Origin of the sequence: Rhodovulum sp. PH10, assembly GCF_000293785.1 — a bacterium.
GTDB lineage: Bacteria > Pseudomonadota > Alphaproteobacteria > Rhizobiales > Xanthobacteraceae > Rhodoplanes.
Map to the genome: position 1 here is coordinate 1 of NZ_AKZI01000081.1, position 56,312 is coordinate 56,312.

54 protein-coding genes and 1 pseudogene (1 of these 55 running past the window's edge) are annotated in these 56,312 nt (G+C 70.0%); 18 read left to right on the forward strand and 37 right to left on the reverse strand.

What is annotated here, in order from left to right:
* Nucleotides 1–788 precede the first annotated feature (788 nt).
* The 3 genes and pseudogenes from A33M_RS13535 to A33M_RS25260 form a co-directional block, all read right to left on the reverse strand.
* The gene (locus A33M_RS13535; RefSeq protein WP_008388018.1) at nt 789–1,172 is read right to left on the reverse strand and encodes a hypothetical protein; all 384 of its coding nucleotides are present in this window, start codon (nt 1,170–1,172) and stop codon (nt 789–791) included.
* A 233-nt stretch (nt 1,173–1,405) separates the two neighbouring features.
* Nucleotides 1,406–1,975 carry a DUF1214 domain-containing protein gene (locus tag A33M_RS25255; RefSeq protein ID WP_337460008.1) on the reverse strand — a complete coding sequence of 190 codons (570 nt, stop codon included), beginning with the start codon at nt 1,973–1,975 and terminating at the stop codon, nt 1,406–1,408.
* A gap of 255 nt (nt 1,976–2,230) precedes the next feature.
* Nucleotides 2,231–2,605, reverse strand: a pseudogene (locus A33M_RS25260) (DUF1254 domain-containing protein); the annotation flags it as partial.
* Between the two features lie 95 nt (nt 2,606–2,700).
* Between A33M_RS25260 and A33M_RS24655 the strand changes: the two are divergent.
* A complete protein-coding gene (locus A33M_RS24655) occupies nt 2,701–2,964 on the forward strand; it encodes a hypothetical protein (RefSeq protein ID WP_008388022.1) in 264 nt (87 codons plus the stop codon).
* A 170-nt stretch (nt 2,965–3,134) separates the two neighbouring features.
* Here the strand turns inward: A33M_RS24655 and A33M_RS13545 are convergent, their stop codons facing one another.
* Nucleotides 3,135–4,106, reverse strand: a complete 972-nt coding sequence (locus A33M_RS13545; protein ID WP_008388024.1) for a SphA family protein — start codon at nt 4,104–4,106, stop codon at nt 3,135–3,137.
* 636 nt (nt 4,107–4,742) lie between these two features.
* On the opposite strand from A33M_RS13545, the gene A33M_RS13550 reads away from it, so the two are divergent.
* Nucleotides 4,743–5,036, forward strand: coding sequence for an arylsulfatase regulatory protein (locus tag A33M_RS13550; protein WP_008388027.1), 294 nt, complete (start codon nt 4,743–4,745; stop codon nt 5,034–5,036).
* 191 nt (nt 5,037–5,227) lie between these two features.
* Entirely contained in the window at nt 5,228–5,350 is a 123-nt protein-coding gene (locus tag A33M_RS23510; protein WP_008388029.1) for a DUF3302 domain-containing protein, read from the forward strand.
* A gap of 200 nt (nt 5,351–5,550) precedes the next feature.
* Here the strand turns inward: A33M_RS23510 and A33M_RS13560 are convergent, their stop codons facing one another.
* From A33M_RS13560 to A33M_RS24660, 19 genes are read right to left on the reverse strand one after another with little or no spacing between them, the layout of a single operon-like run.
* Nucleotides 5,551–6,585: a sensor histidine kinase gene (locus A33M_RS13560; RefSeq protein ID WP_008388031.1), complete on the reverse strand. Its 1,035-nt coding sequence runs from the start codon at nt 6,583–6,585 to the stop codon at nt 5,551–5,553.
* Nucleotides 6,582–7,166, reverse strand: a complete 585-nt coding sequence (locus A33M_RS13565; RefSeq protein WP_008388033.1) for a SpoIIE family protein phosphatase — start codon at nt 7,164–7,166, stop codon at nt 6,582–6,584. Before A33M_RS13565 ends, A33M_RS13560 begins: the two co-directional genes overlap by 4 nt.
* Nucleotides 7,163–7,573, reverse strand: coding sequence for an anti-sigma regulatory factor (locus A33M_RS13570; protein WP_008388035.1), 411 nt, complete (start codon nt 7,571–7,573; stop codon nt 7,163–7,165). Before A33M_RS13570 ends, A33M_RS13565 begins: the two co-directional genes overlap by 4 nt.
* A gap of 8 nt (nt 7,574–7,581) precedes the next feature.
* Nucleotides 7,582–7,986: an anti-sigma regulatory factor gene (locus A33M_RS13575; RefSeq protein WP_040620597.1), complete on the reverse strand. Its 405-nt coding sequence runs from the start codon at nt 7,984–7,986 to the stop codon at nt 7,582–7,584.
* A 6-nt stretch (nt 7,987–7,992) separates the two neighbouring features.
* Nucleotides 7,993–8,391: an STAS domain-containing protein gene (locus A33M_RS13580; RefSeq protein ID WP_008388039.1), complete on the reverse strand. Its 399-nt coding sequence runs from the start codon at nt 8,389–8,391 to the stop codon at nt 7,993–7,995.
* Nucleotides 8,391–9,257, reverse strand: a complete 867-nt coding sequence (locus tag A33M_RS13585; RefSeq protein ID WP_008388041.1) for an STAS domain-containing protein — start codon at nt 9,255–9,257, stop codon at nt 8,391–8,393. The genes A33M_RS13580 and A33M_RS13585 overlap by 1 nt, the downstream gene beginning before the upstream one ends.
* On the reverse strand, nt 9,254–9,655 hold the full coding sequence (locus A33M_RS13590; protein ID WP_008388043.1) for a response regulator: 402 nt from the start codon (nt 9,653–9,655) through the stop codon (nt 9,254–9,256). Before A33M_RS13590 ends, A33M_RS13585 begins: the two co-directional genes overlap by 4 nt.
* 60 nt (nt 9,656–9,715) lie before the next feature.
* Nucleotides 9,716–11,008 carry a methyl-accepting chemotaxis protein gene (locus tag A33M_RS13595; RefSeq protein WP_008388044.1) on the reverse strand — a complete coding sequence of 431 codons (1,293 nt, stop codon included), beginning with the start codon at nt 11,006–11,008 and terminating at the stop codon, nt 9,716–9,718.
* 36 nt (nt 11,009–11,044) lie between these two features.
* Complete coding sequence (locus A33M_RS13600) at nt 11,045–11,419, reverse strand: response regulator (RefSeq protein ID WP_008388046.1); 375 nt, start codon at nt 11,417–11,419, stop codon at nt 11,045–11,047.
* A gap of 1 nt (nt 11,420) precedes the next feature.
* Nucleotides 11,421–12,233, reverse strand: coding sequence for a ParA family protein (locus tag A33M_RS13605; RefSeq protein WP_008388047.1), 813 nt, complete (start codon nt 12,231–12,233; stop codon nt 11,421–11,423).
* Nucleotides 12,230–12,481, reverse strand: coding sequence for a hypothetical protein (locus A33M_RS13610; RefSeq protein WP_008388049.1), 252 nt, complete (start codon nt 12,479–12,481; stop codon nt 12,230–12,232). Before A33M_RS13610 ends, A33M_RS13605 begins: the two co-directional genes overlap by 4 nt.
* The gene (locus tag A33M_RS13615; RefSeq protein WP_008388052.1) at nt 12,481–15,129 is read right to left on the reverse strand and encodes a chemotaxis protein CheA; all 2,649 of its coding nucleotides are present in this window, start codon (nt 15,127–15,129) and stop codon (nt 12,481–12,483) included. Before A33M_RS13615 ends, A33M_RS13610 begins: the two co-directional genes overlap by 1 nt.
* Nucleotides 15,126–15,503 (reverse strand): response regulator, encoded by a 378-nt coding sequence (locus A33M_RS13620; RefSeq protein ID WP_040620600.1) that lies wholly within the window; start codon nt 15,501–15,503, stop codon nt 15,126–15,128. The genes A33M_RS13615 and A33M_RS13620 overlap by 4 nt, the downstream gene beginning before the upstream one ends.
* Nucleotides 15,504–15,510: 7 nt before the next feature.
* Nucleotides 15,511–16,383: a CheR family methyltransferase gene (locus A33M_RS13625; RefSeq protein ID WP_008388056.1), complete on the reverse strand. Its 873-nt coding sequence runs from the start codon at nt 16,381–16,383 to the stop codon at nt 15,511–15,513.
* A complete protein-coding gene (locus A33M_RS13630; RefSeq protein WP_202801892.1) occupies nt 16,380–17,006 on the reverse strand; it encodes a HEAT repeat domain-containing protein in 627 nt (208 codons plus the stop codon). Before A33M_RS13630 ends, A33M_RS13625 begins: the two co-directional genes overlap by 4 nt.
* On the reverse strand, nt 16,994–18,112 hold the full coding sequence (gene cheB / locus A33M_RS13635) for a chemotaxis-specific protein-glutamate methyltransferase CheB (RefSeq protein WP_008388060.1): 1,119 nt from the start codon (nt 18,110–18,112) through the stop codon (nt 16,994–16,996). Before cheB ends, A33M_RS13630 begins: the two co-directional genes overlap by 13 nt.
* Nucleotides 18,113–18,170: 58 nt before the next feature.
* Nucleotides 18,171–19,736, reverse strand: a complete 1,566-nt coding sequence (locus A33M_RS13640; RefSeq protein ID WP_008388062.1) for a chemotaxis protein CheW — start codon at nt 19,734–19,736, stop codon at nt 18,171–18,173.
* Nucleotides 19,737–19,765: 29 nt separating this feature from the next.
* Nucleotides 19,766–21,520, reverse strand: a complete 1,755-nt coding sequence (locus A33M_RS13645; RefSeq protein ID WP_008388065.1) for a methyl-accepting chemotaxis protein — start codon at nt 21,518–21,520, stop codon at nt 19,766–19,768.
* Between the two features lie 39 nt (nt 21,521–21,559).
* On the reverse strand, nt 21,560–21,718 hold the full coding sequence (locus A33M_RS24660) for a hypothetical protein (RefSeq protein WP_008388067.1): 159 nt from the start codon (nt 21,716–21,718) through the stop codon (nt 21,560–21,562).
* A 704-nt stretch (nt 21,719–22,422) separates the two neighbouring features.
* Here A33M_RS24660 and A33M_RS13650 point away from each other — a divergent pair.
* Both A33M_RS13650 and A33M_RS13655 read left to right on the forward strand, forming a co-directional pair.
* Entirely contained in the window at nt 22,423–23,250 is an 828-nt protein-coding gene (locus A33M_RS13650; RefSeq protein WP_008388068.1) for an ImuA family protein, read from the forward strand.
* The gene (locus A33M_RS13655; RefSeq protein WP_202801893.1) at nt 23,147–24,742 is read left to right on the forward strand and encodes a Y-family DNA polymerase; all 1,596 of its coding nucleotides are present in this window, start codon (nt 23,147–23,149) and stop codon (nt 24,740–24,742) included. Before A33M_RS13650 ends, A33M_RS13655 begins: the two co-directional genes overlap by 104 nt.
* Nucleotides 24,743–24,767: 25 nt before the next feature.
* On the opposite strand, the gene A33M_RS13660 is transcribed toward A33M_RS13655, so the two are convergent.
* The gene (locus A33M_RS13660; protein ID WP_008388073.1) at nt 24,768–25,184 is read right to left on the reverse strand and encodes a type II toxin-antitoxin system HicB family antitoxin; all 417 of its coding nucleotides are present in this window, start codon (nt 25,182–25,184) and stop codon (nt 24,768–24,770) included.
* 9 nt (nt 25,185–25,193) lie between these two features.
* Nucleotides 25,194–25,385 carry a type II toxin-antitoxin system HicA family toxin gene (locus tag A33M_RS13665; RefSeq protein ID WP_008388075.1) on the reverse strand — a complete coding sequence of 64 codons (192 nt, stop codon included), beginning with the start codon at nt 25,383–25,385 and terminating at the stop codon, nt 25,194–25,196.
* Between the two features lie 190 nt (nt 25,386–25,575).
* Here A33M_RS13665 and A33M_RS13670 point away from each other — a divergent pair, with 190 nt between their 5' ends.
* Complete coding sequence (locus A33M_RS13670; protein WP_008388077.1) at nt 25,576–29,232, forward strand: error-prone DNA polymerase; 3,657 nt, start codon at nt 25,576–25,578, stop codon at nt 29,230–29,232.
* Between the two features lie 79 nt (nt 29,233–29,311).
* On the opposite strand, the gene A33M_RS13675 is transcribed toward A33M_RS13670, so the two are convergent.
* From A33M_RS13675 to A33M_RS13715, 8 genes are all read right to left on the reverse strand, one after another.
* Nucleotides 29,312–31,084, reverse strand: coding sequence for a glycoside hydrolase family 15 protein (locus A33M_RS13675; RefSeq protein ID WP_008388079.1), 1,773 nt, complete (start codon nt 31,082–31,084; stop codon nt 29,312–29,314).
* Nucleotides 31,072–33,456 carry a GMC family oxidoreductase gene (locus tag A33M_RS13680; protein WP_008388080.1) on the reverse strand — a complete coding sequence of 795 codons (2,385 nt, stop codon included), beginning with the start codon at nt 33,454–33,456 and terminating at the stop codon, nt 31,072–31,074. Before A33M_RS13680 ends, A33M_RS13675 begins: the two co-directional genes overlap by 13 nt.
* Nucleotides 33,449–34,501, reverse strand: a complete 1,053-nt coding sequence (locus tag A33M_RS13690; RefSeq protein ID WP_008388082.1) for a hypothetical protein — start codon at nt 34,499–34,501, stop codon at nt 33,449–33,451. The genes A33M_RS13680 and A33M_RS13690 overlap by 8 nt, the downstream gene beginning before the upstream one ends.
* A 26-nt stretch (nt 34,502–34,527) precedes the next feature.
* Nucleotides 34,528–35,664 carry an enolase C-terminal domain-like protein gene (locus A33M_RS13695; RefSeq protein ID WP_008388085.1) on the reverse strand — a complete coding sequence of 379 codons (1,137 nt, stop codon included), beginning with the start codon at nt 35,662–35,664 and terminating at the stop codon, nt 34,528–34,530.
* 335 nt (nt 35,665–35,999) lie between these two features.
* Nucleotides 36,000–38,198, reverse strand: a complete 2,199-nt coding sequence (gene paoC / locus A33M_RS13700) for an aldehyde oxidoreductase molybdenum-binding subunit PaoC (RefSeq protein ID WP_008388087.1) — start codon at nt 38,196–38,198, stop codon at nt 36,000–36,002.
* Nucleotides 38,199–38,202: 4 nt separating this feature from the next.
* Nucleotides 38,203–39,153 (reverse strand): FAD binding domain-containing protein, encoded by a 951-nt coding sequence (locus tag A33M_RS13705; RefSeq protein ID WP_008388089.1) that lies wholly within the window; start codon nt 39,151–39,153, stop codon nt 38,203–38,205.
* Nucleotides 39,150–39,809 carry an aldehyde dehydrogenase iron-sulfur subunit PaoA gene (paoA, locus tag A33M_RS13710; RefSeq protein ID WP_008388090.1) on the reverse strand — a complete coding sequence of 220 codons (660 nt, stop codon included), beginning with the start codon at nt 39,807–39,809 and terminating at the stop codon, nt 39,150–39,152. Before paoA ends, A33M_RS13705 begins: the two co-directional genes overlap by 4 nt.
* Before the next feature lie 413 nt (nt 39,810–40,222).
* Nucleotides 40,223–40,582, reverse strand: coding sequence for a winged helix-turn-helix domain-containing protein (locus A33M_RS13715; RefSeq protein WP_008388093.1), 360 nt, complete (start codon nt 40,580–40,582; stop codon nt 40,223–40,225).
* Nucleotides 40,583–40,879: 297 nt separating this feature from the next.
* Between A33M_RS13715 and A33M_RS13720 the strand changes: the two genes are divergently transcribed.
* From A33M_RS13720 to A33M_RS13755, 8 genes are all read left to right on the forward strand, one after another.
* The gene (locus A33M_RS13720; protein WP_008388095.1) at nt 40,880–42,502 is read left to right on the forward strand and encodes a sigma-54-dependent Fis family transcriptional regulator; all 1,623 of its coding nucleotides are present in this window, start codon (nt 40,880–40,882) and stop codon (nt 42,500–42,502) included.
* Between the two features lie 510 nt (nt 42,503–43,012).
* On the forward strand, nt 43,013–43,843 hold the full coding sequence (gene nifH, locus A33M_RS13725; protein ID WP_008388099.1) for a nitrogenase iron protein: 831 nt from the start codon (nt 43,013–43,015) through the stop codon (nt 43,841–43,843).
* A 125-nt stretch (nt 43,844–43,968) separates the two neighbouring features.
* Nucleotides 43,969–45,531 (forward strand): nitrogenase iron-iron protein, alpha chain, encoded by a 1,563-nt coding sequence (gene anfD, locus A33M_RS13730; RefSeq protein ID WP_008388100.1) that lies wholly within the window; start codon nt 43,969–43,971, stop codon nt 45,529–45,531.
* 10 nt (nt 45,532–45,541) lie between these two features.
* Entirely contained in the window at nt 45,542–45,982 is a 441-nt protein-coding gene (gene anfG / locus A33M_RS13735) for a Fe-only nitrogenase subunit delta (protein WP_008388102.1), read from the forward strand.
* A 12-nt stretch (nt 45,983–45,994) separates the two neighbouring features.
* Nucleotides 45,995–47,380 (forward strand): Fe-only nitrogenase subunit beta, encoded by a 1,386-nt coding sequence (anfK, locus tag A33M_RS13740; RefSeq protein ID WP_008388104.1) that lies wholly within the window; start codon nt 45,995–45,997, stop codon nt 47,378–47,380.
* Nucleotides 47,381–47,539: 159 nt separating this feature from the next.
* Nucleotides 47,540–48,250, forward strand: coding sequence for a Fe-only nitrogenase accessory protein AnfO (gene anfO, locus A33M_RS13745; protein WP_008388106.1), 711 nt, complete (start codon nt 47,540–47,542; stop codon nt 48,248–48,250).
* Nucleotides 48,247–48,843 carry a gamma-glutamylcyclotransferase family protein gene (locus A33M_RS13750; protein ID WP_008388109.1) on the forward strand — a complete coding sequence of 199 codons (597 nt, stop codon included), beginning with the start codon at nt 48,247–48,249 and terminating at the stop codon, nt 48,841–48,843. The genes anfO and A33M_RS13750 overlap by 4 nt, the downstream gene beginning before the upstream one ends.
* Nucleotides 48,844–48,919: 76 nt before the next feature.
* Nucleotides 48,920–49,447 (forward strand): pyridoxamine 5'-phosphate oxidase family protein, encoded by a 528-nt coding sequence (locus A33M_RS13755; RefSeq protein ID WP_008388112.1) that lies wholly within the window; start codon nt 48,920–48,922, stop codon nt 49,445–49,447.
* A 102-nt stretch (nt 49,448–49,549) separates the two neighbouring features.
* On the opposite strand, the gene A33M_RS13760 is transcribed toward A33M_RS13755, so the two are convergent.
* Nucleotides 49,550–50,386: an NAD(+)--dinitrogen-reductase ADP-D-ribosyltransferase gene (locus tag A33M_RS13760; RefSeq protein WP_008388114.1), complete on the reverse strand. Its 837-nt coding sequence runs from the start codon at nt 50,384–50,386 to the stop codon at nt 49,550–49,552.
* Nucleotides 50,387–50,617: 231 nt separating this feature from the next.
* Entirely contained in the window at nt 50,618–50,890 is a 273-nt protein-coding gene (locus A33M_RS13765; protein WP_008388116.1) for a BolA family protein, read from the reverse strand.
* Nucleotides 50,891–51,016: 126 nt separating this feature from the next.
* Between A33M_RS13765 and A33M_RS13770 the strand changes: the two genes are divergently transcribed.
* Nucleotides 51,017–51,637 (forward strand): J domain-containing protein, encoded by a 621-nt coding sequence (locus A33M_RS13770; protein WP_040620606.1) that lies wholly within the window; start codon nt 51,017–51,019, stop codon nt 51,635–51,637.
* A 310-nt stretch (nt 51,638–51,947) separates the two neighbouring features.
* Nucleotides 51,948–52,934 (forward strand): cobaltochelatase subunit CobS, encoded by a 987-nt coding sequence (cobS, locus tag A33M_RS13775; protein WP_008388119.1) that lies wholly within the window; start codon nt 51,948–51,950, stop codon nt 52,932–52,934.
* Nucleotides 52,935–52,973: 39 nt separating this feature from the next.
* Here the strand turns inward: cobS and A33M_RS13780 are convergent, their stop codons facing one another.
* Nucleotides 52,974–53,225, reverse strand: coding sequence for a hypothetical protein (locus A33M_RS13780; protein ID WP_008388121.1), 252 nt, complete (start codon nt 53,223–53,225; stop codon nt 52,974–52,976).
* Between the two features lie 70 nt (nt 53,226–53,295).
* Between A33M_RS13780 and cobT the strand changes: the two genes are divergently transcribed.
* Nucleotides 53,296–55,197, forward strand: coding sequence for a cobaltochelatase subunit CobT (cobT, locus tag A33M_RS13785; RefSeq protein ID WP_008388123.1), 1,902 nt, complete (start codon nt 53,296–53,298; stop codon nt 55,195–55,197).
* Nucleotides 55,198–55,255: 58 nt separating this feature from the next.
* Nucleotides 55,256–56,293, forward strand: a complete 1,038-nt coding sequence (locus A33M_RS13790; protein WP_008388124.1) for an esterase-like activity of phytase family protein — start codon at nt 55,256–55,258, stop codon at nt 56,291–56,293.
* A gap of 18 nt (nt 56,294–56,311) precedes the next feature.
* Here the strand turns inward: A33M_RS13790 and A33M_RS13795 are convergent, their stop codons facing one another.
* Nucleotide 56,312 carries a 1-nt sliver of a PACE efflux transporter gene (locus A33M_RS13795; RefSeq protein WP_008388125.1) on the reverse strand. The gene runs 425 nt beyond the window's last position, so only 1 of the gene's 426 nt is visible here; its start codon lies off the right edge, out of view; its stop codon straddles the right edge of the window (only 1 of its three bases is visible, at nt 56,312).

A 56,312-nucleotide genomic window follows, 5' to 3' on the forward strand; every position in this document is an offset into this window, starting at 1 on the left:
ACAAGCCGTTCTTCGAACAAATGCTGGCGAACTTCGCCCGCACCGTCGGCGCCGGGTCGGCCCGCATCGTCGTCTTGGTCCTCGAGGGGGCAGGATGGCACACCAGCCCCGGCCTCGCCGTCCGCGACGGCCTCCGCCTCGTTTACTTGCCACCCCCCGCCTTCGCGAGGGCAGGCTCTACAGTCCGAAATTACAGCCGGCTGAACACCTCTGGTCGCTGGTCGACGACCCCATCGCCAATCGTCACTTCAAGACGATCGACGACCTCGACGCCGTCATCGATCGACGCTGTCGCGTTCTCGGACACGATCCCAACCTCATCGCAGCACATACCCACTTCCACCGGTAGCCGAAACCCGTCACTCGGAACTGATCACCCGAATCCAGTATATCAAGCAGCATCTGCGGGGCATCCCAGCCCCGGACGAGATGCGGACGAGCCGTTATGACGCGATTGACCCTGGTCTCGTTCCAGGGGCGAACGGCCGAGGCGCGCTGCGCCCCTCCACCCCCTTCACCATCCTGCCCAAGAAGGGCCTCGTCTGCAGGTCGTCGTAGAGCGGATCATGGCGGCGCTGGCGATCAGCTTCTCCTGGCGATGGACCAGGGTGCGGTCCGGCCAGAGGAGCGCGCCATTGATGTCGACCGGCCGCGGCCATGGTTGGACTTCGGCTCGACGGTGCGGCCCCGCCGGATCCAGCCGTGCGCCGGGCGCCCCGTGTAGGAGGGATGCGTCGCGTCGACGAAATAGAGCGGCGCCGCAGGCCCTGTCGCGTCCATCAGCGGCTTCAGAATGTCCTCCACGAAACGCCGCTGCACCGCCGCGTCGGCCTTGGCCGGGACGCTTTTCGGCTTCTTGAATACGAAGCCAGCGGCTTCAGCAGCTTCGACAGGGCATTCGGCCCGTAATGGACGCCGAACCGGCCCGCCACGAAGGCGCACACCTCGCAAGCCGTCGGCGGTGCCGTCTCGTCGACGAACGCTTCGAGGGTGACGATCTGATCACGCCGCAACGGACCGCTGCCACCCTGATAGGCCAGCCGCTCCACCCCGGCCCGACCATGCCTCTCGTACAGAACGCGATGCTCCCGCACCGTGCCCTCGTCGATGAACGACGCTTCGCAGATCCGACCGACCGCCCGGCCGTCGTCCGACAACAGCAGCACGCTCATGCGCCGATGAACGGCGCGGTTCGTCTGCCGACGCATCATCCCCAGAAAGTGGCCCCGACATCCGGGATCCGAGATCTCGCCTGCCCTCCACCAAGAGAATCACAGGCGGCCCAAAACGAAAACCGAATTCTCACGGAGTCGGGGTATACCATGCGCAGCCCTATCAGGCGGTGCCCGAGCGCGTCGTCGCGGAATGACGGCCGCGGCGCGTGCTGCCTTCGGCGAGCGGCCTCTCACGTCTTCCTGATCCCCGGCGGCTGCCATGTCCCCTCGCCGGGGGGCAGGATCGAGGGTGGCGTCGTCTTCGGCCAGTACAGCCGCATCACGACGTAGATCGGCCCATCGGGCGCCGGCAGCCAGTTGCTCTCCCGGTCCGGTCCGGGCGACTTGCTCTGGATGTAGATCGTCAGCGACCCGTCGGCGCCGGTCTTCAGCGTCGGCAGCATCGGCGAGTTGATCAGATAGCGGCCGATCGGATTCTCGACGAGCAGCTGCGTCTTGCCGTCGTACATCGTGACGGACCAGAAGGCCTCGACGGGAGGCAGCCGGCCCTTCGGGAAGGTCAGCGTGTAGCTCGCTTTCGAGCAGTCGAGCGGCTGGCCGTCGGCGTCGACCTTGGCCATCGGATACATCGCCTCGACGCCGTCGTTACCGAGGATGCCGGCCTGCGCCGCGGCGGCACGCATCAGCCAGTCGCCGTGGAAGAAGGCGGCGTCGCCGAACGGCGAGCCGACCCGCCAGCCGTTGACGTCGCGGCCGAAGCTCGCGACTGCGGCCTCGACCTTGCGCTGGCCTTCCTTCATGCCGAGCAGGATCTCGGCCTCGTCCTCGAGCGACAGGGCGCCGAACTCGAAGGTCTTGCCGGGGCCGACGCCGATCTTCGCGAGTTCGCCGCGGATCCAGCGGTCCTCGGGCAGGGCCGGAGCGAGCGAGAGAGCGAAGTCGAGATACGCGAAGAACTCGCTGCGCACCAGGTCCTTCTCGAACTTCGGGAAGGCGAGCGCCGGGGCCGCCGGCGGCGCCGGCTGGTTCGAGAACGACGACAGCGGCTGCGCCTCGTAGCCGGCCTGGACCTTCTCGACATTGTCGATATCGGCCGGGTCGAACAGCTGGGTGCGGAACAGGCCGAGCGCGATGTCCGTGGTCGACCGGAAGACCCGCCTGATTCCGGCCGGGGTCGGGCCGGTCCAGTGGGGACCTGCCACCAGATAGCTCCCCGCGACATTGCCGGTCGTGCGGCTGCCCACATAGCCGAAATTGTAGGTGTTGAAATCGACGAGCTGGAGCGAGTAGTAGCGCTTCGCCTCGACGGCCGGAACCGAGATCACCATCGGCTCCGCGCGCAAATCCATCCACACGAACGAGTACGGCGTGTCGCTGTTGGGCGTCACCACGGCCGTGTCCTGCCACGTGAAGACACGGGCCTCGTTGGAGAGGACGTTGAAGGGGGGCGCGGTAGAGCTTCGACGACGTGTCGACCGCGTAGTCGTACATGATGCCGTAGGCCATCACCATCGGTAGACCGTAGATGAAGCCGGCCTCGGCAATGTCCTTGGCCTTGAAGAAGCCGGGCCGGCTCGAGATCCAGCCGGCCCGCGCCGACCTCGTTGCCGCCATCGGCGCCGAAATCACCCCGGCAGCCGCCGTTCTCAGCAGATCGCGTTTGGTGAGCATCACCTTCCTCCGGACACGCGCCATCGCTTTCGAATTCGCCGGATCGAGTACCAGCGCACGGACGTTCGAGGGAATTCACAACGTCGACAGACTGCCGACGACCGCACTCGCGGCGTGACGCCGGGCGATCCGATCGGGCGCCCGAGTTCGATCGCAGCCGATTTCGGCTAGTGGAGCGAATTCGACATTCGAGTCCCACCCGACCGCATATTCGTTCTCGAACGTCGAATGCGAAGCTTCACGAAGGCTCTGTGACTGCTGGTGGCCTTTCGATTCCGACATTCGCCGCTACTTCAGCGCCATCCGCCTGGTCGGCGTCACGGCGGGCGGCGGCGCGGCGGCTGGCGAGAGAACCAGCGTCAGCCAGACGTTCCAGCCCTCGGCCCGGTTCTCGGCCTCGAACTCCCTGTAGGCCTTCAGATTGACGTAGCCCTGGATCTCGCCCATCGGGACGATGTACCCGACCTGTGCGCCGACGCTCGCCACGCGCGATTCGAAGCAGCCGACCCGGTCGCCCGGCCCGCCGTCGCACGTCAGCTGGTCGTAGAGATACCCGACGGCCCCGATCTGCAGCTGCTTGGTCAGAAACTTCGACACCCCCCAGTCGATGTGGAGGTCGACCCCGCTCCGATAATCCGTGTCCGGGTTCTCGAAATTGTAGGTGAGGCCGCCGACGACCGAGAACTCGTTGCCGGTCGTCGGGTCGAAATAGGTGTAGCCGACGCCGCCGTCGATCGCACCATGGCCGAGGCCGAGATTGGCGAGCCGGCTCGGGTCGTAGGCGCCGACCGGGATGTTGCCCGTCAAGTAGGCCATGAAATTGTTCACGCCGGCGTTCCAGCGCATCGTGAGCTGCGGGTAGAGGTCGCCGAAGCCGGTCACCTCGTCGCCGACGCTGTAGAACCGCGAGCCCGCGATCGCGAACGGGCCGGTCAGGATCGAGGCGTTCAGCAGCGCGTCCACCGACGCGTTGCTGCGGCCCGTGATGGTCGTCAGGCCGATGGTCGCCTGCCCGCCGAGCACCGGGCTCGCGAACGTGTAGGACGGGATCACCAGCGCGAGGTCGGCATCGGCAGCGAACCTCGCCCGAACGTTCGTCGACACCGATGCCGACAGCCGGCCGCGGTTGATCTCGCGGGCGCGGGCGACCGTCTCGTGCTCCGACACGCTCGAGTGATAATACACCGAGGTGAGGGAGAAGCCGGGCTGCTGCGGCGCCGCGGCGAGGCTGCCGAAAAGGCCCGGCAGCCAGAAGCTCACGCCGCCTTCGTCGGCCGATGCCGGCTCCCCACCGACCACCAACGTGGCCGCGACGATACCGGCCGCGGCGATGCTTGCAACGGCCGGGCCGGTGCGCCCCGGGTCCCGTAAATTCGTTCTGATCATGTCGTCCCCCCGTTCGCATGCGGAGGCGATGGGCCGCCTCGCAAGGTCGCCCGTGCCGACTTCGGTCACGATGCTTGTTGGGCGCACGAGGAGCGCACGGCAGCAGCCACGCTGGTTTCGCGCCTGAGCCGAGCATACGGCACGGCATCGATCGTGACCACGCGGTGACGCGCCCGCGCAAGGGAATCAGTTCCGGTGTCGCCCCTGCGCCACGCCGTCCTGCAGCTCGCCCGATACGCACGGTCTAGCCGGGGCGGCCGAGGAGTCTCGGGCCGTTCTGATCACATGACCGCGGCCCCGGCCGTGTTCGACCGCAGCTCGTGATCACAAACCTGCGACCAGCGAATCGATGCGGCGGATTCGGGGAGATCGTTTCGTCAGGAATGCTACGATGATGCCTTCGCTGCCAGTGCCATCGTCAGGCTCGCCTCGGTCCGCATCGCTCGTCCGATCGACAAATGCGATGCACCGCCGACCTTCGCGACGCGTGGCGAGCGCCGCTTTCACGTCATGGCGAAACCGAACGGATCGCGCTGCAATCTCGACTGCGCCTACTGCTTCTATCTGAGCAAGGAGACGTTGCCCGGCGGCCCCGGTGCAGCCGACATGGAGCGCGACCTCCTCGAGAGGTTCATTGCGCAATACATCGAGGGCGTCACCGGACCGGAGGTCGTGTTCTCCTGGCAAGGCGGCGAGCCGACTCTTCGCGGACTCGATTTCTTTCACGACGTGGTGGCGTTGCAGCGAAAATACGCCAAGCCCGGCCAGCGCATCGAGAACGACCTGCAGACCAACACGACATGAAGAACGACTGGAAGCGGGTTTTCGCGTTCCAGTGACGTCACCGCCGACGATGTCGGCTCGATCGCACCGTGGCGGTCGCGCCGCAACGTTCGGATGGAGACACGACACCCGAGGGAGCCGGTCGTGATCCTGGACCTCGTCGCTCTCCCGCTGCCGATCACGATCGTCGCGCTCGTGATCGATCTGCGGCGGTGGCCGTCTGGGGCATCCCGTCCGAGATCGCGAAGCGCCGCGATCATCCGCATCGCGATCTGATCGGGGCCGCGAGCCGGGTAAGCCTGGTCACGCTCGGCGGGCTGTGGCCGTTCCTGTGAATCCGGGCGCGGGCCTACCGGCCCGATCGCGGCCGGGGAGTCCTCACCGGAGCGCCAGTCGAGAGGGGGACGATCGAGAGCCTCGAGGAACGGGTCGCCGCCCCCCGGCTATGTCGGATACGAGGATGGCAGCCGCCGATCCGTGCCGGAGACGTCTTCGGGGGGGGCGCGCCGGCGGAGCGGCATCCGGCGCGACCGGGTCACCGCGGCGATCCGGTCTCCCGGACCATCGGCAGCTCGATGACGACCCGCGTGCCGCGGTTCGGTGCGCTGTCGATCGCCACCTCGCCGCCCCATGCACGGACGATCCCGCGCACGATGGCGAGCCCGAGGCCCGTTCCCTCGCCCGGCGCGCGGGTCGTGAAGAACGGGTCGAACGCCCGCGCCACCACCTCCGCCGGCATGCCGGGGCCGGTGTCGCCGACGACGAGCGTCACCACCTCGCGTGGCCAGTCGTCCGCTCCGCTCGGAATCCGCGGCTGCCGCGGTCGCTCGAGGCGGACCACCACCTCGCCGGTGCCCTGCACCGCCTTGGCGGCGTTCTGGACGAGATTGACGACGATCTGGGTGAGCTCGCTCTCGTCGCCGATCACCACTGCACCACGGTCGGCGATGTCCAGCCGGAGGCTCGAGCCGGGCACCAGCCCCATGCGGGCGAAATCGACGCTCCGCTCCAGCGCGGGCGCGAGCGCGATCGGTCGGGGCCGGGGCGCCTCCTGCCGGAGATAGCTCAAGATCCCGCGCACGATGGCGGCAGCCTGGCCGGCGCAGTCGAACACGGTCGCGAAATAGGTGTGCAGGGGGCCCGACGCCGGCACGTCGAGGAGGCCGAGCTCGGCCATGCCGCGGATCGGCTGCAGAACGTTGTTGAGCTCGTGGGCGACGCCCGCGACCAGCTGGCCGAGCGCGGTGAGCCGCCGGTCGTGCTGCTCGCGGGCCGCACGCGCACGCTCGACGAGCGCGCTCTTCTCGCGATAGGCGACCGCATAGGCGATCATCAGCTCGGCGAGGCAGGCGGAGGAGCGGCGCACCGCGGTCTCGTCGAGCTGCCCGCCCTCCCCCGTGTCGGCGACCGCCAGCACGGCCTCCTCCTGGAACCCGGCGATCTCCTCGATCGGCAGATCGGCGGCGACCATCTCGCAGCCGATCCCGGCGATCGCCGCCAGCGCCGCCTCGTCCGCCGACCGCACGTGGCGCCGCATCAGCCCGACGTAACGCTGCTGGAGGTCCTTCACGGCGGCGCCCCTTCGAGCAGGACGCAGACCACGCCGGCGTCGTCGGTGCCGGTCGCGAAATCGTCGAGCAGGCGTCGCGCCAGCGCCTCCGGCTCGTGCTTGAGCCGCAGCATGGCGCGATCGAGATCGAGCCGCGCGTCGACCCCGTCGGTCCACAGCACCAGGAGATCGCGGTCGGCCCAGTCGAGCACGATCGGGCGCGGGAGACGGATGCCGGCGCCGACGATGCCGGGCATCGCGTCGACATGGACGCGCCGCTCACCGAACAGCGCGACCCGAACGTTCCCCACGCTCGCCACCGCGAGCTGCCGCCCGACCGGATCGATGCCGGCGACCGCGGCGGCAACCCCGCGGGTCGTGCGGATCGTGCCGTCGATCCGCATCAGGAGCCGCTCGGGAGCCCGCTCCACGGCCTGCGCGAGGACGGCGAGCGCGGCCTCGGCGGCGAGCGCCGCGTCGCGGCCGTGGCCGAGGCCGTCGACCAGCCCCACCAGCACGTCCGCGCCGAGGTCGCGGCACGCCCAGGCGTCGCCGCACCAGGTCTCTCCGCGCAATGCTCGGGTCGCTCCGCCGACGATCATCTGTCCCAGATCACCGTGGTCACGCAGGTGCCGCGGCCCGGCTCCGACCGGATCGCGAACTCGTCCATCAGTCGCTTCGTGCCGGGCAGGCCCGAGCCGAGGCCGCCCGCCGTGGAGAATCCGTCGCGCATGGCGAGCGCGACGTCGGCGATGCCGGGGCCGTCGTCCTCGGCCACCACCTCGAGCCCGATCCGGCCGCCGCGCTCGATCGAGCGGATGCGGACGACGCCGCCCCGGATGGCGTGGATGTGCAGGTTGTAGGCGAGCTCCGAGACCGCGGTCATCAGCCGGTACACCCGGACGGTCGGGAACCCCAGCGTCTCGGCCGCGGCGCGCGCCCGTCGACGCGCCTCGGCGATGTCGAGCTCGCCCCGGATGACGCAATCGATGGGCGCGAGGGAGGTCACCGCGGAGGTCACCGGCGCCGCGTCATGCTGGTGACGACCGTGGTGCGGCCGGGACGGCTCTCGATGCTCAGGCCGCCCATCAGGCTGCGGACCGCCGACAGGCCGAGCCCGAGCCCGCGCGTCGTCGAATGGCCCGGCTGCATCGCCAGCGCGATGTCGGGAATGCCCGGCCCGTCGTCCGAGACCGTGACCTGGAGCGTGGCGCTCGCCTCGGTGGTCTCCACCGCGATCCGGCACAGGCCGCCTCCCGCGTGCAGGAGCGCGTTGCGGACCAGCTCGGAGATCGCCGTGGCGATCCGGGTCTGGTCGACCGTGCCGAATCCCGCGGCGCGCGCGAGATCGCGTCCGGCCTGGCGCGCCCCGATGATGTCTTCCTGCAACCTTATGGTCTTCTCGACCTGTCGGTCACACATGGCGGCTCATGCGCTCGGAGGAACGAGGGCGGCGGGGCGGCCGGCATCCCGGTCGGCGATCGTCGCCTTGAGCATCTCGACCCCCGCCTCGAGATCGAGCGCCGTGCGCATCTCGAGGCACTCGCGCCCCATCTCGACCAGCGTCAGCGCGACGAACGGCTGCATCCCGCACAGCACCGCCTCGCCGCCCATCACCCGGATCATCCGCGCGGTCTCGTTGAGCAGGCGCGCCATGTAGGAGTCCACCACCTCGACGCCCGAAATGTCGATCACCGCGCCGTCGGCCCGGTCGTCGCGGACGAGCGCGAGGATCTCGCCTTGGAGCTGGATCGCCTGATCGTCGGTGAGATCGGCGAGAATCGAGGTCAGCAGGACGCGGCCGAGGCGAAGGATCGGGACACGCATCACGAGGCCTCGCGCACGAGGGCGCCGACGCTACTGCCGATCAGCCGCAGCGCCTCGGCGAGCCCGGCTCGCAGCGACCCGCGGGTGATCATGCCGGACAGGTCGACATCGAGCTTGACCAGGGTTTGCGCGGCGTCCGGGCTGATGCCGGTGACCACCACGCGCGCCCCGAGCAGCCGCGCCGCCGCGACCGTGCGGGTCAAATGGAGGCACACGCGGGTGTCGATCACCGGCACCCCGGTCACGTCGAGAATGGCGACCCGCGCCTCCTCCCGGGTGATCGCGGTGAGCATCGCCTCCATCACCTGCTGGGCGCGCTGGGTGTCGATGATGCCGACCAGCGGCATCAGCAGGATGCCGTTCCAGATCCTCAGCGTCGGGGTGGAGAGATCGAGGATCGACCGGCTCTGCCGCTCGATGATCTCCTCGCGCGTCCGGGTGTAGCTCGCGAAGGTCTCGACCGCGAGCGCATCGACCATCCGGTTCGCGCCGGTGATCGCCTCGCCGAGCTCGGCCGGTGCGGTCCGGTACGCAGCGATCACCACGGGCAGCAGCGCGTCCTTCAGGCTCATCACGAAGGCGGCGGTCTCGGACGGGGTGAAGCCGTCGCGCGCGCGGGCCGCGCTGATCTCGGCGGCCTTGCGCAGGACCACCGCGAGGCCGTCGTCCTGGAGATCGGATTCGCCGCTGCGGAGCGCCCCGATGAACGCGACCAGGAAGTCGGCCGCCTCCGCCCGCAGGGACTGCGCCAGATGCGGCAGCTCCATCCGCCCGGCGAGCGCCTCGATCTGCTCGAACCACGCCTCGCGGATCTCGGCCTCGCGGTCGGCGATCGTGGCGGCAATCGTTGCGGCCAATGTTGTCATCGCAATCCTCCTCGCATTCCGGCCTGCCGCGTTGCGGTCAGCTCGGCGACCGCCCGCAGCAGCTCGTCAAGCCCGACAGGCTTCATCAGGACGCGGTCCGCTCCGGCCTTCTGGGCCTCGTCGGCGGAGAATTCCTGCGGCGCGCGCGGAGCCCCGCCGGTGACGGCGACGATCGGAACCGTCATTCCCGCCTCCTTGACACGGCGGATCAGCTGCAGCCCGTCGCCGCCCGCCATCCACACGTCCGTGACCAGCACGTCGAACCGCCCGCCGGTCAGCACCGGCAGCGCCTCGTCGCCGCCGCTGCACTCGGTGACCGCGTGCCCCCCTCGCTCGAGGAAGAGCCGCAGCGTGTAGCGGGCGATCATCACGTCGTCGACCAGCAGCACCGCGGCCATCACCCGTCCTCCGATCCGGCGCACCGGCCGGCGAAGCCGCTCCGCCGCCGGTCCGCGCCTTCAGAACAGCTCGATGCGTGCACCGACGTCCTCCTGCCGCGAGCGAGACTCGAAGACCTCGCGATGCGTGTTGCGCTGGCTCGCCATCACGTAGCCGGCCATCAGCTCGTCGAGCCTGCCGGTGAGGTCGACCGGGTCGATCCACCCGTCCGGCCCGTCCAGCACGCGGCGCATGTCGCTCACGTGCTCGTCGACCACCTCGGTCAGCCGCGTCACGTGCTGGAGGCGCTGGCGCGTGCAGTCCTGGAACTGGATCGAGCCGATCAGCGTCATGATCGGGCCGGCGAGGCGGGTGCTCTCATCGACCACCTTGGCGAGCACCTCGCGCTGATGCGTCACCAGCCGCTCGAGGCTCTCGGTCAGCTCCGAGATCGCCGTCGCGATGGTGCCGAGCGCGGCCCGCTCGCTCTCGATCCGGTCCTCGACCAGCACCGAGAGGCTCGCCCCCACCGCCTTCCGCAGGTCGTCGAGCCGGCGATCGATCTCGGTCGCGGTGGCCTCCGATTGGTGCGACAGCTCCTTCACTTCCCGGGCGACCACCGCGAACCCCTTGCCGGCCTCGCCGGCGCGCGCCGCCTCGATGGTCGCGTTGAGAGCGAGGACGTTGGTCTGCCGGGCGATCGTCCTGATGTTCTGCACCGCCGCTCCGACCTCGTCGGTGACCGTCGCGATGGCGACGAGGCGATTGCGGCTGTCCTCGATGTCGGCGTTGCGCCGGCCGAGGAAGTCGTGAATGAGCCGGCGGCTGCCCGCGAGGCTGCGCTCGGTGCGGTCGACGATCTCGACCACCTTCTCGTTGGAGCTCGACCGGTCGAGGAAGCCGAGCAGCTCGCCGATCTCGCGGTCGACCGTCTGCAGCCCCGAGACGATCGAGGTCGCGGCCTGCTCGGTGTCCTCGCTGACCTCGCTCGCCTCGCGGCGGATCACCTCGAGAACCGGACGATAGACCGCGATCTCGTCGACCAGCCGGGTCAGGCGGCCGTGCCAGTCCTGGTCGGCCGACGCCTCGCCCCCCGTGGTCGCGGCGGCGGTCGCCGGCACCGACCGATCCGGCAGCTCGGGCAGCTCCGCCAGATCCGTCGGGTCCGGAGCGTCGGCCGGCACGCCGCGCCGGCGCCGGTCGCTCGCCCGGGCCACCGCCCATGCCGCAGCCAGCGTCGCCCCGGTCGTCACCGCCAGGGTCACCGCGAGCGAGACGGCGAGTTCCTCGACCGCATCACCGAACGCGGCGCGCACCGCGGCGACCGCGAGCGAGGCCACCATCGCCGGGACGATCACCGCCGGGACGGTCACACGGGAACCGATGAGGAGAGCCGCGACGCTCACGATTCATGCACCCGGAACGAGCTGGCGGATGACCTGGAGCAGCGCCGCGGGGTCCACCGGCTTGACGATCCAGCCGGTCGCGCCCGCCGCCTTCGCCTCGTGCCGCTTCGCCTGCTGCGATTCGGTGGAGAGCATCAGCATCGGCACGAACTGATATCCGGGCAGCTTGCGGACGCTGCGGATCAGCTCGATTCCGTCCATCGCTCCCATGTTGAGGTCGGTGATCACCATCGACGGCCTGGCCCCGCCCCGGAGGCTGGCGAGGGCCTCCTCGCCGCTCTTCGCCTGGTTCACCGCGAAGCCCGCCTTGCTGAGCATGCCGTCCAGGCTCATCAGCATGGTGGGCGAGTCGTCGACGATCATGATGGTCTTGGCCATGTCAGGAGATCCTTGGACGTTGGGCGGGCGCGCAGTCGGCGCACCCGGTCGCCGGCCAGTCCCAGAGGGTCGCGAGATCCTCGACGAGCAGGTGATAGTCGAGCGCGCCGTGGCTGCGCGGGGCGTAGTCGCGCACGGGCTTTCGCGATGCGAACGCTTCGGCCACGCGGATGTCGCTGCGGATCGCCTTCATCAGGCGGTCGCGGCCGAACCGGGTGGTCACCTCGTCGACCACCGTGCGGTGCAGGTTGATGCGGCCGTTCGTCATCACCGGGACGATGCCGAGCAGCCGGCGCCGCTGGTCGACCCCGGTGGCGACGCGGAACAGGAGGCGCGAGAGCTGCTCGACGCCGATGGCCGAGAGCGTGTGCGGGACGATCGGCACCAGCACCGCGTCGGCGGCGGCCAGCGCGTTGACCAGGATCGCATCCGCCGCCGGCGGCGTGTCGAGCACGATGCGGTCGAACGCCTCGGCGATCGGCGACGCCCGCAGCTGGCGCGCCAGCAGGGTTTTGTCGGCTCCGGCCGAAACCCCCTCGAACATCGGATCGGCCGGCGCGACGAACAGATTCTGCCAGGCGGTCGGGCGGATCGCGGCGGCGAGCTCGCCGCCGTGCGCGCCGAACAGGTCGTGCACGGTCGGATCGCCCCGACCGGCGACGACCCCGAAGCCGTAGCCGGCGTGCCCCTGGGTGTCGAGGTCGACCACCAGCGTGCGGAGGCCGCGGGCGGCCCACTCGGCCGCCAGATTGACCGCCGTCGTGGTCTTGCCGGAGCCGCCCTTTCGGTTGGACACGGAGACGACGAGGCTCATGGCAGAGGCCTCCGGGACGCCAGGATCGGCGCGACGAAGCGCGCGAGCGTCGGATCGGACGGGGGGATCACCTCGGCCGGCGCCGCCGCCGCGAGCACCTGCAGCAGCGCGGTGTGAACGTGGGTGCAGGTCGAGAGATCGACCGTGCCGGGCGGCGTCTCGCGCCAGTGCTCGACCAGCCCGAGCGCCTCCTCGACCATGCAGAGCCCCTCGAAACGGACCGTCGGGCCGTCGAACCGCAGCGGCATCACAACAGCTCCTTCAGATCGAGCACGAGCAGCACGTGCCCGTCGCCGAGCAGCGCCGTGCCGGAAAACCCCCGCATGCCGGCGAGCACGCCGTCGAACGGCTTCAGGATCACGTCCATGCCCTCGCGGAAATTGTCGACGACGAGGCCGATCGGCGCGCCGCCGATCCGGCACACCAGCACCGCCTCGGCAGCGACGTCGGCGGCGGCCGTCCCGCAGCCGAGCGTCCGCGCCAGCCGCAAGAGCGGCACCACGGTGTCGCGCAGCACGAAGGCCGGCGCCTGCTTGATCGTCTTGATCCGCTCGCGCGGCACCCGGACCGTCTCGGCGATGATGTCCATCGGAATGCCGTAGGGCTCGCCGCCGACCTCGACGACCATCACCCGGGTGACCGCCATGCTGAGCGGCATCGCGATCCGCACCGTGGTGCCCTCGCCGGAGCGCGACGTCACCGCGACGCGGCCGCCGAGCTTCTCGACGGTGGTGAGCACCACGTCGAGACCGACCCCGCGGCCGGACAGATCGGAGACCTTCGCGGCGGTCGAGAAGCCGGGCCGGAAGATCAGCCGGATCGCCTCCTGGTCGGACAGCGCCTCGGCCGCACCGGCGTCGACCACGCCCTTGGCGACCGCCGCCGCGCGCACCTTCGCAGGGTCGATGCCGCGCCCGTCGTCGCGCACCTCGATGGCGACGTGGTCCGCCTCCTGCGAGGCCTTCAGGACGATCGTCGCCTGCTCCGGCTTGCCGGCGGCGCGCCGCTCGGCCGGCGGCTCGATGCCGTGGTCGATCGCGTTGCGCACCACGTGCAGCAGCGGATCGCCGAGCGCCTCGATGATGGTCTTGTCGGCGGCCGTGTCCTCGCCCTCGACGACCAGGTCGATCCGTTTCTCGAGCTTTCGCGCGAGATCGCGGACGAGACGCGGGAAGCGGTCGAACACCTCGCTCACCGGCAGCATGCGGACCTGCATGATCGCCCCCTGCATCTCCTGGGCGAGGCGATCGATCACCGCGTACTGATCCTTGATTTCGCGCGCCATCTCGCGCGAGCCGTGAATGTGCTCGGCGCGGCGGGCGAGGAACGGCAGGCTGTTCTTGGAGACGACCAGCTCGCCGATCAGGTTCATCAGGAGGTCGACTTTTGCCTGGTCGACCTTGAGCATGCGGGCGGCGCCCCGCTCGTCGCGAGCCGCCTCGCCTGCCGATGCATCCGCGCCGGGTGCGGGGACGACGGATGCCGTGCCCGGCGCGACCGTCGTCGCGGCCGCGGTGCCGCCGTCCGTCGCGTCGTCGAGCGTCCCGAGCAGATCGAGCAGCGGCCCGGCATCGCCGTCGGTTTCGGCCACCCGCGCCGCCGCGGCGATCCGGGCGCACAGCCCGTCGTCGGCGCGGCCCGGCAGCAGGCGCGCGAGGACCGTGGCCACGGCGCCGACATGCGCGCGGACCCGATCGAGCGCCTGCGCCTCGGCGAGCACGCACCGCTGCGCCGCGACGATTCGGCGGGCGAGCGCCTCGACGTCGCCGGACGCCGCGTCGCGGGCGTCGGCGGGCACCGTCCCGGGCCGCGGCCGGAGCGTGGCGAGCACCGGACGCGGCGGCTCGACATCCGCCGACCCGAGCCGCGGCGGCTCGCCGGTCGCGACCGCCTCGATCAGCGCCGCCGCATGGGCGGCATTGGGGAACGGAGCGGCCGACACGGCATCGAGCCAGCGCAGAGCGGAGGCGGTCGACAGCTCCGGATTGGTCAGCGCCAGCAGAGCGGCGGTCGCGGTGCGCAGCGCCGCCCAGTCGCGCCGCTCAAGGCACGCGCGCGCCTCCTCGGCGAAATCCTCGACCACCGGCAGCGGCCCCGGTGCGGGCGCACCGGCGAGACGGATCAACGCATCGGGCGCGACCTGGTCGATCCGCACCTCGTCGGACACGTAGCGGAACAGATGCTCGACCTCGACGCGCGCGCCGCTCGCGAGCAGTCGGAACGCGAGGTTGCAACGATAGGGATCGAGCTCCTCGAGCGGCGGCCAGGGCTCGCGGGTCACCACGTCGAGCGCGCCGAGGCCGGGCACCTGCAGGACCAGGCCGAACGGATCCTCGCCGTTGTAGAAGCAGGTCTCCGCCGGCACGTAGTGCACGGCGAGCACCGGGTGCCCGCGGGCAGCGTCGGAAAACAGCGCGAGGCGGTCGGCCTCCGCCATGTCCGCGATCCAGCCGATCTCGGCGGCCGGCTTCTCCTCGGCCGGCGGATCGCTCGACGCCGGCGCTTCGGCGGGAGCGAGCCGGTCCCGCAGCCGCCCGACCGCCGCCTTGCACACCCGGTCGGCATCGTCGGGAAGCCGCTCGTGGCGCTCGAGGTGGTCGATCCAGGCGCTCACCTGGTCGAGGCTGTCGAGCAGCATGTCGACCAGATCGGAATCGAGCTCGCGCTGCGCCGACCGCACCTCGCCGAGCAAATCCTCGGCCGCGTGCACGAGGCGCGTCAGCGCCACCGCATCGAACAGCCCCGACGATCCCTTCAGCGTGTGGACGGCGCGAAACACCTCGTTGATGGCGGTCGCGTCGGCCGGGCTCTTCTCGAGCCTCAGCAGCCCGGAGGCGGACGACTGGAGAAGGTCCCGCGCCTCGGGAATGAAGCGGGCCAGCAGCGCGTTGCTCATGCCGCGCCCCCCGTGAGCAGACGGGCGGTCGCGGCGAGCTCGTCCGGCCGGACCGGCTTGACGACGTAGAGGTTGGCGCCCGCCCGGTAGGCCCGGAGCGCGTCCTCCTCCTTCTCCTCGGTCGAGATGGTGACGATCGGGATCGACCGCAGCGCCGGATCGTCGCGCACCTGCCGCACCAGCTCGTAGCCGTTCATCTTCGGCATGTTGACGTCGACGATCATCAGATCGAAGCGGTCGAGCAGCGCGCGCTCCAAGCCCTCGACGCCGTTCGCGGCCTCCGCGACCGTGAAGCCGGCGGCCTCCAGCACGTCCCGATAGAACAGGCGGATCGTGATGCCGTCGTCCACCACCAATATGCTCTTCCCGGTCATTCCCGCCTCACTCGGCTTCCGCCGGCTTCTGGTGCACGATGGTGTCGCCGAACTTTCGCGGCCGGAACAGCGAGCTCATCCGGTTCATGCTCTCGGAATGTCCGAGACAGATGAAGCCGCCCGGCGCGAGGCATTCGTAGAGCGCCTCGACGGTCTCGCGGCGTGCGAGGTCGTCGAAATAGATGAGCAGGTTGCGGCAGAAGATCACGTCGATGCCGCGGAACCGCGCCATCTGCAGCGGATCGACGACGTTGATGGTCGAGAAGTCGACCGAATCGCGGATCTCGCTGCGCAGCCGGTAGCGATCGCCCGCGAGCCGGGCGAAATACTGCTGGCGGAGCGCCATCGGCACCCGCTGCAGCGAGCGCTCGCCATAGGTGCCGTCGGCGGCGTCGGCGAGCACGCGCGAATCGATGTCGGAGGCGAGGATCTCGATCTCGTAGTCGTCGCACAGATCCCACGTCTCGAGCACGTGGAGCGCGATCGAGTACGGCTCCTCGCCGGTCGAGCACGGCACCGACCAGATGCGGATCCGGCTGCCCCGCGCGCGCGCCTTGGCGAGCTCGGGCAGCATGCTGCCGGTGAGCGCGTCGAACTGATAGTCCTCGCGGAAGAAGTAGGTCTCGTTGACCGTCATCAGGTTGACGAGCTGCTGCAGCTCCTCGCCGCTCGCCTGGAACCGGAGAAGTGCGAAATAATCACGAAATCCGCTCGAGCCGGTCTTGACGATCCGCTCCTGCAGCCGCCGCTCCACGAAGTAGCGCTTCTTCTCCGAGAACATCATGCCGGTGCGGCGATAGAAGAACTCGCACAGCTTCGCATACTCCTCGGGAGAGACCGGAGGAGACGCATCGACGGCGCGGCACGCGTCCTGGATCATCGTCCCTCGATCCTCCGGACCGCGAGGTCGACCGCGAACCGAACGAACGGCCGATCGGCGAAGCGCCGCTTCAGCGCGAGAAGGGGCGCGACCGCCTCGTCGCCGCCGACCTCGGCGAGGCAGTCCACCGCGGCGGCGCAGACGTTCACGTGCGGGTCGTCCTCGACCACCTGCACGAGCCAGCGCGGCGCGTCGGAATGCGGCAGCGCGGACAGCACCTGGATGGCGAGAATCCGCACGTCGCTGTCGGGGTCGCGCAGCAGGCTCTCGATGTAGGGGGCGACCTCCTCCGGCATCTCCTGAAGCGCCTCGGTCGCCTCGTTGCGAAGCCCGGCGTCCTCCTCGCGCAGGAGCGGCACCAGCGCCTCGACCACCGCCGGAGACTTGAGCCTGATCAGCGACGTGAACAGCACCGTGCGGACGCTCAACGCCGGCTCCACGAGCAGCCGTGCGCACAGCTCCGGCACCGCCTGCGGATGGGCGCCGAGGCCGCGCACCGCGCGGCGCCGCACCGCCGGGTCCGGCGCGTCGAGACCGGCGAGGAGCGCCGGAAGGTCGTCGGCCTCGGCGACGGCGACCGGCGGGGGCTCGGCGGCGGAGCGAGACGATCTCACGAGCACCACGAGCGTGCCCTCCCGGCTCGGGCGGCCGGCGTCGGCTCCACCCAGTGGATCAGCTGCGCGGCGATCCGATCGGCCGGCAGGACGAGATCGGCGCCGCCACGGCGGATCAGCTCGTTCGGCATGCCGAACACCACCGAGGTCTCGGCGTCCTGCGCGATGGTGCGGCCGCCGCGCTGGTTGAGATCGGCCATCTGCTCGGCGCCGTCGTCGCCCATGCCGGTCAGCTCGACGCCGATCAGCCGCTCGGCCGGGAACGCCTCGACGGCGCTCGCCACCAGCCGGGCGACGCTCGGATGCCAGACGAAGTCGCCGCTGCTCGGCACCGGCGTGGCGATCGGCCCGGCGGCGCGCTTGCCGATCACGAGGTCGGCGTCGCCCTTGGCGACGTACACCGTGCCGGCCTCGATCGGCATCTGCCGCGACACCTCGACCACCGGCACTCGGCTCATCTCGCCGAGCCGGCGCGCGAACACGCTGGTGAAGGTGGCGGGCATGTGCTGGGCGATCAGCACCGCCCAGGGGAAGTCGGCGGGCAGCAGTGGGACGATCTCCTCCAGCGTGCCCGGGCCGCCGGTGGAGACGCCGATCAGCACGAGCCCGAAGCCGGCCCGCGTGCCGGTCGCGAGGCTGCGCCGGCTCGATGTGCCGGTCCGCCCGGCGATCCGGTCGCGCTCGGCCCGCAGGCGGCCGCGCAGGCCGACGGCCCGCCGGACCCGGGCGCCGACCGCGGCGCGCACCTTGAACAGAAGCTCGCGACGGATGCGGTCGATCGACAGCGAGATGGTGCCGCCCGGCTTGTGGACGAAGTCGACCGCGCCGAGGCTCAACGCCTGCAGCGTCGCCTCGGCCCCCTCCTCGGTCAGCGACGAGACCATCAGCACCGGCTTCGGCCGCTGCGTCATGATCCGCGACAGGCAGGTGATCCCGTCCATCTCGGGCATGTTGACGTCGAGGGTCACGACGTCGGGATCGAACTCCTCGATCGCGACCAGGGCCTCGGCGCCGTTGCGCGCCGTTCGCACCTCGTAGCCACCGTCGGAGCCGAGCAGATCCGTCAGATGCTTGCGCATCAGCGCGGAGTCGTCGACCACCAGCACCTTGACCATGATCGCCTTCGCTCCGGGTGGAAGGGCGCGGGAACGTCCCGCCCGCGCCCGACGCTCGTCAGTGTCGTGTTCCCATCCGCCCGGCCTCGTCGAGGTCGAGCAGCTGTGTCACGTCGAGCAGCAGGATCATCCGCTTCTGCCGCTCCAGATTGGCGACGCGGCGGATCATCCGCTTCTGCTCGTCGGAGAGATCCGGCGCCGGCCGCACCGCCGCGGCCGGGATCCGCATCACCTCCGAGACCTGGTCGACGATGAACCCGGTCTGCACGCCGTGGATGGTGAACACCATGATGCGTTGCCGGTCGTTGCGCTCGGCCGCGGCGAGGCCGAAGCGCCGCCGCTGGTCGATCACCGGAAGGACGACGCCGCGCAGATTGATGACGCCCTCGATGAAGGCCGGCGTCCTCGGAATGCGGGTGAGCTCGTCCGGCACCCGCACGATCTCCTGCACCGCCTCGATCGAGACGCCGTACTCCTCGTCCATCAGGCGGAAGACGACGAACTGCTCCTCGTCGTCGAGATCGCCCGCGCGGTCGATCCGGCCGTCGCCGTCCATGTCGGCTCCTCCTGCATCCGAGACGACGGCGCGCATCTCGCTCGCGTTGAACATCCGCTCGGCCGAGAGGATCGACACCAGCCGGCGGCCGTCCTCCAGACGGCAGATCGACTTCAGCTCGCCGCCGCCCTGCGCGCCGCCGCCGAGCATCGCCGGCACCGGCTCGACCAGATCCCGGCCGACGCGGAGAACCTCCTTGACGCTGTCCATCACCACGCCGACCGAGGTCGCCCCGTCGCCGAGCGAGACCACCACGACCTTGTTGGCCTCGGTGAGCTCGACCGCCGGCAGCCCGAACATTTCGCGCAGCGAGACGAGCGGCAGCAGCCGGTTGCGCAGCGTGATCACCCCGAGCACGTGGCTGCGGGTGTTGGGCACGTGGGTGATGCGGTCCGGGAGCTGAACGATCTCCTGAACCTGGTCGATCGGGAAGGCGTACTCCTGCGCGGCGACCTCGAAGCTGACCAGCTGATCCTCGTCGACCGTCGCCTCGACCGCCTCGGCCCGGTCGCGGTGGACCTGCGCGGCCTCGCTCCCGCCGGACACGGCGCGCCCGCCGATGTCCTCGAACTCGCGGCTCACGAGCCGGCCGGCGTCGAGGATCATCACCATCGAGTCGCCGTCGTGGCCCTTGATCATCCCGGTCAGGAGATCGGTGTCGACCGTCGCGCGGATCGTGTCGGCCCGCTCGATGCGGTCGGCGTCGACCGTGACCACGTTCGCCATGCGGTCGACCACCAGGCCGATCGGATGGCCCTGGTCGAGCACCACCACGCGGGTCGCGTCGTCGTGCAGGACCTGGGCGAAGCCGAACGTGTCGCGCAGATTGACGACGGGAAGAACGGTCCCGCGCAAATTCGCGAGACCTTCGAGCGCCGGCGGGCTGAGCGGCACGCGGACGATCTCCGGCATGCGGATGATCTCCTGCACCTCCGACAGCGCCACCGCGAACATCTCCTCCTGGAGATGGAAGATGACGAACTGACGCGCTTCGTCGCGGAAGTCGGCGCCGGGAGGCGGCGCCGCTGCGCTGCGCTCCGCCGGAATCGGCCGAGCCTGAGCTGCCATCGTGAGTCCTCCTGTCCGTTCGGTACGGCTCACGCGGCCTGCAGCTCGTCGGCCAGCGAGGCGATCTCCTCGATGGCGGCGGCGAGCTCCTCGGCGCCCTTGGCCTGCTCGCGGGCGGCGTTCGACGCCTCGCCGGAGGCCCGGCTCGCCTGCTGGGCGGCCGCGGCGATCTGCTCGACGCCGGTCTGCACCTCCTTGACGACGCGCACGATCTCGTCGGCGCCGCCGAGGATCTCCTTGTTGCCCGCGAGCACCGTGCCCATGTCGGCGGCAATGGTGTCGAGATTGGCCGAGATGCGCTTGTTCTTCTCGACCTCGACTGCGGCCGCTTCGGCGATCTCGCCGAGATCGTCGCGCACGTCGACGATCTGATCCTGGATCGACTTGACGGTGTCCTTGATCCGATCGGCGTTCTCCGCGGAGTCGCGGGCGAGGTTGCGGATGTCGGTCGACACCACGGCGAATCCCTTGCCGAACTCGCCGGCGCGCGCCGCCTCGACCGAGCCGTTGACGGCCAGCATGTTGGTCTGGATCGACACGGTGGTGATCGCGTCGACGATCTTGTCGATGCGGCGGCTGATCTGCTCGAGCGCGGCGATCTGCTCGCGGCTCGCGAGCCCGGCCTCGACCGACCTGCCGACGCCGACGATCAGCGCATCGACCGCGATCTTGTTGGCGGTGAGCGCCTCGCTGATCGCCTGCCCCTTCTCGAGCGACGTCCGGGCCCGCGACTGGGCCACCAGGGCGCCCTTCTCGATCTGGTTGATGGCGGCCGACGACTGCTGGGTGGCGGCGGCCTGCTGCTGCGCGCCCTTGCCGATCTGCTCCAGCGCCGTCATGATCTGGGCGGCGGCGCGGTTGATCTCCTCGACCGCGCTCGACAGCTCCTCGGCGGCGGAGGCGACCTCCTCGGCGCTCTTGCCGATATTGGTCGAGTTCTTCAGCTCCTCGGCGAGCTCGGCGATCTCCTGCGAGGCCTGCTCGCACTGGGCGAGCGCGGTGGTCTGCTGGTCCACCGTCTTGCCGGCCTCCTGGCAGGCCGAGCCCTGCTCCTCGGCGGCCGCCGCGATCGCCTCCGAGCCCTTCTGGGCCTCCTTGGCGGCGGTGTTCGACTCCTCTGACGCGGCGGCGATCTCACGCCCGCCCTGCATCACCTCGAGCATGTCGAGGCGGACCTGCTCGAGCGTCTCGGTGATCTTCTTGCCCTTCTCGACCTCCTCGCGGGCGGTCACGGCCGAGGTGTTGATGCCCTCGGCGATCACCTTCACGTCCTTCTGGATCTGGGAGATCAGCTCCTGGATGTCGCGGGCCGACTTCTCGCTGGTCTCGGCGAGCGTCCTCACCTCGTCGGCGACCACGGCGAATCCCTTGCCGTGCTGGCCGGCGCGGGCGGCCTCGATGGCAGCGTTGAGGGCGAGCAGATTGGTCTGGTCGGCGATGCGGGCGACCGCCTTGACGACCTCGCCGATGGTCGCGGCCTGGCGCTCCAGCTCCTCCACCATCTTCACCGAGGCCTCCTGCCGCTCGGAGGCGCGACCGATCGCCGTGATCGAGCTGCCGACCTGCGCCGCGACGTCGGCGACCAGCCCCTGCAGCGCTTCGGTCTTGGTGACCGACACCTCGGCATTGGTCTTGGCCGAGACGATGAGGGCGGCGCCGTTGTTCACCGCCTTGAGCGACTGCTGGGCGGCGTTGGCGGCCTCCTCGGCACCCGCCGCGATCTGCTCGGACGCCTTGCGCAGCTCCTCGGCGGCGGCCGCCGCCTCCTGAATACCGGTCGCCATCTGCGACGCCGCCGAGGCGACGCGCTCGGCCGCCTTCTGCTAGCGCGCGAAGGTCCGCGCCTTGCGCTTCTGCGACTCGGTTGCGAGGCGCGAGCCGCCGACGGCGTGCGACTCTCGCGTCATCGCCGCTTCGAGGTCGGCTTGCATCGCGCGGACGGGCGGCTTCTCGGTCACGCCGGCTTTCTTCACCAGAGCCATGGATTTCACTCTTCGGTTTCGCGTTGGATGACGATGTCGGGCCCTTCCGGGGCAGGGAGCGGAGGCGCGGCACGACGCGCGCACCTCGGGCGTCCGTCGCCACGATCTCGTCACGGCTCGGTGTGGAACGCGATGCGGCGAACTCGGGCGATGCGGGGGGCCTGGCCGCCCCCCCGGGAGGCTAGGTTTTCGGCCGTTCGGCCCGAGATCGGGTTCTGGCCAGGGGGAGATCGGGCACGACGACGAGCATGGTGAACGACTTGTTCCCGACGAGCCGCGCGTCCGAATGCGCGTGCGGCACTCGGCGGCCCGTTCAGGGTGGCTCTCAGTACTGCCGCGGCCGATTAAAGAACCGCTTAAGCCGTGTCGGTGAGTCGTAATAATATGTATTAGGCCTATCGGGGAATAGACCTACGCGACGGTGTCCGACGCCTGCGGACCGCGCGTTTCTTGCACGCCGTGGCGCCGATCGCGCTCGCGGCCGACGTATCCGCATGACTGATGCCCTGTTTTCGGATGTCTCGAGCCGAAGCCGACCCGAGGCCGGGGTCGCCAGGTGACAGCTTGGATCGCAGACAAGGGTATCACCGTGTCGCCGGTCCGATCCGTCGCCCATGTTTCCGGCTGCTCGGACGCCATATTGACTCTCGCCGGCCTTTCCGGAATCCATAGGAACAAAGAGAGAACACACCAGAGGAACGATCGTGGCCGAGCCGCCGCCCGCTCCGGGCGAAGTCTTGCGTGCGCTCCGGCAGCGGGTCGCCGCCCTCGAGGCGCACCGACCGCTCGGGACGGGACCGCTCGGAACGGCCGAAGCGGCGCTGCCCCTCGGCGCCCCGGCGCTCGACCGCAGCCTCGGCGGCGGCCTCGCGCTCGGCGCCCTCCACGAGGTCGCCCCGGCGACGGCGCTGCATCTCGGGGCGGCGGCCGGGTTCGTACTGGCGCTGGCGGCACGGGCGATGCGGGCGGGCGGGGGCGAGGTTCTGTGGATCCAGCCCGACCTCGCCGGCCGCGAGGCGGGCCGGCTCTACGGCCCCGGCCTCGACCTCGCCGGCCTGCCGCTCGCCCGGGTGATCGATCTGCGGGTGCCGCACGAGCGGGACGCCGCCTGGGCGATGGAGGAGGCGCTGCCGTGCCGGGCGCTCGCCGCGGTGGTCGGCGAGTTCTTCGACGACCGCGCGCTCGATCTCACCACCCTGCGCCGCCTGTCGCTCGCCGCGGCGCGCCATGGTCGCGCGGGCGGGCTCGGCCTCATGCTGCGCCACCATGCCGGCGCGGCGGCGAGCCCGGCCGTCACCCGGTTCGAGATCGCGGCGGCACCGGGCCCCCGCGATCCGTTCGGCGGCCTCGGCCGGCCGACCGTCCATGTCTCTCTCGTGCGCAACCGCCGCGGCCCGACCGGCTGCTGGCTCCTGTCGTGGAATCACCATGAGCACGTCTTCCTCGCGGCGCCTTCTCTCGCTCTGGCTCCGACGGCTCTCGACCGACCGCATCGTGCAAGCCCGCCGGCGCCGCTCGGGCGCACCGGATGAGGACACGGCATCGGCCCCGGCCGCGCTCGTCACCGCCCACCTGGTGAGGTCGGCGCAGCGGATCGCCGCCGTGAACGACGTCGCCGCCGGGCTCGGCCTCGCGGTCGGCGCGACGATCGCCGATGCGCGCGCCCGCCATCCCGATCTCGCCGTCGAGCCGCACGATCCGGCCGCCGACCACGCGCTGCTCGTCGCCGTGGCCGACGCCTGTGACCGCTTCACCCCGCTGGTGGCGCTCGATCCGCCCGACGGCGTGATGCTCGACATCACCGGCTGCGCCCATCTGTTCGGCGGCGAGGCGGCGCTCGCCCGTGGGGTCGCCGGGCTCGCCGCGACGCGCGGCCTGTCGGCGCGGGTCGCGCTCGCCGACACGCCGGGCTGCGCCTTCGCGGTGGCGCGTCACGGCCGCGCCGGCGGGGCGCCCCTCGTCGTTCCCCCCGGCGGCCAGCGCGAGGCGTTGCTGCGTCTGCCGCTCGCCGCGCTGCGGCTCGCGCCCGAGCGGGTGGCGGCGCTCGCCGCGGTCGGCCTGACCCACGTCGCCGACGTGATCGACCTGCCGCGCGCGAGCGTGGCGGCGCGCTTCGACGGCCTCCTCGACCGGCTCGACGCGGCGCTCGGCCATCTCCACACGCCGATCACGCCGCGCCGGCCGATGCCGGACCTGATGACGGAGCAAAGCCTCGCCGAGCCGGTGATGCTGGAGCGCGACGTCCTGAGCACGATCGAGCGGCTCGCCGGCCGCCTCGCCCGCGTGCTGGAAAACCGCGGCGAAGGCGCGCGAAAGCTCGAGGCGGCGCTGTTCCGCACCGACGGCCGGGTGTTCCGCATCGCGGTCGGCACCGGCGCGCCGGTGCGCGATCCCGAGCGCATCGCCCGCCTGTTCGCCGATCGTCTCGCGGTCGGCGAGCCGTGCGATCCGGGCTTCGGCTACGACCTCGTCCGCCTGTCGGCGTTGGCGACCGAGCCGGCCGGCCCGGTGCAGACCGGGCTCGACGCGAACGCCGCCGACACGGTCGCGCTCGATCATCTGATCGACCGGCTCGGCGTCCGGTTCGGCGCCCGCCGCGTCACCCGCCAGGTGCCGCAGGACACCCATGTGCCGGAGTCTTGCTGTGCCGCGCTGCCGGCGCAGGCACGGCCCCGGCCCGTCCTGCCGGCGGCGGCCGAGGCGGAATTTCTCGTCGACGGCCTCGGTCCCGAGCGCCCGCTGCGGCTGCTGGAACGGCCCGAGCCCGTCGAGGCGGTGGCCGAGGTGCCGGACGGACCGCCGGTGCGCTTCCGCTGGCGGCGCGTGCTCCACGAGGTGGCGGCCGCCGAGGGCCCCGAGCGTCTCGCTCTGCCGTGGTGGTGCACCGCCGACGCCCCTCCTCCGACGCGGGATTACTTCCGGGTCGAGACCCGGCTCGGCGTGCGCCTGTGGCTCTTCCGCGAAGGCCTTTACGGACGCGAGACGCCGCGCCCGCGCTGGTTCCTGCACGGACTGTTCGGGTGACGGGATGCCGGCGTCACGAGCGGAGCTATACGGTGCCGGCGATCTTCTCCCGTGCCGCCTGCGCGAGAAACGCCGAGCGAGTCAGCCCTCGCGCTTCGGCCGCGTGGTCGATCTGATCGACCAATCCCTTGTCCAGCGACACGTTGATCCGCACGGTGCGGCCGGCATCGCTCAACAGCGGCACGGCGATCAGCAGCGCGCCGGCCCCGAGAGACTCCCGCACCTCCTCGTCGCTCCGCACCTCGTCCAAGGAACGGGCCGGCGGCACCGGCTGTCCCGCACTCTCCAGCGCCTCGACATGCTGGCGCAACGCCGCCGCGGCGTTCGCGGCCGCCGCGGCCAGCGTGTCGCCGGCCGAGAAGCAGCCCTCGACATCCGGGAACCAGATTCCGAACGCGCTGTCCGGGTCCTTCTCGACGATCGCGACGTACTGGACCATCATGCTGCGCCTCTAAAGTCTCCATCCCGCCAGCTTGTAGATCCGTCGCACCAGACCGACCGGCAGATCCCGGCGCGGATGCGTGACGGTGACGAGCAAGGGTCGCTGCGGATGCTTGAAGGTGTGGTGGTCGCCATTCACACGATCCAGCACCCAGCCATCCTTTTTCAGCATCCCGATCAGCTTGCGGCTGTCCTTCTCCATCGAACCACGGCTCCGATCGTGAGACCGCTCGCTCGGGGTGCGCTGCGGCCCATTGAAGGGTTCTACGACGGCGGAAGACCGCCGAAGGCGGCCAGAGCCATTCCACCGCGAATTCTTCAATGAGGCCGCGGCGGTGAAACCGCGGAAGATTGCGTAAATAAATACACACCGCAGCCCGAAACGCAACCCAATGCCCGCTTATGCCGAGCTCGCCGTCACCACCAACTTCTCGTTTCTGCGCGGGGCGTCGCATCCGGAGGAGCTGGTGCGGCAGGCGAAGGCGCTCGGGCTCGCGGCGCTCGGGGTGGCGGACCGCAACTCGGTCGCCGGCGTGGTGCGGGCCCACGAGGCGGCGAAGGAGCACGGGGCGCGGCTCGCGGTCGGGACGCGGCTGGTGTTCGCCGACGACACCCCCGACATCCTCGCCTATCCGCGGGATCGTGCGGCCTGGGCGCGGCTCACGCGCCTCCTCACGCTCGGCAAGCGGCGCACCCGCAAGGGCGCCTGCATACTGCATCGCGGCGACCTGCTCGCCGACGCCGAGGGGTTCAACCTGATCGTCCTGGCGGACGGGCGGGAGCGGCTGTCGGCCCGCAGCCCGTGCGCGAGCGCGTGGGCCACACCCGGCGCACCCGGCACCCCCGGCGTGCCCACCCCGGAACCACCCGTCTTGCGGAAGGGGGCGCCGGCCGGGCCGGCCCGTCCCCGGACGCCGCCGCCTCCTGCGCGCAAAACCACCGGCACCGATCCGGCGTTGCCGTCGTCTCTCCGCGAGGCCGGCGCCCGCGTCTGGCTCGGCGCGCGCATGCTCCATCGCGGCGACGACGCACGGCGGCTGGCGCGGCTCGCAGCCTTCGGAGCGAGGACGCGCACCCCGCTGATCGCGGTCGGTGACGTGCTCTATCACGTCCCCGAGCGGCGCCCCCTGCACGACGTGATCACCTGCATCCGCACCCACACCACGCTCGACGCCGCCGGCCGCCGGCTCGAGGCGAACGCCGAGCGTCATCTGAAGACGGCCGACGAGATGGCGCGCCTGTTCCGCGCCGCCCCCGAGGCGGTGACGCAGACGCTGGTGTTTCTGGAAAGCTGCCGCTTCTCGCTCGACGAGCTCGCCTACGACTATCCGGACGAGGTGCGCGAGGGATTCCCGACCCCGCAGGCGGCATTGGTCGCCTATGCCGAGGAGGGCGCGGCCCGGCGCTATCCAGGCGGCGTGCCGGCAAAGGTGCGTCACGTGCTCGATCACGAGTACCGGCTGATCGACGCGCTCGGCTATGCGCCCTATTTCCTCACCGTGCACGACATCGTGCGGTACGCCCGCGCGCGCGGCATTCTCTGCCAGGGCCGCGGTTCGGCGGCGAACTCGGCGGTGTGCTACTGCCTCGGCATCACCGAGGTCGATCCGGCGCGCGCCGATCTCCTGTTCGAGCGCTTCGTCTCGGCCGAGCGGCGCGAGCCCCCCGATATCGACGTCGACTTCGAGCACGAGCGGCGCGAGGACGTGATCCAGTACATCTATCGCCGTTACGGCCGCGAGCGCGCCGGCCTCGCCGCCACCGTGATCCGTTATCGCGGTCGCAGCGCGATGCGCGACGTCGGCAAGGCGTTCGGCCTGTCGGAGGACGTGATCGGCGTGCTGACCGGCACGCTGTGGGGATTTTCGCGCGAGGCCGTCTCGGACGAGCATGCGCGCCGCACCGGCCTCGACCCGTCGGACGTGCGGCTCGCCCGCACGCTCGCACTGGCGCGCGAGCTGGTGGGCTTTCCTCGCCATCTCTCCCAGCACGTCGGCGGCTTCGTGATCACCCGCGGCCGGCTCGACGCGCTGGTGCCGATCGAGAACGCCGCGATGGAGGACCGCACCGTCATCGAGTGGGACAAGGACGACCTCGACACGCTGCACATCCTGAAGATCGACGTGCTGGCGCTCGGCATGCTGACCTGCCTGCGCCGAGCGCTGGATTGTCTGCAGCGGCATTACGGGGAGAGTTTCCGCGGCGAGGCTCCCACTTTTCTTCCCCCCGCGTGTGGGGAGAGGGTGAACGAGGCGCCGAGCCGGCCCGCCCGCCTCGACCTCTCCTGCATCCCGGCCGAGGACGAGGCCGTCTACCGCATGCTGTCGCGGGCCGACTCGGTCGGTGTCTTTCAGGTCGAGAGTCGCGCCCAGATGACCATGCTGCCGCGGCTGAGGCCGAAAACCTTCTACGACTTGGTGATCGAGGTGGCGATCGTGCGGCCCGGGCCGATCCAGGGCGACATGGTGCACCCCTATCTGCGCCGCCGGCAGGGCTTGGAGCCGGTGCGGTTCCCCTCCCCCGCCCCGGAGCACGGCCCGGCCGACGAGCTGGCGCAGGTGCTCGGCAAGACGCTCGGCGTGCCGCTGTTCCAGGAGCAGGCGATGCGCATCGCCATCGTCGCGGCCGGCTTCACCCCGTCGGAGGCCGACCGGCTGCGCCGGGCGATGGCGACGTTCCGCCGGGTCGGGACGATCGGGTATTTTCGCGGCAAGCTGATCGACGGCATGACGGCCCGCGGCTATCCGCGCGATTTCGCCGAGCGCTGCTTCGGGCAGATCGAGGGGTTCGGCGAGTACGGCTTTCCGGAGAGCCACGCGGCGAGCTTCGCGCTGCTGGTCTATGCCTCCGCCTGGATCAAGTGCCACTATCCCGACGTGTTCGCCGCCGCGCTCCTGAACAGCCAGCCGATGGGGTTTTATGCGCCGGCCCAGATCGTCCGCGACGCCCGCGACCACGGCATCGAGGTGCGCCCGATCGACGTGAATTTTTCCGGCTGGGACAACGCGCCGGAGCCTCCGTCCTCCGCGGCGCCCGGACGCCCCCTCCCCGCACGCGGGGAGAGCGACACAGCGAAGGAGCGCCCTCGTCTCCACCCCCGTCACCGCGACATGGCGGGCGACATCCGCGCGACCCACGCGGTGCGGCTCGGCTTCCGCCAGATCGCCGGCCTCCGGGAGGAGGACGGCCGCAAGATCTCCGACGTGCGGGGCGACGGCTTCGACTCGATCCGCGATCTGTGGCTGCGCACGGCGCTCTCGCCCGCCGTTCTGGAGCGGCTCGCGCAGGCGGATGCGTTCCGCTCGCTCGGGCTCGACCGCCGCCGCGCGCTGTGGGCCGTGCGGGCGCTGCGCCGCTCGGGCGACAAGGACGACCTGCCGCTGTTCGCCCGCGTCGCCACCCCTGAGCAGGAGCCGGACGTGGCGCTGCCGCCGATGCGGCTCGGCGAGCAGGTGGTCGCCGACTATCGCCACCTGCACCTGTCGCTGAAGGCGCATCCGGTGTCGTTCCTGCGCGGCGATCTCGCGCGACGCCGCATCGTGCCGAACGAGCGGCTCGCCGCCCTGCCGTCCGGACGGCGGGTGTCGGCGGCCGGGCTGGTGCTGGTGCGCCAGCGGCCCGGCACCGCCAAGGGCGTGATCTTCACGACCCTCGAGGACGAGACCGGGGTCGCCAACGTGATCGTCTGGCCGCAGGTGTTCGAGCTCTACCGGCCGATCGTGATCGGGGCGCGCCTGATCGGCGTCTGCGGCCGGCTGCAGAACGAGCAGGGCGTCGTCCATGTGGTGGCCGACCGGCTCGAAGACCTCACGCCGCTGCTGCGCCGGCTCGCCGAGGACACCGGCTGCGTCGACAACCTCGCCCGTTGCGACGAGTTCAAGCGGCCGATTCCGGAGCACCGCCAGCCTTTGCGGGCCGACGCATCGCTCGCCGCCCGCTCGCGCGAGGCGCCCGACTTCCGCGACGATCTCGGCAGCAATCTCGCCGACGATCCGGCCCCGGCCGGAAAGGTGGGCCGCACCATGCCGAAGGGACGGAATTTTCGCTGACGCCACCCGCTCACACCGACCCCGATCACGCCGCCCCACTACGCTGCCCCACTACGCGGCCAGGGTCACGCCGCCCCGCTCACGCCTCGCCGCCGCGCCGGACGATCGGCCCGCTCAGGGCAAGCGCCGTCTGCACCAGGGCGAGATGGCTCAGCGCCTGCGGAAAGTTGCCCGCCAGCCGCCGCCCGCGCGTGTCGTACTCCTCGGCGAGCAGCCCGAGATCGTTGCGCACCGACAGCAGCCGCTCGAACGTCGCGCGGGCGGCCGCGTGGCGCCCCTGCATCGCCTGGCACTCGGCGAGCCAGCACGAGCAGGCGAGGAAGGCGCCTTCCGGGTTCTCACCGTGCGCGCGCCAGCGCCGCACCAGACCGTCCTCGACCAGCTCGCGCTCGATCGCCGCGATCGTCGCCGCCATCCTCTCGTCGTCGGCCGGCAGGAAGCCGACGATCGGCAGCAGCAGCAGGCTGGCGTCGAGCTCCTGGCTGCCGTAGTACGACACGAACCGGCCGAGCCCGGGGTCGTAGCCGTTGGCGCAGATGTCGCGATGGACGAAGCCCGCGAGGTCGCGGAAGCGCGCGAGACCGTCCGGGTCGGCGCGCTCGGTGGTCGCCGGGTCGCGGGTGAAACGGTCGAGCGCGACCCAGGCGGAAGCCTTCGAATAGACGTGGTGGCGCGGCTTTCCGCGCACCTCCCAAAGGCCCTGGTCGGGCTCGCGCCACACATCGGCGACGTGCTGCACGATCGCCACCTGCAGGGCGAAGCTCTGCTCGGACGGCGCGATGCCGGCTTTTGCGGCGAGGTGCAGCGCGTCGATCACCTCGCCGTAGACGTCGAGCTGGAGCTGGCGCGAGGCGGCGTTGCCGATCCGCACCGGCGTCGCCCAGCGGAACCCCGGCAGCCAGCCGGGCTGCCATTCCTCCAAGCGGCGCGAGCCGTCCAGCCGATACATGATGCGCATCTTGTCCGGGGCCCCGGCGACCGCGCGCAACAGCCAGTCGCGCCACGCCTTCGCCTCGTCGGCGTATCCGGCATTGATCAGCGCGGAGAGGGTGAAGGTGGCATCGCGCAGCCAGCAGAACCGGTAGTCCCAGTTCATCTCGCCGGCCGGCGCCTCCGGCAGCGAGGTGGTCGGCGCCGCGACGATCCCTCCGGTCGGCCGGTAGATCAGCGCCTTCAGCGTGATCAGCGAGCGCCGCACCGCCTCCGGCCAGTCGGTCGCCCCGCCGAACTTTCCGATCCAGTCGCCCCATCGGCGGCGGGTCTCGGCGAGCGCCGCGCGCGGGTCGATCGGCGGCGGCGGGCCGATCGCCGAATCGCCGTAGGCGAGCACGAAATGCACTTCCTCCCCCTCGCGCACCGCGACCTCGGCGCCGAGGATGCCGCGCTCGAGCGACAGCGCGACCGGCGCCCGCAGCACCACCAGATCGGGACCGACGCGGGCGAGCGCGGTGTCGCCGTCGACCTCGATCCACGGCGGCATCGAGCCGTAGTCGAACTGCAGATCGACCGCGCTGCGCACCGTCACGGTGCCCGCGAGCCCGCGCACGGTGCGCACCAGCACCGAGGCGCCCTCGCGGATCGGCATGAAGTCGACCACCCGTACCCGGCCGGTGTCGGTCGTGTGGTCGGTCTCGAGGATCAGCGTGTCGTCCTGATAACGCCGCTCGCTCTCGCACGGCGTCACCGGCGCGAGCCGCCAGCAGCCGTGCTCGGCGGTGCCGAGCAGCGCGGCGAAGCACGCGTCCGAATCGAAGCGCGGCCAGCACAGCCAGTCGATCGATCCGTCGCGGCCGACCAGCGCGGCGGTCTCGCCGTCGCCGATCAGCCCGTAATCCTCGATCAACCCGGCCATGCCGGCACCGCGCCGAGCACCCGGCTCCGCGGTCTTTCGCGGGCCGCAGCGGACAGCTCCCCGCGCGCGGCGAGCGCCTTGATGCGGTCGCCGGTACGGCAGGCGATCGCCTGGATGGTGAGCGAGGGATTGACGCCGCCGACGGTCGGAAACACCGAGCCGTCGCAGATCCACAGGTTGGGAATGTCCCACGAGCGGCAGTCGGCGTTCACCACGCTTTTCGCCGGGTCGTCGCCCATCCGCGCGGTGCCGTTGAGGTGGCAGGTGTCGTCGTGCTGCTCCCAGATGTCGCGCGCGCCGGCGGCGTCGAGCGCCTGCCCCATGAAGTCGAGCGCGTGGCGGTTCATTCGCTCGTCGTTGTCGCACCAGGAATAGGAGACGCGCGGGATCGGCAGCCCGTACTGATCCTTCTCGTCGGTCAGCGTCACGCCGTTCCTCTCCTGCGGCATGTACTCGCTCACCACCTTGAGGCCGGCGACGTGATTGTAGCGCTGCATCTCGTCGAGCAGCGACTCGCCCCACAGGCCGTGCGCGGTCGCCTGCGTCTTGCCCCACAGCTGCGGCAGCGGCCCCTGGCTCATGTAGGAATAGCCGCCGAAGAAATCTTTTCCGGTGTCGTCGTAGTTCCAGTGCTCGGTGATGGCGAGCGAGGGCGGCCCCTTGTAGGAGCGGATCTCCTCGTCCATCACCCCCCACACCGCCTGATTGCCCTGGACCATCAGGTTCCTTCCGACCAGGCCGGACGAGTTCGCGAGGCCGTTCGGGAATTTGTCGTTCGCCGACATCAGCAGGAGACGCGGCGTCTCGATCGCGTAGCCGGCGACCACCACGTTCCGCGCCTTCTGGAAGCGCCAGCGGCCCTCGCGGAGATAATGCACGCCGGTCGCGAGCCCCGCTGCGTCGGTCTCGATGCGGCCGACCATCGCGAGGTCGCGGATCTCGGCGCCGGCGCGGACGGCGCGCGGCAGCCAGGTGAGCAGCACGCTCTGCTTGGCGTTGGTCGAGCAGCCGATGGTGCAGAAACCGCGATAGACGCAGGGCGGCGAGGCGCCGCGCGGCGCCGACAGGGTGGCGAGCGGCGTCTCGGTCCAGGCGATGCCGAGCGCCTCGGCGCCGCGCGCCAACACTTTTGCGGCGGCGTTCAGCTCGTGCGCGCGATAAGGATAGCGCGGGCGCTTCGGTCCCCACGGATAGGTGAGCGGGCCGGCGATCTTCAGCGTCTGCTCGACCTCCTCGTAATAAGACCACATCTCGCGCCAGTCGAGCGGCCAGTCGGCGCCGTAGCCGAGCCGGGTGCGCGCCTTGAACCATTCGGGGCGGAACCTGAGCGACACCATCGCGAAATGCACGGTCGAGCCGCCGACCGATTTGCCCGAATTGTTGGAGCCGAGCTGCAACGGGTTGTCGCCGTCGACGATCCGCTCGTCGGTCCAATAGAGCTTGTGCTGCTCGGTCTCGTCGGAGGCGAAATCCTCGAGCGGACGCCAGTACGGACCGGCGTCGAGCGCGACCACCGAGAAGCCCGCCTCGGCGAGCTTGCAGGCGAGCGTGCCGCCGCCGGCGCCGGTGCCGACGATCACGAAATCCACCGCCTCGCCGTCGTCGTGCTCGCGCATCGGCATCCAGGCGCCGGGCCGAAACACGTCCGGGCACCGGCCGTTTTTTGCACGCGGCTCGGTGGCGGGATCGGCCGGCGGCCGCCCGCTGCGCTGCCGGAGGGCGCCTGCGCCCACCCGCGCATTGGCGCGCCGCGCGTCGTCCTCGCGGCCGGGCGTCGCCTCGGCGGCTTCCCAGGAATCGCGGCGATCGAAGTCCATCCGCACATAGCCGCGTGGGCTCGCCGGGCCGCCGAAGCCGATCTCGTTCCACGCGGTCGGATGCGCGTAATAGCTCGTCACGATGTCGGTCGCCGCGCGGTGCTCGAAGAACGCCGCGGGCGACATGCCGTCCCACGCCGCGTGCTCGAGATCGCCTTTCTTCATTGCTGCGAGCAGGATGTCCTGCTGGGCGATGTCGAGCTCGTGAAAGCGCCGCCGGTAACGTTCCTGCGTCTCGGCGTCGAGGGCGGCGAGCGCGCGCCGCCACGCCTCGCCCATCGGCGGAAGTTTTGCCTGGCGAAAGCCGTCGCCGGTGCTCTCGTGCATCTTCAGGTCGACCATCGCAGCGACCGGCACCGGGCGCTCACGGTCGGACGGCTGCACGACGATGCGGTCGCACACCGCCTTCAGCGTCTGCCATTCGGCGTCGTCGAAGAAGCGATGCGTCTCCGGATCGAGCGCGAGGCGGCGGTCGACCACGTCGCGCGTGACCTCGTTCCAGGACGGGGTGTCGCGCTTGGCGAGCACGTCGTAGCCGGGGAAGAGATCACGCATCGGGGTGATCCTCCAGCAGCGCAAGCGCACCGAGGCCGGCGAGCGCGAGCCCCGTAAAGCTCGGCGGGGCGGGGATCGGCGGGCCGTCGAGCACGGTCTGGCGCCAGTTGCGCCAGCCACCCATGTTGCGGCTGACGCCGTAGACGTGGAAGCCGGAGCCGGCGAAGCCCATCGCCGCGGTGAGGCGCAGCCACCAGCGGGCGAAGCGGCGGTTCTCGCGCTTCGGGCCGATCGCCTCGCGTGCCATCAAGACGGCGGCGACCGGCGGCAGCGTCACCGGCAGCACCATGAAGGGGTTGTGATACGCGCCGCGGAAATGCAGCAGCGCCGCCTCGCCCATCGTGCCGATCAGGCCGATCGCGGTGACCGCCGCCATCATCCGCCCGGCCGGGATGCCGAGCACGCGCGGGCGTCGTCCGGGCTCGGTGTCGCGCACCCGCTCGGCGACCGCGCCGAGCAGGCCGGACAGCATGATCGCGTTGGGGGCGCCGAGCGGCGCGCCGTAGAACAGGTTCTGCCAGTCGAGCCGGCCGGGCCGCTTCAGCACGTTGTAGAGATGGAAGCCGGTGCCGACCAGGCCGGTGACGGCGGCGGTGAGATAGACGCCGTCGCGCAGGCGATGCGCCCCGGCGGAGCGGTCGCGCAGGCCGTGCAGGCTGGTCGCCAGCGTCGCGGTCGAGACGACCAGCGGCGTGAACATCGCCTTGTTGGCGAACGAGCCGCGATAGTGCTCGATCGCGCTGTCGGCGAGCACCGAGAAGGCGAGCAGGCCGGCGGCGCGGTTCAGCCGGCGGCCGGCGCGGGTGGTCGCGACCTCGGAGGGCGAGCGATGCCACGACCCGGCGACGAGGTCGGCGGCGTGATGCAGCGCGTCGCGGGTCGCCGGCAGCGGTGCGTCGGGCCGCGGCGCCGGCCGGGTGCCGCGCGCGAGCAGCGCGGCGATGCCGACGCCCAGCACGGCGACACCGATCCCGAGCCCCGCCTGGGCGGCGTCGATCTGCCGGCCGGAGGTCAGCGGCCCGCTTGGTCTCATCGGCTGGTGCATTCTCACCTCGCGAGTGTGTCGTCTCGTCAGACGCGGAATTCTTCGGCGTCGGCGTGCTTGAAGATCAGCCCGTGGCCCGGCCGCGAGAGATTTGGCACGATCACGCCGTCGCGCGGCGTCGGCGCGCCGTCGAACAGCATGTGCTCGATGCGGACGTGATCGTGAAACCATTCGAGATGGCGCAGCCGCGTCGCCGCGCAGGCGACCGGCAGATGCGCGGCCGGCGCGCAGTGGCCGGACAGCGGCAGATGATGCGCCTCGCACAGCGCCGCCGCCTGCAGGAAGCCGGTGTAGCCGCCGCAGCGGGTGACGTCGGCCTGCAGCACGTCGACCGCGCCGGCGGCAACCATGCGGCGGAAGGAATCGGCGTTCCAGCCGTACTCGCCGGCGGCGATCTCCATCCGTGCCGGCGCGCGCTCGCGCACGCGGGAAAGGCCGGCGAGATCGTCGGAGGAGACCGGCTCCTCCAGCCAGCGCACGTCGGCCTCGTCCGCGAAGCGCTCCGCATAATCGAGCGCCTGCGACACCGTCCAGGCGCCGTTGGCGTCGACGAACAGCATGCGCTCGCCGATCGCCTTCTTCGCCACCGCCACCCGGTGCGGATCACGGTCCGGATCGCTGCCGACCTTCATTTTCACGAAGGCGCAGCCGTCCACCTCGACCCAGTGTGAAAGCTGGCCGCGCAGCTCGTCGTCGTCGTAGGTGGTGAAGCCGCCGGAGCCGTAGACCGGCACGGCATCGCGCAGCCGGCCGAGCAGCAGCGCGAGCGGCACCTCGAGCAGCTTCGCTTTCAGATCCCACAATGCGATGTCGACCGCCGAGATGGCGGTCGCGGCGAGCCCGTCGCGGCCGAGATTGCGCACGAGCGCCGTCATCGCCCGCCACGCCGCCGGCGGGTCGAACGCGTCGTAGCGCTTCGCCGCATCGGCGAGGTGCTTTTCGATCAGCGGCACGATCGAGGCGTCGGAATAGGTGTAGCCGAGCCCGGTCTTGCCGGCCGCCTCCGCCTCGACGATCACCAGCGTGGTGGCGGACCAGGAGAAGGTGCCGTCGGCCTCCGGCCGGTCGGTCGGGATGCGGTAGGCGCGCGCCCGCACCTCCCGCACCGGCGCCTCGCAGCCGGGACGACCCGCCATCGCATCCGGAGCGTCCGCCGCGCTCATGTCGCCTCACCGCCGAGCGTGCGAGCCGAGCGGGAGACGCGGCGAGCCGGATCGACGGGCACGGCGAGGCTGCTCGCCTGGTCCGCGGCGATGTGTGGGGGCGTGTCGTTCATCTGCATGGCACCGTGGGCGATCGGCGTCGTCCGGGGTCGAGCCCGCGTCGACGCGCAACGTCGGCGAAGTCGGCCGGCGATCGCGCGGCCGTCCCGCTCCTGTCACGGAACAACCGCCGCGACGCGGCATCGTTCGTCGCATCGGTGCGGTTTTCCGGCGGACGGCCGCGCCGTTGGTACGGTGGAGAACGATGATCCGCCGAGGCTCGGCGGACCGGCGGCTCACGCCGGTCGCGGCAGCCGGTCGAGATAGGTGTCGAGCGTGATCGGATAGTCGCGCACGCGCACGCCGGTGGCGTTGTAGATCGCGTTGGCGATCGCCGCACCGACGCCGCACAGGCCGAGCTCGCCGACCCCCTTGGCCTTCATCGGCGAGGAGATCGGGTCCGCCTCGTCGAGAAAGATCACCTCCTGATGCGGGATGTCGGCATGGACCGGCACCTCGTAGCCGGCGAGGTCGTGATTGACGAAGAAGCCGCGGCGGGTGTCGACCGAGAGCTTCTCCATCAGGGCGGCGCCCGCCCCCATCGTCATCGCCCCGATCACCTGGCTGCGCGCCGATTTCGGGTTGAGGATGCGGCCGGCCGAGCACACCGCCAGCATGCGCCTGAGCCGCGTCTCGCCGGTATGGGCGTCGACCGCCACCTCGACGAAATGGCCGGCGAAGGTCGACTGCTGATAATCCTTGGCGAGGCTGCCGTACTCGATGCCGTCCTCGGCCGACAGCCCCTCGCCGGCCGCCTCGCCGAGCGGCACGCGGCGATCGCCCGACATGACCTCGCCGTCCGCGAAGTCGATGTCGGTCGCGTTGAGGCCGAGCTTGCGGGCGACCGCATCGCGCAGCCTCACGCAGGCGGCGTAGACCCCGGCAGTGGCGTTGTTGGCGCCCCACTGCCCGCCCGACCCGGCCGACGCCGGGAAGTCGGAATCACCGAGCCGCACCACCACCTTCTCCAGGCCGACGCCGAGCATCTCGGCCGCGGTCTGGGCGATGATCGTGTAGCTGCCGGTGCCGATGTCGGTCATGTCGGTCGAGACCGTGACCACGCCGTGCCGGTCGAGCTCCACCCGGGCGGACGATTTGGTGAGCAGGTTGTTGCGGAAGCCGGCGGCGACGCCGAGGCCGATCAGCCAGCGGCCGTCGCGCACGCTGGCGGGCTTCGGATCGCGGGCGCTCCAGCCGAACCGCTCCGCCCCCAGCCGCAGGCAGCCGACGAGATCGCGATACGAGAACGGGCGGCCGGGATGGGCCGGGTCGACCTGGGTGTCGTTGCGGATGCGGAACTCGACCGGGTCGAGCCCGAGCGCCTCGGCCATCTCGTCGATCGCGATCTCCAGTGCCATCATGCCGGGCGCCTCGCCCGGCGCGCGCATGGCGTTGCCTTCTGGCAGATCGAGCCGCGCGAGCCGCATCGCGATCATCCGAGCGGCGCCGGCATAGAGCAGCTTAGTCTGGGCGACCGCCGTCTCCGGCGAGCCGTCCGGCAGGTTGCCGGAGGTGCTTTCGTGGGCGATCGCGGTGATCCGGCCGTCCCGCTCGGCGCCGATGCGGATGCGCTGGATGGTCGCCGGGCGGTGCGTCGTGTTGTTGATGACGAGCGGCCGGGTGAGCGCCACCCTGACCGGCCGTCCGGCCGCCTTCGCGCCGAGCGCCGCCAGCACCGCGTCGGCGCGCACGAACAGCTTGCCACCGAACCCGCCGCCGACATAGGGCGAGACGACCCGAACCTTCTCCGCCGGCATGCCGAGGATGTCGGCGACCGCCTTCTTGCTCCAGGCGATCATCTGGTTCGAGGTCCACAAGGTGAGGCGGTCGCCGTCCCACACCGCGACGGTGGCGTGCGGCTCGATCATCACGTGGCTCTGGTCGGGCGTCGTGTAGGTCCGGTCGAGCGTCACCGGCGCAGCCGCGAACGCCGTCTCGAAATCGCCCACCCGGTGCACCGGCTCGTCGCCGTCGCCGTGCAGCGGCGCGTGTCCCGCTTCCGCAGCGAGATCGAACCGTCCTTGCTCCGGCGTGTAGTCCGCGCGGATCAGCGCCGCCGCCGCGCGGGCCTGCTCGAACGTCTCGGCGACCACCACCGCGATCGCCTGATGGTAGTGCTGGATCTCGGCGCCGCCGAACAGGTAGGCGTAGTTCATCCGGCCGCGGCCGAGCCGCGGCACGTCGAGCGTCGTCACCACCGCGAGCACCCCCGGCGCCGCGCGTGCCGCCCTCACGTCGATCGTCTCGACGCGGCCCCTGGCGATCGCCGCGCCGACCACGACGCCGTACGCCTGGTTCGGCGCCACGTCGTGGCGCTCGTGGGCATAAAGCGCGGTGCCGGTGGTCTTGAGCGGCCCGTCGATGCGATCGACGGGGCGGCCGACGACGGTGAGGCGGTCGATCGGGTTGAGGCCTGCGGGATGCTCGAACTTCATGCCGTCACTCCCTCGCATCCGAAATCGCAGCGGCGATCGTCCGCTCGACCAGCGGCAGCTTGAACGCGTTGTCGGCGGTCGGCCGGGCGCCGGCGAGCAGCGCATCGGCGACCGCCTTGGCGCCCGACGGCAGCTCGGCCTCGGCCGCCTCCGCACGCCACGGCTTGGGCGCGACGCCGCCGAGCGCGACGCGCCCGGTCCCGTCCGGCCGGATCACCGCGGCGACCGACACCAGCGCGAACGCGTAGGACGCGCGGTCGCGGACTTTTCGATAGACGTGCGTGCCGCCGAGCGGCTTCGGCAGCGTCACCGCCGTGATCAGCTCGCCTCGCGCGAGCGCCGTCTCGACATGCGGGGTGTCGCCGGGCAGGCGATGGAAGTCGGCGATCGGGATCGCGCGGGTGGTGCCGTCCGCCGTCACCGTCTCGACCCGCGCATCGAGCAGCCGCAGCGCCACCGCCATGTCGCTCGGATGGGTGGCTATGCACGCGTCGCTGCCGCCGATCACCGCGAGCGGCCGGCCGTAGCCGCCGATCGCGGCGCATCCGGAGCCGGGCTGCCGCTTGTTGCAGGGCTGATAGGTGTCGTAAAAATAGGGGCAGCGGGTGCGCTGGAGCAGATTGCCGGCGGTGGTCGCCTTGTTGCGCAGCTGGCCGCTCGCGCCGGCCAGGATCGCGCGGGCGAGCACGCCGTAGTCGCGCCGCACCCGCGGGTCGCTCGCCAGCGCCGTGTTGGTCACCCGTGCGCCGATCCGCAAGCCGCCGTCGTCGGTCGCCTCGATCGTGTCGAGCCGCAGATCCTGCACGTCGACCAGATGCCCCGGCGTCTCGATCTGCAGCTTCATCAAGTCGAGCAGGTTGGTTCCGCCGGCGATGAACTTCGCGTCCGGCCGGCGCGTCACCGCTGCCGCCGCCGCGGCCGGGGTGGTCGGGCGCTCGTAGGTGAACGGCTTCATGCTTTCACTCCGGCGACCTCGGCCATGGCGTCGACGATGTTGGAATAGGCCCCGCACCGGCAGATGTTGCCGCTCATCCGCTCGCGGATCTCGAGATTGGTGAGGGGCGGCGCTGCGCCGAGATCCGCGGTGACGTGACTGGGCACCCCCGCCTCGATCTCCGCCAGCACGGCGACCGCCGAGCAGATCTGCCCCGGCGTGCAGTAGCCGCACTGATAGCCGTCGTGCCGCACGAAGGCCGCCTGCATCGGGTGCAGCGCGCCCGGCGTGCCGAGCCCTTCGATCGTCGTGATGCGGTCGCCGTGATGCTGCACGGCGAGGCTGAGGCAGCTGTTGATCCGGGTGCCGTTCACCAGCACGGTGCAGGCGCCGCACTGCCCGTGGTCGCAGCCCTTCTTGGTGCCGGTGAGCCTCAGATGCTCGCGCAGCGCGTCGAGCAGCGTGGTGCGGGTGTCGATCTCGGCGAGGTCGCAGGGCGTGCCGTTGACCTCGAAGGAGAGCTTCATCATCGAAGGAGCGTCCTGTGGTGCCGCACCGGCCGAAGGCGGGCGCGGCGATTGCGCGGCGGCGGGCGGCACCGCCCCGACGACGAGAGACGCGGCGCCACCGACGACGACGCCCCGCCGCGACGGATCGAACCCGCTCGGCTCGGCCATGGCACGTCTCCTCTATCCGCCGCCGGGGTTTTGCGGCTGTCCTCGCCGGACGTGTCGAGACGTCGGCGCGCGCTCGGGGGTGGCACTCGCTCGAGCGACCGGCGTCCCCCGGACGGGACAAGTCGCGACGGCCCGTCCGGTTTCGCCCGGTGTTCTTGCGCAGTGCCCCGCGAATCGCCGGGTTCGGAAGACGGAGCCGAAAGCCACGCGCTCGGGTTGTCCTTTACGGCGCCTCGCGGCGCCCGCGGGGAGCAACGGCGAACGACCGCCGTCCGCCCGACGCCAAAACGTCCGGGACGAACCGAGGTCGAACCACGCTTTGTCGTCAATGCACGAACGGCGCCGACGTTCACCCGCCGGCAGCCGCCGGTACCCGGATCGGCGTCCGCGTCCGTCCCTTGCCGCTCGGGTGCTCAGGCCGAAACGGCCTCGCGGCGCACCAGCCGGCCGAGCGCACGGAACTCACTGCGCGCGGCGGTGTGCGCATGCGCCTCGATCGCGTGATAGAGGTCGACCACCTGCTCGCCGGCGCGGGTGAGCGCGGCGCCGCCGCCGTGCCGACCGCCAGCCTCGGTGGTGACGGCCGGCGAGCGGAGCTGGCGGTTCACCTCCTCCACCAGCAGCCAGGCGCGGCGATAGGACATGCCGAGCGTGCGGGCGGCGGCCGAGATCGAGCCGGCGGTGCGGATCGCCTCCAGAAGCGCGATCTTTCCGGGGCCGATGCGGCCTCCGCCGGGAAGGTCGATGCGGATCGACAGCCGTGTCGGGGTCATGGGCGCGTCTCCTCGGACGTTCGGAGAGACGAGAAGCGAACACGCCGCGCCCGTCAAGCGCCCGATCTGGTCGTGAACCCGACAGCGACCGACCGCATCGACCGCCGTGCCCGCCGCCCCGGATTTGCCGATTCGCTGTATTCGTAGGAATATGACGCCGTGACGGGTCGCCTCGCCGTCCGCCGCCCGCGTGGCACGTGCCTTGCCTCGTGGGGGGGGCGGACGCTTCGAGGGACCGTCGGCCGCCGCGGCCGACGACACCGTCCGGCGGACGGACGAGGGCCGAGAGTGTCGGGGATGACGAGCACCAACGACCGGATCGATGTCGCGAGCGACGGCTTCGTCGACGACTTCACGCACTGCTTCACCGGCGAGTGCCGCGTGAACGTGCTGCCGATCCTGTTCAAGATCAATCAGGTGATCGCCGAGAACGCCGATCTCGCGACGCTCGTCTCGATCGTCCTCGAGGGCATGCGCCGCCAGATGAAGATCGCGCGCGGCGCGATGATGCTGTACGAGCGCCGCTCCGACGCGATCTTCATCCACGACTCGTTCGGCTTCACCGAGGAGGAGAAGAGCCGCGGCATCTACGCACCCGGCGAAGGCATCACCGGGCGGGTGGTCGAGACCGGCAAGGCGGTGATTCTGCCGCGCATCGACGAGAGCCCCGACTTTCTCGACCGCACCCGCGCCCACAAGGGCCGCACCCGCGGCAAGACGGCGTTCTTCTGCGTGCCGATCGTGCTCGCGCAGAAGGTGGTCGGGACGATCTGTGCCGAGCGCGTCTACATGAATCAGCGGCTGCTCGCCCAGGACGCCGAGCTCCTGGCGATGATCGCCGCGCTGATCGCGCCGACCGTCGAGCTGTACCTCATCGAGAACGTCGACAAGGTGCGGCTCGAGGCCGAGAACCGGCAGCTGCGCAGCGCACTGAAGCAGCGCTTCAAGCCCTCGAACATCATCGGCAACTCCAAGCCGATGCTGGAGGTGTACTCGCTGATCCACAAGGTCGCCTCCACCAAGGCGACCGTGCTGCTGCTCGGCGAGAGCGGGGTCGGCAAGGAGTTGGTCGCCAACGCGATCCATTACGACAGCCCCTGCTCGGACGGCCCGTTCGTCAAGGCGAACTGCGCGGCGCTGCCGGAAGGCCTCGCCGAGAGCGAGCTGTTCGGTCACGAGAAGGGCGCCTTCACCTCCGCGGTCGCGACCCATCGCGGCTATTTCGAGCAGGCGAGCGGCGGCACCATCTTTCTCGACGAGGTCGGCGAGCTGAGCCTGACGACCCAGGCCAAGCTCTTGCGCGTGCTGCAGGAGAAGACGTTCGAGCGGGTCGGCGGATCGAAGCCGGTGAAGATCGACGTGCGCATCATCGCCGCCACCAACCGCAACCTCGCCGAGATGGTCGCCGACGGCACCTTTCGCGAGGACTTGTTCTACCGCCTCAACGTGTTTCCGATCACCATCCCGCCGCTGCGCGACCGCGGCAGCGACGTGATCACGCTGGCCGATCACTTCGTCACCACCTACGCGAACGAGATCGGCAAGCCGATCAAGCGCATCTCCACGCCCGCGATCGACATGCTGATGAGCTACCACTGGCCCGGCAACGTGCGCGAGCTGGAGAACGTGATCGAGCGCTCGGTGATCCTCGCCGAGGAAGGTGTGATCCACGGCTACGACCTGCCGCCCTCGCTGCAGACCGCGAGCGAGAGCGGCACCTCGTTCGGCATGACGCTCGAGGCAAAACTCGCGATGGTCGAGCACGAGATGATCGTCGAGGCGCTCAAGGCCTCGAGCGGCAATATCGGCAAGGCCGCCGACGATCTCGGCCTCACGCGGCGCATGCTCGGCGTGCGCATGCAGCGCCACGGCCTCACCTACAAGAGCTTCCGGATGACGCCGCCGCGCACCGGCGCCTGAGCGACGGTCTTCGGCTCCCGGCTCCCCGCCTCCGACGCCCAGCGCCCCGCGCCGGCGTGACCTTCTGCTTCCTGCGATCTCCTCGTCCCCGCCGCGCGGCGGCGTCGTCCCGTTTTCTCGTGCCGAGAAGCGACCGGAGGCCCGCGTCCCGAACCATGCGTCCACCGTTTCCCGCACGGTAAACTTCCGGCGATGAATTTACCGACTGCGTAAACCCTGAGGGCTCGGTGCGGACGCCGGACGAATCGACCGAAAGCGCACATTCTTTTCGCGAATTCACCGCAGCCGTTCATTTCCACGCCCGACGTCGTCCGCAGCGCGGGACGAGGCCGAATTCGCCAGTCCGCACGGTGGCTCCGCTCGTCGCCGCTCCGAAAGAAATTGACCGCGCGCGTCACGTGCGTCCCGGCCCGTCACGCACACCGCGAGTGGCACGGCCGTTGCTGATGAAGAGGCCACGGCGGCGGACATTTCCATCGTCCTGATCATTTCACGAAGGAGCTTCCACTCATGGCGACCCGCAAGGTGGCGATCTACGGCAAGGGCGGCATCGGAAAATCGACCACGACCCAGAACACGGCGGCGGCGCTCGCCTATTATCACGACAAGAACGTCTTCATTCACGGCTGCGACCCGAAGGCGGATTCGACCCGCCTGATTCTCGGCGGCAAGCCGCAGGACACCGTGATGGACACGCTGCGCACGCTCGGTGCCGAGAAGGTGACGCTCGACAAGGTGGTGAAGACCGGCTTCAAGGAGATCCGCTGCGTCGAGTCCGGCGGTCCGGAGCCCGGCGTCGGCTGCGCCGGCCGCGGCGTGATCACCGCGATCGATCTGATGGAAGCCAACAAGGCCTACACCGACGACCTCGACTTCATCTTCTTCGACGTGCTCGGCGACGTGGTGTGTGGTGGCTTCGCGATGCCGATCCGCGACGGCAAGGCGCAGGAGGTCTACATCGTCGCCTCCGGCGAGATGATGGCGATCTATGCCGCCAACAACATCTGCAAGGGCCTCGTGAAATACGCCAAGCAGAGCGGCGTTCGGCTCGGCGGCATCATCTGCAACAGCCGCAAGGTGGACGGCGAGCGCGAGTTTCTCGAGGAGTTCACCTCCGCGATCGGCACCAAGATGATCCACTTCGTGCCGCGCGACAACATCGTGCAGAAGGCCGAGTTCAACAAGAAGACGGTGACCGAGTTCGACCCCGAGGCCTGCCAGGCGCAGGAGTACAAGCAGCTCGGGGCGGCGATCGCCGACAACACCGACTTCGTCATTCCGAAGCCGCTGTCGATGGACGAGCTCGAGAAGATGGTCGTCAAATACGGCCTGATGGACTGAGCGCGGCGTCGGGAACGGGTCCTCTCCGTCGTTCCGGAAGCCGGCTACAGGTCGGCGATCCGGAACGACCGGTCGAGAGGATCCCGGTCCCGCACGAGAACCGGAACGCCCACAGGAAACCAGCCATGCCTTATCACGAGTTCGACTGCTCGAAGTGCCTTCCCGAACGGCAGAAGCACGCCGTCGTCAAGGGCGCGGGCGACAATCTGACGACCGCCCTGCCGCTCGGCTATCTCAACACCATCCCGGGCTCGATCTCGGAGCGCGGCTGCGCCTATTGCGGCGCCAAGCACGTCATCGGCACGCCGATGAAGGACGTGATTCACATGAGTCACGGTCCCGTGGGCTGCACCTACGACACCTGGCAGACCAAGCGCTACATCTCCGACAACAACAATTTTCAGCTCAAATACACCTTTGCGACCGACGTGCGCGAGAAGCACATCGTGTTCGGCGCCGAGGCCATGCTCAAGCAGAACATCATCGAGGCGTTCAAGGCGTGCCCCGACATCAAGCGCATGACGATCTACCAGACCTGCGCCACCGCGCTGATCGGTGACGACATCAATGCCGTCGCGCAGGAGGTGATGGACGAGATGCCGGACGTCGACATCTTCGTCTGCAACTCGCCGGGTTTCGGCGGCCCGTCGCAGTCCGGCGGGCACCACAAGATCAACATCGCCTGGATCAACGACAAGGTCGGCACCGTCGAGCCGGAGATCACTTCGGACTACGTGATCAACTATGTCGGCGAGTACAACATCCAGGGCGACCAGGAGGTGATGCTCGACTACTTCACCCGCATGGGCATCCAGGTGCTGTCGACTTTCACCGGCAACGGCACCTATGATGGCCTGCGGGCGATGCACCGCGCGCATCTCAACGTGCTCGAATGCGCCCGCTCGGCCGAATACATCTGCAACGAGCTGCGCGCCCGCTACGGCATTCCGCGGCTCGACATCGATGGCTTCGGCTTCGAGCCGCTGGCGCAGTCGCTGCGCAAGATCGGCATGTTCTTCGGCATCGAGGACCGCGCCGAGGCGATCATCGCCGAGGAGACCGCGCGCTGGAAGCCCGAGCTCGACTGGTACAAGGAGCGACTGAAGGGCAAGAAGGTGTGCCTGTGGCCGGGCGGCTCGAAGCTGTGGCACTGGGCGCACGCGATCGAGGAGGAGATGGGCGTCAAGGTCGTCTCGGTCTACACGAAATTCGGCCACCAGGGCGACATGGAGAAGGGCATCGCGCGCTGCGGCGAGGACGCGCTGGCGATTGACGATCCGAACGAGCTCGAAGGGCTCGAGGCGATGGAGCGGCTGAAGCCCGACGTGATCTTCACCGGCAAGCGACCCGGCGAGGTGGCCAAGAAGATCGGCGTGCCGTACCTCAACGCGCATGCTTATCACAACGGCCCGTGGAAGGGCTGGGAAGGCTGGGTGCGGTTCGCCCGCGACATCTACAACGCGATCTACTCGCCGATCCATCAGCTCGCGCTGGTCGACATCTCCAAGGACGAGATCGCGACCGACCGCGGCTTTCTCACGCAGCGCCTGCTGTCGGACCGCACGCTCGCCGAGGAGATCCGCACCTCGACACGGCTGCGCGAATACACCGGCACGTACGACCCGATCGCCGCGCTGCGCAAGAAGAACCCGCCCTACTTCACCCCGATGGCCGCAGCCGCCGAGTGACGAGGCCCGCATGACCAAGATCACCCACTCGGTGGTGTCAGACCACCCTTTTCCGAACGATGCGGCGGCGGCCGACGCCGCCCTCGCCGCCTGGGAGGCGCTCGACGACGTGACGCGCGACAGAGTCGACGTGATGGTCGACTGGATCATGAAATACTGCCTGTGGCAGTTCCATTCGCGCGCCTGGGACCGCACGCGCCAGAACGCCGGAATTCTCTCGATCACCGCGACGCTGCTCTGTGACGAGCCCTACACGCCGCAAACACCCGACGAGAAGGTCTACTGGGTCGACGCGGTGACGCTCGCGCGGAACTACCGAAAAATCTGCCCGTGGCTCGCGGACATGTCGAAGGACGAGATCAAGTCGCTCGTGACGGCACTGCACGCCCGCATCGAGTATCTCACCGTCACCGGGTCGCTCAACGAAGAGCTGACCGACCAGCACTACTGATCGGATCATGTCATGAACTGTGAACTCAAGCCGAAGGACCGGATCGGCACGATCAATCCGATCTTCACCTGCCAGCCGTGCGGCGCGCAGTACGCCTCGATCGGCATCGAGGACTGTATCGGCATCGTCCATGGCGGCCAGGGCTGCGTGATGTTCGTGCGGCTCCTGATCTCGCAGCACCTGAAGGAGAGCTTCGAGATCGCCTCCTCCTCGGTGCACGAGGACGGCGCCGTGTTCGGCGCGCTCGACCGCGTCGAGGAAGCCGTCGACGTGCTCCTGATGCGCTACCCCAACGTCAAGGTGGTGCCGATCATCACCACCTGCTCGACCGAGGTGATCGGCGACGACGTCGACGGCGTCGTCACCAAGCTGCAGGACGAGCTGCTCTCGGTGAAGTATCCGGATCGCGAGGTGCATCTGATCCCGATCCACACGCCGAGCTTCGTCGGCAGCATGGTGACCGGCTACGATGTCGCCGTGCGCGACTTCGTGAAATACTTCTCCAAGAAGGACAAGCCGAGCTTCAAGCTCAATCTGATCACCGGCTGGGTCAATCCCGGCGACGTGAAGGAGCTCAAGCACCTGCTCGCCGAGATGCAGGTCGATGCCACGGTGCTGTTCGAGATCGAGAGCTTCGACAGTCCGCTGATGCCGGACAAGAGCGCGGTGTCGCACGGCTCGACCACCATCCAGGATTTGGTCGGAACCGCGGACGCGCAGGGCACCATCGCGCTCAACCGCTACGAAGGCGGGCAGGCGGCCAAGTGGCTGCAGACGCGGTGGGACGTTCCGGCGATCATCGGGCCGACGCCGATCGGCATCCGCAACACAGACACCTTCCTGCGCAATGTGAAGGAGATGACCGGCAAGCCGATCCCGGAATCGCTGGTGCGCGAGCGCGGCATCGCGATCGATGCGATCACCGACCTCGCCCACATGTTCCTCGCCGACAAGCGGGTGGCGATCTACGGCAACCCCGATCTGGTGATCGGCCTCGCGGAGTTCTGCCTCGATCTCGAGATGAAGCCGAAGCTCCTGCTGCTCGGCGACGAGAACGCCGGCTATGCCGACGATCCGCGCATCGCCGCACTGAAGGAGAACGTCGACTACCCGATGGAGATCGTCACCAATGCCGACCTGTTCGAGCTGGAGGACCGCATCAAGAACGGGCTCGAGCTCGATCTGATTCTCGGCCATTCGAAGGGGCGGTTCGTGGCGATCGACAACAACATCCCGATGCTGCGGGTGGGCTTTCCCACCTACGACCGCGCCGGCATGTATCGCCATCCGGTGGTCGGTTACGCGGGCGCCACCTGGCTCGCCGAGCAGATGGCGAACGTGATCTTCACCGACATGGAATACAAGAAGAACAAGGAGTGGATCCTGAACGTGTGGTGATCGCGGGCGTGGTCCCGGCGCCGTTTCGCGCGCGCGGCTCGTTCCCGCGGACGACGACGAGGACCACGAACGGCCGGCGGCGGAGGTGGTGAGCCGCCGCCGGTCCCACTCGTACCAGCGCATTGCTCGTCACGAAAACTCGCAGGGCCGGAGGCCCGCATGAAGATCGCCGTCCATGTCGATGCCGAAGGCGAGGTCGCGAAAATCTCGCAACCCGGCGCCATCCTGGTGTTCGCGCAGAGCGGCGCCACCTGGACGGTGCACAAGACGATCCGCTTCGCCGTCGGCGACGCGCGTGATCTCGCCGCGATCCACGCGTCGCTCGCCGCCGCGGTCGCGGAGTTCGAGGACTGCCGGGTGTTTCTCTCGCGGGACGTGCGCGGTGTGGTCAACTCGATCCTGCAGGAGATGGGCATTCGAACGTGGCAATCGCACGGCTCGTTGTTCGCCCAGCTCGACATCGTGGCGCGCCGGGAGAACGAACGTGATCAGCAGGAGGCGGCGGAGCAGCGCGCGGCGCGCAAGCACGAGCGGGAGCGCGGCCGGCACCGGCGCCACCATCTCGACGGCGTCGACAGCGGCGCCGAGAGGACCGGCCCGGAGCCGGTCGGCGCGCCCGGCAGCGGGCATTATCGGCTCGACCTCGTCGCGCTGCTCGCGACCGCGCCCGATGTCAATGCGTGGGACATTCTGATTCCGTTTCTCACCGGCACGCCGTTCCGCCGCCTCGACGTCGTGTGCGACGAGGTCCCGCGCTGGCTGGCGCGCGCCGTCCGCGCGCTGAACATGGTCGCCGAGGTCGAGCCGCCGGCCCGCCCGGGTGACACCTTCACCACCCTCGTCGTCCACAGACAGCAGGCCGTCCCATGATCCACCGCATCCCTCTCCGCACACCCTCGCCGACCGCGCGGCCGAAGGGCGGACGGTCGCGTCCGACCACGCTCTTGTTCGCCTATGGGGCGACGATGAATCCGTCGCAGATCGCGGTGCGCCGCAGCCGGCCGGCGGTGGTCGCGGTCGCCCGCCTGCCCGGCTGGGCGCTCGGCTTCTTCGGCCATTCGGAGGTGTGGGACAGCGCGCTCGAGACCCTGGTGCCGCAGGCGGGAGCCGAGACCTGGGGCGTCGTCTATGCGCTGACCGCGACCGATCTCGACCGGCTCGACGCCTGGCAGGGCGTCAAGCTGGACGGTGGCGGCAGCTATTTTCATTACCCGGTCGAGGTGATCGGCGAGGACGGCGCCACCCACCACGCGCTGTTCTATCGCAAGGCCGTGATGGGCGAGCCCGAGCTTCCGAGCGCCGAGTATCTCGCCTTCATCGCCGAGGGCGCGCGGGCGCGACACCTGCCGGCCGAGCGGGTCGCGGCGCTCGCGGCGATGCCGTCGCGGCCGGCCCGCTATCCGGTGCCGATGGGCGCGCGCGACGACGTGTTTCTCGCGCCCGAGCACACGTGCCAGTGCTGATTTCGCCGGCTATGCCCCTCACGAGCGGCCGACGCGCGGCCGTTCCGGCGGGTGCGCATTTTTCAGGAGTGTTTCGATGACGAGCCTTGCCGACATCCCGTCCCGCCCGATGCGGCGCAGGAGCCGCGAGATCACCGACCGCGCCGAGATCGACGCGATCGTCGGCGCCGACCGGGTGATGCATCTCGCGCTCGCGAGCAACGACGTGCCGTTCCTGGTGCCGGTGTTCTACGGATACGACGGCACCTCGCTCTATTTCCACTCGGCGAGCGCCGGCACGAAGATCGCGATCCTGAAGGAGAACAATCGGGTCTGCTTCGAGATCTCGGTCGACCAGGGGGTGGTGGTCGCCGAGGAGCCGTGCGACTTCGAGGCGCGGCACCGCACGGTGATCGGCTTCGGCCGGGCGAGCTTCGTCACCGACGAGGCCGAGAAGGTCCGGGCGCTCGACCTGATCGTGAAGAAGTTCACCGACACGCGGTTCGACTATCCGAAGGGCAAGCTGTCCATCACCACGGTGGTGCGGATCGACATCGACGGCATCAAGGGAAAATCCTACGGGATCGGCGAGCCGCGGCCGGAGGAGACCGTCGAGGAGGAGTGACCGACGCCCCGGCGTAAGTCGCGGTCTCGTGGTTGGAGACGCGCTCCTCGAGCGCTGCTCACCACGAGGTCGGACGCCGCGAGCCCACGGACCGCGGCGACATCAGAACCAGCCGTGATGGGCGCGCACCTTGTAGCGGCCGCCGATCACCAGATACTCACCCTCGTGGTCGAGCACGGTGCCGGCGAGCAGGCCGGGGAAGAACAGGAGCTTCACGGTCGGCACCTCGGTCTCCAGCACCCAGTCGCCGAACTCGTCGGCCCGCTCCTTGGAGGCGCTGAACGACACCAGATTGTTCAGCCGGACGATGCAGTGCCGGGTGCGGGCGTCGCCCTCGACCAGCTGCTCCTCGACATTGTTGGTGCCGCGCCACAGGCGCACGAAGCGCGGCCCCGGCGCCTTGAAGCGGCGGATGCTCCACTGGCAGAACTCGTAGACGAGATCGAACTGCTGATGGATGCAGTTGTCGTGGAAGCGCGGGTCGGTCTTCTCGGCGAGATAGGCGATCCAGCCGGGGGAGGGAAACAGGCCGAGGCGCTCCTTGTGAAACACCGGCACCAGCCCGAACCGGCTCTCGACCCACCCCTTCAGCACCGCCGCCTTGGCGCTGTTGGAATCGACGCCCCAGCCGCGCAGCAACTCGACATAGCTGGTCGCGCCGCGTCGCCGGCCCACGGCTGCGTCCTCGGGCGGCGGGCCGAGGCCGAACTCCAGCTCCATGTAGTGGGCGAACACCTCGGCCGCCTCGGCCTGCGTGCCGCATCGGGCGAGCAGGCGAAACAGCCCGGGATGGGTTTCGCGGGTGCCGTGGATGGTGACCCGCCGCAGGCAGCGGTTGAAGGTGGTGGAGCCGAGCAGCGGCACCGGCACGCCGACCATGTTGGCGCAGTACCAGTGCTCGGGATCCTCGGTCCGCGGCTGATCGAACGACACGGTCATCGGGATCGGACCTGCTTCGGCGCCTCGGCAATCGCGCGAGCCGGCGTTCCCCGGGCGCCGACCGGCCGCCGACCGAGCGGCCACCGTCGCTCGGGCCGCCGAGCCGTATCGGACGGTATACATGGGCACGACCCTGTGACAAGCCCGGCGGCGGCCCGACGAAGCGCCGCCGCCGCGCCTTCCGGAGTGCCGTGTCGCGTCCCCTCCTCGCTTCCCTGCTCCCGCCTCTCGTCAGCCCCCCGCCTCGGGCACCCCGGCCTCGATCGCCAGCGCGTGCACGCCGCCGGCGATCTCGTCGGCCAGCGCCGCGTTGATCATGCGGTGGCGCTCGATCCGCGACGTTCCGCGAAACGCTTCGGCAACGATGCGCACCCGAAAATGGGTCTCGCCTTCCGGCCGCGCACCCGCATGGCCGGCATGCCGTGCGGACTCGTCGATCACCTCGAGGCGAGCCGGCGCGAACGCCGCCTGGAGCTTTTCCGTCATCCTGTCGCGAACACCCATGGCGCATCCTATGTAGGAGAGGCTATTCCCCGAAACCGAGCGGTCCGGTTCGAACCGGCCGGCAGCACATCGGTCGCCCCCTGTCAATTCTTGCAGGGTCCCCGACGACGTCCATAATGGGCCGTGATGAAGTTCGACTCACCCTTATTCGACCGCATTCGCGTCAAGCCCGATCGCGACCGCCGTCCCGCCGAGGGACCGGTCTGCGAGTGGCCGGGCTGCTGCGCGGTCGCCACCCATCGCGCCCCCAAGGGTCGGACCCAGGCGCGCGAGTACTGGCGATTCTGCCTCGAGCACGTCCGCCAGTACAACCAGTCCTACGACTACTTCGCCGGCATGAGCGACGCTGCGGTGGCGTCCTTTCAGAAGGACGCGCTGACCGGCCACCGGCCGACCTGGAAGCTCGGCATGGCCGGGCCGCCGCGCATGAAGCGCTTGCACGAGCGGGTGTTCGGCGACGGCCCGGACGACCCGTTCGACGTCTATCGCGAGATCGGCGGCGCCGCCGGCCCGCACCCCGAGAGCCGCGCCGAGCAGGAGCGCCGCACCGTGCGCAATGCCGAGCGCAAGGCGCTGCAGTCGCTCGGCCTCGACGCCGGCGTCGGGCGCGCCGAGATCAAGGGCCGCTTCAAGGAACTGGTGAAGCGCCACCACCCGGACCTCAACGGCGGCGACCGCGGCGCCGAGGACAAGCTGCGCGAGATCATCGAAGCCTATACCTACCTCAAGTCCACCGGCCTCGCCTGATCCGGCGTGCGGTCCGGTTCCCGTCGTGCTCCGTCCGGCCGTCGCCGCTCGCGGCCTCTCGACGTGGTTCGGGACCGGTGAACCGGGCGAGCGACAAAAGGTTGAGACACAAGGGTGCCCCGCGTTCACTGAACGGTGACAAGCGGCGTCGCCCTCCCCATATTCCGGCAGGCTTCCGATCATTCGTACCGGTCTGCCGAGGCGGCCCGCACCGAGCACCTTCCGTGCCGGCCGGCCGGTCTGCTAGCTTGCGAGGCGTTTCGCGCGCTTCGAGCCGATCGTCCCCGGCGAGCCCGGGGCAGGAGGAGAGATGACTGCCACCACTGAAGCCGTGGCCGGGCTGCCCGACATGACCGTGTCGGTGCGACAGGTGTTCGGGATCGACGTCGACCTCGAGGTGCCGGCCTATTCCGAGCCCGACGAGCACGTTCCGGAGATCGATTCCGACTACCGGTTCGACCGCCCGACCACCCTCGCCATTCTCGCCGGCTTCTCGCGCAACCGGCGCGTGATGATCACCGGCTATCACGGCACCGGAAAGTCGACCCATATCGAGCAGGTGGCGGCCCGCCTCAACTGGCCCTGCATCCGCGTCAATCTCGACAGCCACATCAGCCGCATCGACCTGATCGGCAAGGATGCGATCGTGATTCACGAGGGCCAGCAGGTCACCGAGTTCCGCGACGGCATTCTGCCGTGGGCGCTGCAGCACAACGTCGCGCTGTGCTTCGACGAGTACGACGCCGGCCGCCCCGACGTGATGTTCGTGATCCAGCGCGTGCTCGAGGTGTCGGGCCGGCTGACGCTGCTCGACCAGAACAAGGTGATCAAGCCGCACCCGGCGTTCCGCCTGTTCGCCACCGCCAACACGGTCGGCCTCGGCGACACCTCCGGCCTCTATCACGGCACCCAGCAGATCAATCAGGGCCAGATGGACCGCTGGTCGATCGTCTCGACGCTGAACTATCTGCCGCACGACAACGAGGTGGAGATCGTGCTCGCCAAGGCGAAGCACTATCGCAACGAGAAGGGCCGCGACATCGTCGGCAAGATGGTGCGGGTCGCCGACCTCACCCGCAACGCCTTCATGAACGGCGACCTGTCCACCGTCATGAGCCCGCGCACGGTGATCACCTGGGCGGAGAACGCCGACATCTTCAAGGATATCGGCTTCGCCTTCCGGGTGACGTTCCTCAACAAGTGCGACGAGCTGGAGCGCCCGCTGGTGGCCGAGTTCTACCAGCGCTGCTTCGGCCAGGAGCTGCCGGAGTCGGCCGTCAACATCGCGCTGAGCTGACCTGCGGCGAGCGGACGGGTGGCGAGCGGACCGGGTGGCTCAGTCGTGCCCCTCGAGGGCGGAGAGGCGCTGCTCGATCGCGCCGAGCCTCTCCTCCACCTCGGCGGCGGCGTAGCGGCCCAGCACGCTCTCCCCGAAGGCGAGCTTGCGGAGCTTTTCGATGCGCTCGGTGACGTCGTCGAACCGCTGGTTCGTCTGTTCCTGGTTCCGATCGATCTTTCGGTCCAGCGCTTCGATCATCGCGCGAATGTCGCGCAGCACGTACAGAGTGTGGTTTTCCGGGTCGGCCATGGCTCGGTCTCGCGCGTTCCGGTAGAAAGATGAGCCCGCGGTGCGGGCAAGTAAAGGTCGTGGATCACCCATGGCATCGAACAGCAAGCCGAGAAGCGGCAAGGACGCCCCGAACGAGCCCTTCAAGCGGGCGGTGACGATCTGCCTGCGGGCGATCGCCCGCAAGGGCGACCTCGAGGTGGTGTTCGCCTCCGACCGGCCGGGCGTCACCGGCAGCAAGGCGCGGCTCCCCGAGCCGCCCCGCAAGATCTCGCGCGCGGACGCGGCGATCGTGCGCGGCCATTCGGACTCGATGGCGCTGCGCATGGCCTGTCACGACGGCACCGTGCACCGCAAGCTGATGCCGGCGAACCAGCAGGCCCGCGCGGTGTTCGAGGCGGTCGAGCAGGCCCGCGTCGAGGCGATCGGCGCGCGGCGGATGCCCGGTGTCGCCGAAAATCTCGGCGCCATGCTGACCGACCGCTATCACCGCGGCCGCTACGACGAGATCACCGACCGCGCCGACGCGCCGCTCGAGGACGCGTTGGCGATGATCGTGCGCGAGCGCTTGACCGGCGCCGCCCCGCCGCCGCCAGCGCGCAAGATCGTCGAGCTGTGGCGCCCGTTCATCGAGGCCAAGGCCGGGCGCGACCTCGACAAGCTCGGCCGCGTGCTGGAGGACCAGCGCCGGTTCGGCGACATCGTCCACGATCTGCTCGACTCGCTCGAGATGGGCGACCAGCGTGCCTCCTCGCAGGAGGACGAGCCGGAGGAGGACGATTCCTCCAACGAGGGCCAGAGCGACGAGCAGGACCAGAGCGGCGAGACGAGCGAGTCGGAATCGAGCGAGCAGGCGAGCGTCGAGGACGCCGACGCCTCCGCCGAGGAGCAGCCCGACAGCATGGCGGAAGCGCTCGACGCGCCCTCCGCCGAGCTGCCGGACGACGCCGAATCCGGCGACCCCGACGCCGCCTCCGAGCCGTGGCGAACGCGCCAGCGGCCGAACGAGCCGCGCGGGCCGGACTATCGCGCCTTCACCACCAAGTTCGACGAGATGCTGGGCGCCGAGGATTTGTGCGAGCCGGAGGAGCTCGAGCGGCTGCGCGGCTATCTCGACAAGCAGCTCGCGCATCTGCAGGGCGTGGTCGCCCGCCTCGCCAACCGCTTGCAGCGCCGGCTGATGGCGCAGCAGAACCGCGCCTGGGACTTCGACCTCGAGGAAGGCCTGCTCGACCCCGCCCGCTTGACCCGCGTGGTGATCGACCCGATGCACCCCCTCTCGTTCAAGGCCGAGAAGGACACGGATTTCCGCGACACGGTGGTCACGCTGCTGATCGACAATTCGGGCTCGATGCGCGGGCGTCCGATCACGGTCGCCGCCACCTGCGCCGACATCCTCGCCCGCACGCTCGAGCGGTGCGGCGTGAAGGTGGAGATTCTCGGCTTCACCACCCGCGCCTGGAAGGGCGGGCAGTCGCGCGAAAAATGGCTCGCCGAGGGCAAGCCGGTGCATCCCGGCCGCCTCAACGATCTGCGCCACATCGTCTACAAGGCGGCCGACGCCCCCTGGCGTCGCGCGCGAAAGAATCTCGGGCTGATGATGCGCGAGGGCTTGCTCAAGGAAAACATCGACGGCGAGGCACTGGACTGGGCGCACAAGCGCCTGCTCGGCCGCCCCGAGCAGCGAAAGATCCTGATGATGATCTCCGACGGTGCGCCGGTCGACGACTCCACGCTGTCGGTCAATTCCGGAAATTATCTCGAGCGCCACCTGCGCTTCATCATCGAGGACATCGAGACCCGCTCGCCGGTCGAGCTGATCGCCATCGGCATCGGCCACGACGTGACGCGCTACTATCGCCGAGCGGTCACCATCGTCGACGCCGAGGAGCTGGGCGGCGCGATGACCGACAAGCTCGCCGAGCTGTTCGACGAGAAGATCCTGGCGAAGCAGGACCGCCGCGCCAAGCGCTCCGGCCGGCTCGCTTCGTGACGCGCCGGTGACCGGGTCCGAGGCGCCCCACCGAGCGCTCCGCCGGACGGGCCTTCCGATGCGGACGGCAGCGACCGCCGTCGCGGCGGCCTTGCTGTTCGCGGTGGTGCCCGTGTTCGGCCCCGTCGCCGGACAGGAAGGCATCGCGCAAAAAGATAAAGATCCGGGCGGCGGCACGCCGCTCGTGATCGAGGCCCGGCCGATCGGCTCGTTCCAGCCCGGCGCGCCGGACCGGGTGCGGTTCGGCCCCCTCGCCTTCCGTGGCGGGCTGGTGCTCACCTCGAAAAATCCGCGCTTCGGCGGGCTGTCGGGCCTGGTGATGCGCGACGCCGAGCATTTTGTCGCGATCAGCGATCGCGGCACCTGGTTTTCCGGCCGCATCGTCTATCGCGGCGACCGCCCCGCCGGCATCGCCGACGCGACGACGGCGACGATGCGCGGCCCGGACGGCCGCCCGCTCGACGCCAGAGGCTGGTTCGACACGGAATCGCTCACCGCCGACGGCGACCACCTGTTCGTCGGCATCGAGCGGGTCAACCGCATCGTTCGCTACGACCTCGGCCAGGACGGACTTCTGGCCCGCGGCGTGCCGATCGCGGTGCCGAACGGCGTCCGGCAGCTGCCGTTCAACAAGGGGCTCGAAGGGCTCGCCTTCGTTCCGCCCGGCCTGCCGCTCGCCGGCACGCTGATCGCACTGTCGGAGCGCGGGCTGGACGGCGACGGCAATGTGGTCGCCTTCCTGATCGGCGGAAAGACGCCCGGCAGCTTCGCCGTGCGCCGCCGCGACGACTTCGACATCTCCGACGCCACCATCCTGCCGACCGGCGACCTTCTGCTGCTGGAGCGCCGCTTCACCTGGACCACCGGCGTCGCCAGCCGCCTGCGCCGCATCCCGCTCGCCGCCATCGCGCCGGGCGCGCTGGTCGACGGCGAGATTCTGCTCACTGCCGACATGGGCTTCGAGATCGACAATCTGGAGGCGATCGGCGTGCATCGCGACGCGTACGGCGCGCTGGTGCTGACGCTCGTCTCCGACGACAATTTTTCCGTGATCCAGCGCACGCTGCTGCTGCAGTTCACGCTGATCGACGAGTGAGGGCGAGGCGCCGGCCGTT

Bases quoted from the DNA above. Each gene is read 5' to 3' on its own strand.
- A33M_RS13590 (WP_008388043.1), bottom strand. From the start codon at position 9,655: ATGGCCGCGGTGCTGCTGGTCGACGACGTGATGATCGCCCGCTACACG.
- A33M_RS13705 (WP_008388089.1), bottom strand. From the start codon at position 39,153: ATGAAGCCGTTCACCTACGAGCGCCCGACCACCCCGGCCGCGGCGGCG.
- A33M_RS13780 (WP_008388121.1), bottom strand. From the start codon at position 53,225: ATGGCCGACCCGGAAAACCACACTCTGTACGTGCTGCGCGACATTCGC.
- A33M_RS13665 (WP_008388075.1), bottom strand. From the start codon at position 25,385: ATGGAGAAGGACAGCCGCAAGCTGATCGGGATGCTGAAAAAGGATGGC.
- A33M_RS13610 (WP_008388049.1), bottom strand. From the start codon at position 12,481: ATGCCGCTGCGGTTCGACGGCCCGACGGTCCGTTTCGAGGGGCTCTGC.
- A33M_RS13615 (WP_008388052.1), bottom strand. From the start codon at position 15,129: ATGAGCAACGCGCTGCTGGCCCGCTTCATTCCCGAGGCGCGGGACCTT.
- A33M_RS13695 (WP_008388085.1), bottom strand. From the start codon at position 35,664: ATGAGCGCGGCGGACGCTCCGGATGCGATGGCGGGTCGTCCCGGCTGC.
- A33M_RS13535 (WP_008388018.1), bottom strand. From the start codon at position 1,172: ATGAGCGTGCTGCTGTTGTCGGACGACGGCCGGGCGGTCGGTCGGATC.
- A33M_RS13675 (WP_008388079.1), bottom strand. From the start codon at position 31,084: ATGGCCGGGTTGATCGAGGATTACGGGCTGATCGGCGACGGCGAGACC.
- A33M_RS13720 (WP_008388095.1), top strand. From the start codon at position 40,880: ATGACGAGCACCAACGACCGGATCGATGTCGCGAGCGACGGCTTCGTC.
- anfD (WP_008388100.1), top strand. From the start codon at position 43,969: ATGCCTTATCACGAGTTCGACTGCTCGAAGTGCCTTCCCGAACGGCAG.
- A33M_RS13625 (WP_008388056.1), bottom strand. From the start codon at position 16,383: ATGATCCAGGACGCGTGCCGCGCCGTCGATGCGTCTCCTCCGGTCTCT.
- A33M_RS13790 (WP_008388124.1), top strand. From the start codon at position 55,256: ATGCGGACGGCAGCGACCGCCGTCGCGGCGGCCTTGCTGTTCGCGGTG.
- A33M_RS13765 (WP_008388116.1), bottom strand. From the start codon at position 50,890: ATGGGTGTTCGCGACAGGATGACGGAAAAGCTCCAGGCGGCGTTCGCG.
- A33M_RS13640 (WP_008388062.1), bottom strand. From the start codon at position 19,736: ATGGCAGCTCAGGCTCGGCCGATTCCGGCGGAGCGCAGCGCAGCGGCG.
- A33M_RS13575 (WP_040620597.1), bottom strand. From the start codon at position 7,986: ATGTGTGACCGACAGGTCGAGAAGACCATAAGGTTGCAGGAAGACATC.
- A33M_RS13580 (WP_008388039.1), bottom strand. From the start codon at position 8,391: ATGCGTGTCCCGATCCTTCGCCTCGGCCGCGTCCTGCTGACCTCGATT.
- A33M_RS13770 (WP_040620606.1), top strand. From the start codon at position 51,017: ATGAAGTTCGACTCACCCTTATTCGACCGCATTCGCGTCAAGCCCGAT.
- A33M_RS13750 (WP_008388109.1), top strand. From the start codon at position 48,247: ATGATCCACCGCATCCCTCTCCGCACACCCTCGCCGACCGCGCGGCCG.
- anfG (WP_008388102.1), top strand. From the start codon at position 45,542: ATGACCAAGATCACCCACTCGGTGGTGTCAGACCACCCTTTTCCGAAC.
- A33M_RS24660 (WP_008388067.1), bottom strand. From the start codon at position 21,718: ATGGCTCTGGTGAAGAAAGCCGGCGTGACCGAGAAGCCGCCCGTCCGC.
- A33M_RS13680 (WP_008388080.1), bottom strand. From the start codon at position 33,456: ATGCGTGATCTCTTCCCCGGCTACGACGTGCTCGCCAAGCGCGACACC.
- A33M_RS13620 (WP_040620600.1), bottom strand. From the start codon at position 15,503: ATGACCGGGAAGAGCATATTGGTGGTGGACGACGGCATCACGATCCGC.
- A33M_RS13660 (WP_008388073.1), bottom strand. From the start codon at position 25,184: ATGATGGTCCAGTACGTCGCGATCGTCGAGAAGGACCCGGACAGCGCG.
- anfK (WP_008388104.1), top strand. From the start codon at position 45,995: ATGAACTGTGAACTCAAGCCGAAGGACCGGATCGGCACGATCAATCCG.
- A33M_RS13755 (WP_008388112.1), top strand. From the start codon at position 48,920: ATGACGAGCCTTGCCGACATCCCGTCCCGCCCGATGCGGCGCAGGAGC.
- A33M_RS13605 (WP_008388047.1), bottom strand. From the start codon at position 12,233: ATGAGCCTCGTCGTCTCCGTGTCCAACCGAAAGGGCGGCTCCGGCAAG.
- cobS (WP_008388119.1), top strand. From the start codon at position 51,948: ATGACTGCCACCACTGAAGCCGTGGCCGGGCTGCCCGACATGACCGTG.
- anfO (WP_008388106.1), top strand. From the start codon at position 47,540: ATGAAGATCGCCGTCCATGTCGATGCCGAAGGCGAGGTCGCGAAAATC.
- A33M_RS13645 (WP_008388065.1), bottom strand. From the start codon at position 21,520: ATGGCGACCGGTATTCAGGAGGCGGCGGCCGCCGCCGAGGAGCTGCGC.
- nifH (WP_008388099.1), top strand. From the start codon at position 43,013: ATGGCGACCCGCAAGGTGGCGATCTACGGCAAGGGCGGCATCGGAAAA.
- A33M_RS13690 (WP_008388082.1), bottom strand. From the start codon at position 34,501: ATGCACCAGCCGATGAGACCAAGCGGGCCGCTGACCTCCGGCCGGCAG.
- A33M_RS13715 (WP_008388093.1), bottom strand. From the start codon at position 40,582: ATGACCCCGACACGGCTGTCGATCCGCATCGACCTTCCCGGCGGAGGC.
- A33M_RS13655 (WP_202801893.1), top strand. From the start codon at position 23,147: ATGAGCACGTCTTCCTCGCGGCGCCTTCTCTCGCTCTGGCTCCGACGG.
- paoC (WP_008388087.1), bottom strand. From the start codon at position 38,198: ATGAAGTTCGAGCATCCCGCAGGCCTCAACCCGATCGACCGCCTCACC.
- A33M_RS13760 (WP_008388114.1), bottom strand. From the start codon at position 50,386: ATGACCGTGTCGTTCGATCAGCCGCGGACCGAGGATCCCGAGCACTGG.
- A33M_RS24655 (WP_008388022.1), top strand. From the start codon at position 2,701: ATGAAGCCGGCCTCGGCAATGTCCTTGGCCTTGAAGAAGCCGGGCCGG.
- A33M_RS13600 (WP_008388046.1), bottom strand. From the start codon at position 11,419: ATGGCCAAGACCATCATGATCGTCGACGACTCGCCCACCATGCTGATG.
- A33M_RS13670 (WP_008388077.1), top strand. From the start codon at position 25,576: ATGCCCGCTTATGCCGAGCTCGCCGTCACCACCAACTTCTCGTTTCTG.
- cheB (WP_008388060.1), bottom strand. From the start codon at position 18,112: ATGGTCAAGGTGCTGGTGGTCGACGACTCCGCGCTGATGCGCAAGCAT.
- A33M_RS13565 (WP_008388033.1), bottom strand. From the start codon at position 7,166: ATGATCGTCGGCGGAGCGACCCGAGCATTGCGCGGAGAGACCTGGTGC.
- cobT (WP_008388123.1), top strand. From the start codon at position 53,296: ATGGCATCGAACAGCAAGCCGAGAAGCGGCAAGGACGCCCCGAACGAG.
- A33M_RS25255 (WP_337460008.1), bottom strand. From the start codon at position 1,975: ATGAAGGAAGGCCAGCGCAAGGTCGAGGCCGCAGTCGCGAGCTTCGGC.
- A33M_RS13585 (WP_008388041.1), bottom strand. From the start codon at position 9,257: ATGACAACATTGGCCGCAACGATTGCCGCCACGATCGCCGACCGCGAG.
- A33M_RS13550 (WP_008388027.1), top strand. From the start codon at position 4,743: ATGGCGAAACCGAACGGATCGCGCTGCAATCTCGACTGCGCCTACTGC.
- paoA (WP_008388090.1), bottom strand. From the start codon at position 39,809: ATGGCCGAGCCGAGCGGGTTCGATCCGTCGCGGCGGGGCGTCGTCGTC.